Consider the following 57,671-nt stretch of genomic DNA (forward strand, 5'->3'; position numbering starts at 1 on the left):
GGCGCGGGGCTGTGACATTTGCGGCTCCGCCGCGTGGGCGCAACCAGCCCCCACAGGCCCGCAGACGTACAACAACGGAGCACGCCGGACCTGCCTTCTTACTCCTCCCCGAAGTAACTCCCCGTCTCAAGGTCAGCGATCAATCCAACCTCAACCGGCTCCCACCCCGTCTGCTTACGCGTCACCGTGCTCGACGCCGGGCAGTCCAGCGAGGCGACAAGGCCGAGGAAGCCGAAGTGCTCGACCGCTTTCTCGGCCGGCACGCTTCCCGTCGGGACGCCGAGTCGGCGAGCGATGACCTCCGCGATCTCGCGGAGCGGCACCGCCTCGTCCCCGACCGCGTGGTACTGCGCGCCCGCCGGTGCCGACTCCAGGGCCCACCGGTACAGCCGCGCCGCGTCGAGCCGGTGCACGGCGGGCCAGCGCGCACTGCCCTCGCCGACGTACGCCGACAGGCCCTTCTCCCGGGCCACGGCGATGAGTTGGGGGACGAACCCCTTGTCGCCCACGCCGTGCACGGACCGGGGCAGCCGGATGACCGACGACCGAACCCCCCGCTCCGCCAGCGCGACCGCCGCGATCTCGGACGGCTGCCGGATCGCCGAGAACGACCCGGGGTCGACGTGGTCCTCCTCCGTAGCCACCCTCCCGTCACCGAGCCCGGGCGTGCCGGACGTGACCACGAACGGCTTGTCGGTACCGGCGAGTTGCTCACCAATCGCCTCGATGGCGCGCAGGTCGGTGGCGCAGTTGGCGGCGAAGTCCGTGAAGTCGTGGATGAACGCGAGATGGCAGACCCCGTCGGCCGCCGCGGCGCCCCCGCGCAGACTGTCGAGGTCGTCGAGCGAGCCCCGGTGCACGGCGGCCCCCACGGCCGTCAGCGCCTCGGCGGACGCGTCCGAGCGGGCCAGTCCGGTGACCGTGTGCCCGGCGTCGAGCAGTTCACGGACCACGGCGGAGCCGATGAACCCGCTGGCGCCGGTGACGAAAACACGCATGGTGCGTTCCTTCGATGAAGTGGGTGCGGAACGGTGCTGTGCGATGCGGTGCTCCGCTGTGTTTCCATCGTGGTCGGGGCCCGGGTTCCCGGTCCAAAGCCTGTTTCGCATGGCGCAATACGGATCAGGCATCACCGCAGTTCACAGGGGCATACGGCCGAAGACTCCTCGACGCCGCGCCGTACACTTCGGGCATGACGGAACTGCCTCCCGCGCCCGATCTCGAACTGCGTCTCGTGCGGTACTTCATCGCCGTCGCCGAGCAGCGTCACTTCGGCCGCGCCGCCGAGGCGCTGCACATCACCCAGCCGTCGCTGAGCCGTCAAGTCCGGCGCCTGGAGGAGCAGTTGGGGGCCCGACTGCTGGACCGCACCCCGCAGGGCACCCGGCTCACGGAGGCCGGGGAGGTGTTTCTGCCGCGCGCAAAGGCGTTGTTGCGCTCCACCGCCCAGGCCGCCGCCGAGACCCGCGCCGCCGCGGAACCCAGCCGCCTCACGGTCGGCTACATGGCGAACCTCTACGTCACCCCTGCCGTGCGCGAGGTGCGGCGCCGGCATCCGGACGCCGATGTGCACGTCGTGCATCTGGCCTACGACGATGTGCGCGCGGCCCTGCTGGAGCGGCGGGCTGACGCGGTGGTGGGCCGACTGCCGTTCCCCACCGCCGAGTTGGACGTCACGGTCCTCTACGACGAGCCGCGCGTCCTGCTCGTGCCGCTGGACCACCGGCTGGCCGGCAAGGAGTCCGTCACCCTGGACGACATCGCCGACGAGCCCCTGCCGCAGACGCCCGGCGCGGACCCGGCGTGGAGCGCGTTCTGGCGTATCGATCCCCGGCCCGACGGCCGCCCGGCACCCGGTGGTCCGGTCATCCGGGCCCTGGAGGACAAGTTCGAGTTCGTCGCCGACGGACAGGCCGTGGCCATCACGGCCGGTCTGCAACCCGGCCAGACGATCCGCCCCGACATCATGGCGATCCCCCTCCATGGCGTCGAACCGAGCCATGTCGCCCTCGCTACCCGCTCCGGCGAGCACAACCGCCTGCTGTCCGCGTTCCGGAAGGCGGCCCGCACCCTTCTCAAGGCACCTACGGAGCAGACCGAGGAACTCCCCTACGGCTCCTAGGAGTTGGCGTCCTCCACCCTTGCCCGCGGGACCTCTCCGCGATGACCTGCGCCGCCCCGGTCGTGCCGGACGACGGAGGCCCCACCGGTCGTGTACCCGGTGGGGCCTTCCGTTCCGGCGCGGGTGCTGGGGTCAGCGTCCCGCCCTGGGGCGGTAGCGGCGGTACAGGGCGGCGCCGCTCAGGAGGAGGGCCGCGCTCGCGGCGGCGGCCGGGATTGTGTTGTCAGCACCTGTGTGGGCGAGCGATGCCTCGGTGGCGGGTTGGGCGGGGTTGCCCTCCACCTCCGTCACCGGTCGTGGCCCCGGGTGCGGCTTCGACGGTGTGGGCGGCGCCGGGGTCGGGTGCACGGGGTGGTGGGGATGGTCGCCCGAGGTGTTCTCGGAGTGGTTGCCCACGGTCGGGTTGCCGACGCCGACCACGCTCACCGAATTGCCGCTCAGGTTGACGGGGAGGTGGATCGGGAGTTGCACTCCGTTGCCGGAGAGCACACCCGGTGAATCCTTTTCGCCGCCCTGTGCGACGGCACCGCCGCGCGGTCCACCGGGGCTCTTACCGCCGCTCCGTTTCCCACCGCCCGCTTTCGCGCCGCCTTCGTTGGCGCAAGTGTTCCCCGCGGCGGGATTGAGGAGCCCCACCACGTTCACGGTGTTCCCGCACACGTTCACCGGCACGTGCACCGGGAGCTGAATGGTGTTGCCGGACACCACCCCGGGCGAACCGGCCGCGGAGCCGTCCGCACCGGAATCGGCGAACGCCGGCATCGCCACAGCCATCGCACCGGACGCGGCCGCGACGGCGATCACACCGTTTCGGGTAACCCGTTTCATAGGTTCCCTGCCTTCCAGAGATGTAGCGGGCACACACCCGCACCGGATAAAACGCGGGCGCACCATCCGAGTTATGGCTTATCGGCCTTTCACTCCATCGAGCGTCACGGTTATCGAACTACTCATCACGACTCCTCATCGGTCGGATACCACATGGGTCGGAAACCACTAATAGGAAAACCCCTTAGGCCTATTGAAGGGGCGCAGAATACGGCACCGATCACCACTCCGCCCGCCGGGAGGCGGGGCCCGTGAGGCCCGCTTATCGTGATCGAAGGCGCTGGTCACGGCGCGTTCTTGGAGGCATTGATGCTGGCCAGGCTGTCATCGCGGCCCGCGTTCCGGCGGTGCGCGTTCACCGGGGTCCTCACGCTGGCACTGCTCGGCGCGGGGCTGCCCGCGCTCGCCACGGCCGCCGACGGGCCGCAGGCCGACCTGTCCCGGTTCTACCGGCAGAAGGTGAAGTGGGCCGCGTGCAAGGACCCGGACGCGCCCAAGGACCTGCAGTGCGGGAAGGTCACCGTCCCGCTCGACTACGCGAAGCCCGGCGGTGGGACGCTCGATCTCGCGCTGGCCCGTTACCGGGCGACCGGGAAGTCGAGGGGGTCGGTGCTGCTGAACTTCGGCGGTCCTGGTGGCGCGGGTGTCCGTGAACTCGCCTCGGACGGCAAGGAGTTCATGGATCTGACGAACGGCTACGACGTCGTCACCTTCGATCCGCGCGGTGTCGGCCAGTCCTCGCCCGTCAGTTGTGGCGAGGGCTCCGACCAGGGCTCGGCCGCGGTCGACGAGGACGCCACGGAGAGCAGTGATCCGAAGGTCGTCCTCAAGCAGTTGCGGAAGGCGGCCGCGACCTGCGCCAAGTACTCCGGCCCGGTCCTCCCCCACATCGGCACGGTCAACGCCTCCCGGGACCTGGACGTGATGCGCCAGGCCCTCGGCGACAAAAAGCTGAACTACCTCGGTTTCTCCTACGGAACGCGGCTCGGCGCGGTGTACGCGGCCCAATTCCCCAAGAAGGTCGGCCGGTTGGTGCTCGACGGCGTCGACACCCTCACCGAACCGCTGTCCGAGCAGGGGATCGCGGGCGCCGAGGGGCAGCAGACGGCGCTGGAGGACTTCCTCAACTGGTGTGTGCAGGACATCGCTTGTCCCTTCGGGACCGACGCGCGATCGGCGCCGGACCGGGCCGTACAGCTCGTCCGCTCGCTCGACCAGGACCCGGTGCAGACGGACTTCGGCGACCCGTTCTCCGGCCAGGACCTGGTGGGCTCCATCAGCCAGGCGCTGTACAGCAAGCAGATGTGGCCGACGCTGGAGCGGGCCATCGCCTCGCTGGTGGAGGACGGTGACACGCGGGCCATCATGGCGTTCTCGTCGGGCGGCACCGGCCTGCCCGGTCGGCGCGGGAGCGGCGGGATCGTCGACGCGCAGGACGTCCCGCTCGACAATCTCCCGGCCGCGCTGATGGCCATCAACTGCGCCGACGACCCCGACCGCCCCACCGCCGAGCAGATCACCAGGAACCTGGCCGGCCTGCGCGCCCAGTACGAGGAGGCCTCTCCGGTCTTCGGCCGTTACCGGCTCACCGAGGTGCTGATGTGCTACGGCCGCCCCCGGGGCACGGACTACATCCGCGACGACGTCAAGAACGTGGGCTCGCCGAAGATGCTGCTCGTCGGCACCCGGGGCGACCCGGCGACGCCGTACCGCTGGACCGTGGAGACGGCCCAGCGGCTCGGTTCCTCGGCTGTGGTGCTCGACAACAAGGGTGAGGGCCACACTGGTTACGCCTCTTCCAAGTGTGTGCACACCAAGGTCAACGACTTCCTGCTGTACGGCTCGCTGCCGCCCAGCGGGAGTTCGTGCCAGCCGGACACCGCCGAGGTCCCCTGAGGGACCGCTCAGGCAAGCACGATCTCGGGCTTGTAGAGGTCCATCCAGAGCGCCAGGTCGAGGGCGCGTTCCAGGCCGCGGCGGCCCGCCTGGGTGCTGATGGGTGTGTCGCGGTGGGCGGCCCGCCGGAGCCGCTCGCGGTCGACGAGGTCGAAGACCGGGTGGGAGGGCCGGGCGAGGAGGTCCTTGGCGTAGTCCTGGAGGGCGACCGCGTACTTGGGGTCCTGGGTGGAGGGGTACGGGCTCTTGACCCGGTCGTAGACGGACTTCGGGAGGACGTCCGCGGTGGCCTCCCTGAGCAGGGTCTTCTCCCGGCCGTCGTAGGACTTGAGGGCCCAGGGCGTGTTGTAGACGTACTCGACGAGCCGGTGGTCGCAGAACGGGACACGGACCTCCAGGCCGACGGCCATGCTCGCGCGGTCCTTGCGGTCGAGCAGGATGCGGACGAAGCGGGTGAGGTGGAGGTGGCAGATGCGCCGCATGCCGTACTCGAAGTCGCTCTCGCCGTCTAGGCGTTGGATGCCGGCGACGGCGGTGCGGTAGCCGTCCGCGATGTACGACTCGGTGTCCAGGGCCTTGGTCAGGTCGGGGCGCAGCACGTCGGCGTCGTCCCCGAAGTGCTGACCGAAGCGCACCAGCCAGGGGAAGGTGGAAGCGCGCCGGGCCTCCTCGTCGAAGAACTGCAGGTATCCGCCGAAGACTTCATCGGCCGACTCGCCGGACAGAGCGACGGTGGACTGATCGCGGATGGCGCGGAACAACAGGTACAGCGAGGAGTCCATGTCGCCGAAGCCCAGGGGGAGATCGCGGGCCCGGAGCATCTTCGCCCGTACGTCCAGGTCGGCGAGGGCGTGTGCGTCGAGCACGATGTCCTGGTGGTCGGTGCCCGAGGCGCGGGCCACGTCGTGGACGTAGGGAGTGTCGGGGGTGCCGCGCAGGTCGTCGGCGACGAAGTTCTCGTTCTGGCCGACGAAGTCGACGGCGAAACTGCGCACCTTCTCGCCGTGCTCGGCGAGTTGGCGAGCGGCGATCGCGGTCATCGCGGAGGAGTCGAGGCCGCCGGAGAGCAGGGTGCAGCGCGGTACGTCGGCGACGAGCTGGCGGCGCACGATGTCGTCGAGGAGCGCGCGGACGTGGGCGACGGTGGTGTCGCGGTCGTCGGTGTGCGGGCGGGTCTCCAACTGCCAGTAGACGCGCCGCCGTTGGCCCGAGCGGTCGACGGTGACGACCGTACCGGGCTCGACCTCGCGCATACCGTCCCAGACGGCGTGCCCGGGTGTCTTGATCATGGTGAAGAGTTCCCGCAGGCCGTCCAGGGTGACCCTGGCGCGGGCCAGCGGGTTGGCGAGGATGGCCTTCGGTTCGGAGCCGAACAGGACGCCGTCCGGGGTCGGTTGGTAGTAGAAGGGCTTGATGCCCATGCGGTCGCGGATCATGACCAGTCGGTCGCGGCGGCCGTCCCAGATCGCGAAGGCGTACATGCCGTTGAGGCGTTCGGCGACGGCGTCGCCCCATTCGAGATAGCCGCGCAGCACGATCTCGGTGTCGGAGTCGGTGGTGAACCGGTGTCCCCTGTCGGCGAGTTGGCGGCGGAGTTCGGTGAAGTTGTAGGTCTCCCCCGAGTAGACGAGCGCGACCGTGCCGTCCGCCGTGTCGACGGTCATCGGCTGACGGCCGCCGGGCAGGTCGATGATCGCGAGCCGGCGGTGTCCGAGGGCCGCGGGACCCTGGATCCAGGCACCGCGGTCGTCCGGGCCCCGGCAGGCCATCGTCTCCGTCATTGCATCCAATGTCGCGGCCTCGGTGCGCGGTTCACGGTCGAAGGAGACCCAGCCGGTGATGCCGCACATGCGTTACCTCCTGCGTCCGGTCCGCCGGCCTGTGCCCACTCACCTGCACCTTTCCGCGCATGTGACCCACACCCACCGAACCAGTTGTATCGAGCATCTATATGACGAGCGTGGGTCACACCCACAGGGCCGGTCAACATGCCCGTAACCTGAACGGCCGCGCCGACCCCGCGTTTTCAGCCGCGCTTTGCGCACCCGAGATCCACGGATCGGGGCTCCACCGGGTGGATCTCATCAGGAATCGGCCATGGGCAAAGAGTTGCTCAACAACCGCGAAGAGCCCGGAAGTTCAGAACTCCACCGGGTCCCGCACGATGGGGCAGGTCATGCAGTGCCCGCCACCCCGGCCGCGTCCCAGCTCGGCGCCGACGATCGTGATGACCTCGACGCCGGCCTTGCGCAGCAGGGTGTTGGTCTGGGTGTTGCGGTCGTAGGTGAAGACCACGCCCGGCTCCAGCGCGACCGCGTTGTTGCCGCTGTCCCACTGCTGGCGTTCGGAGGCGTAGACGTCGCCGCCCGTCTCCACGATCCGCAGTTCGGGCAGGCCGAGTGCCTTGGCGACGACGTCGGTGAACGGGGTCGAACCCTCGTCGACGATGTCGATTCCGGGTGCCTTGTCGCCGGGGCGCAGGGAGAAGGCGTGGACGGCGTCCATGATGGTCGGGTACAGGGTCACCAAGTCGCGGTCGGCGAAGGTGAAGACGGTGTCGAGGTGCATCGCGGAACGCAGCTTCGGCATACCGGCCACGACGACGTGCTCGGCGGCGCCCAGGTCGAAGAGCGCCTTGGCGACTTGGGTGATGGCCTGGCGCGAGGTGCGCTCGCTCATGCCCATGAGGACCACGCCGTTGCCGACGGGCATGATGTCGCCGCCCTCGAACGTGGCCTGCCCCCAGTCGAGTTCGGGGTCGCCCCACCAGACGACGGAGCCCGCGAAGTCCGGGTGAAAGGTGTAGATCGCCTTCATCAGGAGGGTCTCGTCGTGCCGGGCGGGCCAGTAGAGCGGGTTGAGGGTGAGACCGCCGTAGAGCCAGCAGGTCGTGTCGCGGGTGTAGAGGGTGTTGGGCAGGGGCGGCATCAGGTATTCGCGGACTCCGGTCGACTCGCGGACGAGGGCGACGTAGTCGGTGCGGTAGTCGTCCGGGAGGTCGGTGGTGGCTAGGCCGCCGATCAAGTACTTGGCCAGTTCGGCGGGTTCGAGGCTCTCCAGGTAGGCGCGGGTCGCGTCGACGATGCCGAGGCCGACCTCGTTGGCGACGATCTTCCGGTCCAGGAGCCAGTCCTTGGCGGCGGGGATCGTCATGGTCTGGGCGAGCAGTTCGTGCAACTCGACGACGTCGACGCCGCGTTCGCGGAGTTTGTTGACGAAGTCGGCGTGGTCGCGCTGGGCGTTCTCGACCCACATGACGTCGTCGAAGAGCAGGTCGTCGGAGTTGGTCGGGGTGAGCCTGCGGTGGGCCAGTCCCGGTGCGCAGACCAGCACCTTGCGCAGTCGGCCGACCTCGGAGTGGACGCCGTACTCATGTCGGTCCACGGTGTCTTGAGTGGTCACGGTGCACGCACCTTTCCGGAGGTCGGAGGCGAGGTCAGAGGCTGATCCAGCCCAGTGCCAGGGCGATGATCCCGACGACGGCGCCCGCGACCGAGACGGCGAGGATCACCAGCTCCCGGGCCGAGAAGGGCGAACGCCCCTGTTCTCTGCGGGCCTTGACGAACAGGAAGGTGGCCGGCGCGTAGATGATGAGCGAGACGAGGAGGTACTTGAGTCCGGCCGCGTAGATGAGGAACGCGGTGTAGACCGTGGCGAGCACGGCGACCACCAGCTCACCGCGCCCTGCGCGAGTTCGCGTGAGCGCGATCCGTACGGCGAAGCCTGCCGCGAGCAGGAACGGGATCAGCGTCAGTGAACTGGTCAGGTCCAGTGCGAAGTTGAAGGCGTCGTCGGAGAAGTAGGTGACGACCAGAACGAGTTGACTGAGCAGTGTGGTCATCACGAGTGCGGGGACGGGCACGTCGGCCGCCGTGGACTTCTTCAGGAAGCGCGGCATGTCGTCGTCCTTGGCGGCCACGAACAGCACTTCGGCGGCCATCAGCGTCCAGGCGAGATAGGCGCCCAGCACGGAGACGATCAGCCCGACGCTGACGAAGACCTTCCCCCAGGTGCCCACCGCGTGCTCCAGCACGCCGGCCATGGAGGGCTGCCGCAGTTCGGCGATCTCGCCCATCGGCATCAGGCCGTACGACACGATCGTGACCGACGCGAAGACGGCGAAGACGCTGAGAAAGCCGAGGACGGTGGCGCGGCCGACGTCCTCGCGGCGCTTCGCGTGCCGGGAGTAGACGCTGGCGCCCTCGACACCCAGGAACACGAAGACGGTGGCCAGCATGGTGCCCTTGACCTGCTGGAACAGCGAGCCCGCGTAGTCGGCGCCGCCGAAGTTCTCCGCGAAGACATGGGGCTTGAGGTAGCAGAGCGCGAGGACGACGAAGACGAGGATCGGCACGACCTTGGCGACGGTGACGATCCGGTTGATGGCCGCCGCCTCCTTCACACCGCGGCTGATCAGCAGGAAGAAGAGCCACAGTCCGACCGAGGAGAGGACCACCGCGAGGACGGTGTCGCCCTCGCCGAGGGACGGGGCGATCGTGCCGATCGTCGACATGATCAGCACCCAGTACGTCACGTTGCCGACGCAGGCGCTGGCCCAGTAGCCGAACGCGGCGAAGAAGCCGAGGTATTGGCCGAACCCGGCCTTGGCGTAGGCGTAGACACCGGCGTCGAGGTCGGGTCTGCGGACCGCGAGGGTCTGGAAGACGAAGGCCAGCATCAGCATGCCCGTGCCGGCGACGGCCCAGGCGATCAGGGCGCCGGCCACGCCCGTCTCCTGCGCGAACCGGCGCGGGAGCGAGAACACTCCGGCCCCGACCATGGAGCCGACGACCATGGTGGTCAGCGTCGGCAGGGTCAGCTTGGCGGTGGAGGTACCGGTGTCAGTGGTGGCGGCTTGCGTCACCCGAGGGACGTTAGCAACCAATTTTCCTATTTGCCTGGCGGGCTTCCCCCATATGCCCCATCCGTCATTCGGCCCTATCGTGCTGTTATGGAGCACGCACTGAGTCCCGCCACGCTTACCGAACTGCGGCGCCCGCGCCCCTACCCCGCGGTCTCCGTGCTCACCCCGACGCATCGTCGCGAGCCCGACAACGCCCAGGATCCGGTCCGGCTGCGCAATGTGCTGGCCGAGGCCAAGAAGCAGCTCGAGGCCGATCCCGCGGTCCCCCGGGAGCGCCGCATCGACGTCTCCCGGCAGCTCGACCAGGCCCTCGCCGAGATCGATCTGGCGCACGTCGAGGACGGACTGGTGATCTTCGCCGCGCCGGGTGAGCACCAGGTGTGGTCCCTCGCCAGGTCCGTGCCGGAACGTGTGGTGCTCTCCGACACGTTCCTCACCCGCAACCTCGTCTCCGCGCAGGCCTCCGAACGGCCGTTCTGGGTGCTGTCGCTCGCCGCGGACCGCGTCACGCTGTGGAACGGCGGGGTCGACCGGGTCGTCGAGGACCACACCGACGGCTTCCCGCTGACCCGCGACCACCGGGACAACTTCGACGCCGAGCGCCAGGAGCGGATCGGGGACATCCCGAGCACCTTCCGCGACGAGGACACCCGCCACTTCCTTCGTGAGGCCGACACCGCGATGGGCAGGATCCTGCGCGAGCACAGGCGTCCGCTCTACATCACCGGCGAACAGGCCGCCCTGTCCGCACTGGACGAGGTCGGCAGCGCCACCAAGGGCGCCGCGCACATCGCGCACGGTGGCCTCGCGCACGGCACACCGGACGCCGTGTGGCAGGCCGTACGGCCGTTGGTCGACGCCGAGTCGCTCAAGAACACCGTCGGCGTGGCCCGCGAGCTCGAATCGGCGCGCGGGCGCAAGGAGTTCGCGGCCGGCGTCGACGAGGTCTGGCAGAACGCCCGCGAGGGCCGGGTCCGGCTGCTGGCCGTCGAGGAGAACTACCGCGTCACGGTCCGCGACGACCACGGCGACCATCTCGTCCCGGCCGACAGCGCCGACCTCGACGCCCGCGAGGACATCGTGGACGAGATCGTCGAACAGTGCCTGGAGACAGGTGCCGAGGTCCGCTTCGTCCCCGACGGCACCCTGACCTCCGCCGACGGCATCGCGGGCGTGCTGCGCTACTGAACCCACCTCGCTGCGGAGCCCGGCACATTCCGGAGGCCCCCTCCCCCTACGGCGTACGCTACGGCGTGATCGTCGACGTAGAGGGAGTGCACACGTGGGTGACCTGTTGGGCGTGGCCGTACTGGGTGCGGGACACATGGGAGCCGACCACATACGACGCGTCGACCAGGTGGTGAGCGGCGCCAGGGTCGTCGCGGTGGCCGACCCGGACACCGATCGCGCCAAGGAGGCGGTGGCCGGTCTGGACGCGGTCACGGTGCACGAGGACGCCGTGGCCGCGCTCGACGCCCCCGGAGTCGAGGCGGTGCTCATCGCCTCACCGGGTCCCGCGCACGAGGAGGCACTGCTCGCGGCCTTCGCGCGCGGGCTGCCGGTGCTGTGCGAGAAGCCCATGGTGCCCGACTCCACCGGAGCGCTCCGGGTGGTGGAGGCGGAGGCACGGCTCGGGCGCCGGCTCGCGCAGATCGGGTTCATGCGGCGCTACGACGCGGAGTACCAGCGCCTCAAGTCCCTGCTGGACAGCGGGCAGTTGGGGCGCCCGCTGATGCTGCACTGCACCCACCGCAATATGTCGTCGCCGCCCTACTTCACCTCGGCGATGCTCATCGACAGCTCCGTCTCGCACGAGATCGACGCGGCCCGCTGGCTGCTCGGCCAGGAACTCACCGCGGTGACCGTGCTCAGCCCGCGTTCGTCGGCGAACGCCCCGGAGGGCCTGCTCGACCCGCAACTCGTCCTCTTCGAGACCGCCGGCGGCGCCCTCGTGGACGTCGAGGTCTTCGTCAACTGCGGCTTCGGCTACCAGGTGCGCTGCGAGGCCGTGTGCGAGTCAGGCAGCGCCCGGATCGGCGACGATCACACGATGGTCGTCACCACACGGGGCAGCGCCCACGAGGACGTACCGCTGGACTACCTCGTGCGCTTCGCGGACGCCTACGACCGCGAGGTGCAGTCCTGGGTCGACGCCACCCGGCAGGGCCTGGTCACCGGCCCGAGCGTGTGGGACGGCTACGTCTCCTCCGCCGTCGCCGAGGCCGGGGTCCGGGCGCTGGACAGCGGCGGCCGGGTGGCCGTGGAGCTGGCCCCGCGCCCGGATCTATACGGCAACGTCAGCCGCTGACACCGGAGTTGCAGGTCGCCGTCAGCCGCTGACGCTCGCCGTGCCCGACTCCAGGTGCCCGGTGAACCGGCGCGACCAGGTCGCGTCGGAGTCGACGGTGACCGTGAAGTCGTACCAACCGCCCTGGTACGCCACGGCGTTGAAGGAATCCTCCGCCGACGCACCCGCCGCGACCGTGTAGGTCCACGGTCCGTCGCCGCGGTAGTGGTTGGAGGTGATGGTGAACTTCACCGACGCGGAGCCCGAGTTGACCATCTTGAAGTAGATCGCGAGCTTCCCGGTGCCCGACTCGACGGCGTAACGGGTGCTCACCTCAACGGACTTGCCCGCCTTCGTCGCGTCCCCCTGAAGACGTCGCAGGAAGCGGTTGGGGCCGACCATGGAGAGGTCGTACTTACCGCCGCCGTAGCCCGTACCGATGTTGAAGTAGTCGGAGGCGGTGCCGCCCGGGTCCACCGTGTACTGCCAGGGCGTGATGTCACGGTAGGCGTTGGGGTGGATGGAGAAGTGAGCGGCGCTCTTGGCCGCACCGCCCTGGTTGGTCATGGCGAACCAGGCGAGGATCTTGCCGCTCGCCCCGAACTCCAGGTGATCCAGGTACCCGTTGGGCTGGTAGGGCAGCGCGCGGGCGGGCCGGGTGCCGGTCTCCTGCGTGGGCAGGGCGTTGTTCGTCGGCACCGGGTTGGGCAGCGGGCCGCAGGTGGAGAGGCCGATGACGCTTGTCGCGGGGAGGGCGACGGAGCCGTAGACCGGGTTGGCGAAGTCGAAGACGCCTGTCAGGTCGCCGCTGACCTTGCGGCGCCAGGCGCTGATGTTGTGGCAGGTGGCGGGCTTGCCGAGGGAGGTGGTCCAGGTCTCCAGGAAGCGCAAAACCGAGGTGTGCTCGAAGACCTCGGAGGAGACCCACCCGCCGCGCGTCCAGGGCGAGATGACGATCATCGGGACGCGGAAGCCGAAGCCGTACGGCACGCCGTTGAGGAACTCGCCGTCGGTGCCTGCGGGTGGGGCGGGCGGCGGTACGTGGTCGAAGTAGCCGTCGTTCTCGTCGTAGTTGAGGAACAGGACGGTCGAGCCGAAGACGTCCGGGTCGGCGGCGAGGGCCTGGTAGACGAGGCTGATGAAATGGGCGCCGTCGCCGGGCGGGGCGTAAGGGTGCTCGGAGAAAGCCTGGTTGGGGACGACCCAGGAAACTTGCGGGAGCGTGCCCGCGAGGACGTCGGCCTTGATGGCGGCGGCGATGTCGTCGGGGGTAGAGCCGGTGCCGGCCGGGACGGAGGACATGCCGCGGTCGTAAAGGGGGCTGCCCGCCTTGGAGTTGGTGAAGTTCTTGAAGTAGGCACAGGCGTTGTCGCCGTAGTTGTCGGACGCGTTCTGGTAGACCTTCCAGGTCACTCCGGCGTTCTGCAGGGACTCGGCGTAGGTCTGCCAGGTCAGGCCGGACTCGTCACCGCCGTCGTAGCTGGAGGAGTCGACCTTGCCGCTCCACAGATAGGTGCGGTTGGGACCGGTCGCGCTGAGCGTGGAGCAGAAGTAGGCGTCGCAGATGGTGTAGTTGTCGGCGAGCGCGTAGTGGAAGGGAATGTCGGACCGGTCCAAGTAGCCGAGCGAGCGGACGTTGCCCACGCCCGAGACCCAGTTGTCGAGGCGGCCCTTGTTCCACGCGGAGTGCTGCGATGACCAGGAGTGCGGCAGGTCGCCGTTGCACTGGGCGAGGGTCTCGCCGTCCTGGCCGCCCGCGGCCGGGGTGGCGCTCAGCTTCCACGGATACTGACGGCCGCCACCGTTGGGCTGGTTGAAGACCGGATAGCCGCCGCTCAGCGTGATACCGCTGCGGTCGTCGAAGCCGCGGACGCCTTTCAGGCGCCCGAAGTAGTGGTCGAAGCTGCGGTTCTCCTGCATGAGGATCACCACGTGTTTCACGTCCGAGATCGTGCCGGTCGCCGCCTGTTGGGCCGCGATCGCGGGCCGTGCGCCGGTGCCCGTCACCATGCCCGCCGCCATGGTCGCACCGAGCCCCACGAAGCCTCTTCGGCTGATCGGTGTCATTCGCCCCACCCTCGTCACGGGCGTGCCCGAGCGGCACACCGCGCGCAAGGGTGCACGGGGTGATCGCCAAGGTCCATACCGGGACGGTGAGATGGAGGTGAACAGAAGTCAAAACCGGCTCCTGCACGCCGAGTTGCCCTCAGCCGTTCAGACGTTCCTAGCCAGACGTCCTGTCCAGACGTTCCTGTTCAGACGTTGCCGAACAAGGCGCTCAGTCCCCGGTCGACGACCGCGTCCATGTCCTCCTGCCCGGTGGCCACCACGTCGTAGGTCCGCAGCAGAAAGCGGCGCAACTCCGGGGTGTGGAAGTGGAGCAGGGCGAGTCCGAACGGTGAGTGGAACTCCAGCACCGTACGGGCCCGGCCGCACGGCCACAGGTGCACGTCACCGCCGCCGACCGGCCTGCGCAGCCCCTCCTCCAGCAGCGAGCGGGCGAAGGTCCAGGTGACTCCGTCGCCGTCGAGGGACACCTCCGGCGGGAAGTCGAGGTGCACGGCCAGCGGGTCCGAGGCGAGGTAGCGGAGCGTGGCGGCCACGGGGATCTCCGTGTCGTCCGCCGTGATCAGCCGGGCTCGGGTGGGCTGTTCGAGGGTGATGTCCATGGTCGGTCTCCGCTGCGGGTGTGAGGTCGGCCGGATTGCCGTGTGCCTGTACGACCTCGCAGGTGCCCTTTGCATTACGCGGAACCCCGAATGAATTGATGTGACCTGCGTCACTCTACTGTCGAGGGGTGGGGCCGGTGGTGAATGCGCTTGCGGTGGGGCTGGTGATCCCGGTGAGGTGGCCCCATGGACGGGACCGCGGAACAGGCTCGCCGGGCGCGATGGCGCAGGTCGGCGGTGCTGGCGGCCCTGATGCTGGCCGCCTTCACCTTCAACACCGCCGAGAACCTGCCGATCGGCCTGCTGGAGCTCATCGCCGAGAGCCTGCGGGTCTCCGTGCCGGCGGTCGGGCTGCTGGTCACCGGTTACGGCGTGACGGTGGCCGTCGCGTCCGTGCCACTCGCCCATGTGATGCGGGGTGTGGCCAGCCGGACCTGCCAACAGGGGCTCACTCCTGCGCGGGCGCCGCGCCCGGCGTATAGGCGTCGAGCGCGGCGAGCCGGAGCGCAGCCCCCACACGGGTGACCGCTTCGGACGGTGGGTGCGGAAGGCGGGCCAGGAGTAGGCGCCGCTGTTCCTGGGGTCCGCCGCGCACCGGCAGGACGCGGACGCCCGGCGGTACGGCGGGGGCGAGGGAGCCGGTGACCGTCGTCAACCCGCAGCCCGCTGCGACGAGTTGGAGCTTGGCCAGCCAGTCGCGGGCGGTGTGGACGATCTCGGGCCGCTCGTCCAGCCCCGGCCACACACCCATGAGCCGGTCCTCGCCGGAGGAAATGCTCGCGATCCAGCGCTGCCCGCGCAGGTCGGCCACGTCGACGTAGTCGCCCCGGGCCAGCGGATGCGTCGCGGGCACCGCGAGGTACAGCGGGCGCTCGGTGAGCGTACGCAGCACCAGCGGCGGCGATTCGGTGTCCGGCGGCCGGAACGGTGGCGCCGACGCGAGCAGGGCCAGGTCGAGACTCCCGGCCCGCAGGGCACGTACCAGCGCCGGGGTGCCGCCCTCCCGGCTGACGACGTGCAGGCCCGGGTCGCTGCGCCGCAGCGCGGCCAGGGCGCGGGGCAGCAGGACCGCTCCCGCGCTGGGGAACCAGCCCAGGCGGACGGTCGCGGCCTCCGTCGGCAGACCGGACAGTTCGCGGGCGGTCGCGTCGATCTCGTCGAGCACGACTGTCGCCCTGCGCATGACGATCCGACCGGCCGGGGTCAGCCGTACGCCGTCGCGACGCCGTTCCAGCAGTTCCGCGCCCGCGGCCCGTTCGATCGCGGCGATCTGCCGGGACACCGCCGACTGGGTGTAGCCCAGCGACACGGCGGCCGCGGTGAAGGTTCCCTGTTCGGCGACCGCGCGGAAGACGCGCAACGCGGTGAGTGACACATGCGTGAAGTCCATGACGATCACGCATGCTAGCGGTGCTTAATTCTCGTTGGACGCACACCCCGCGGGTTCCTACCGTGGCAGTCATGAACGTTTCGTGCATCGCCCTCGTCACGGGCGCCAACCAAGGACTCGGCCGCGCCCTCGTCGAGGGGTTGGCGGCCCACATGGGTCCCGACGACATGGTCCTGCTCACCGGACGCGACGAGCAACGGGTCACCGACGCGGCCCACGAGGTCGCGAGCCTGCCCGGTACGCGCAGCCGGATCGAGGGCCGGGTCCTGGACGTCACCGACACCGATGCCATCGCCGACCTCGCCGACGATCTCCGGCAGCGCTACGGCGGGGTCGACATCGTGATCTCGAACGCCGTGGCCCGGGTGCTGCCCGGGGAGTCGCAGGCGGCGCGCGCCGACGAGTTCATCGACGTCTCCAACACCGCCACGCACGCGATGCTGCGTTCCTTCGGCCCGGTGCTGCGCCCTGGCGGCCGGTTCCTCGTCGTGGCCAGCAGCCTCGGCACCCTCGGGCATCTCGACCCCGCGCTGCACGACCTGTTCGACGGCGCGAGCCTGGACCAGGTCGAGTACGCCGTCGAGTCCTGGCGCGGCGCCGTCCACCATCGGACCACGGCCGAGGCGGGCTGGCCGCTGTGGCTGAACGTGCCCTCGAAGGTGGCTCAGGTCGCCGCCGTCCGCGCGGTCGCCGCGGAACGCCGTGAACACGACCTGGCGACGGGCACGTTGGTCGCCTCGGTGTGCCCGGGCATGGTCGACACGGCCACCTCCCGCCCGTGGTTCAGCGATTTCAGCCAGGCCCAGTCCCCGGCCGAGGCCGCGGGCGCCGTGCTCGACCTCGTCTTCGCCGACCACGTCGACCCCACCCACTACGGTGAGTTGGTGCGCTTCGGCAAGGCCCTGGACTGGTACGGCGGCACACCGCCGGTGGAACAGGACCGGCTGATCACACCGTGACCGTAGCGATACGAGCAACTGACCGAACGCGCCGATCGGTTCTGACCGCGCCTCCGTGCAGACCGGCGCGGCCAGAACCAACTCGGGCTGTCAGTAGGCGAACCCGAACCCCTCAGCCCTCAACTGCGGGGCTGGAACGGCCGGTTCACGGAGTGAGCTGCCACTGCTCGATGTAGCCGACGTCGAGTGCCGCGCGGTCCTGTACCCGCAACTTCCAGGTGCCGTTGACCGGTTGGGCGGAGGCGTCGACCGTGAAGGTCTGGTCGACGTTGTCGGTGGAGCCGCCGGCGCGGTTCAGCAGGGAGTAGACGGTTCCGTTCGGACCCACGAGGTCGACGGTCAGGTCGCCCCGGTAGGTGTGGATGATCTTGACGTAGACCTGGGTGGTGGCCGAGGCGTTGCCGTCGCGGCCGGTGACCGTGATCGGCGACTCCACGGCAGTGCTGTTGTCGGGGATGTCGACGCGGGTGCCGCTGGCGTAGATGTTGGCGATCCGCCAGGTGAAGGCGGCGGTGGCGGTCGCGCCCGTGTCGTCGGTGACGGTCACCGTGACGTCACTGCTCCCGAGGGTGGTCGGGATGCCGGAGATCAGGCCGGTACTGCTGATGGTCAGTCCGTCCGGCAGTCCCGTGGCCGAATAGGTCAGGCCCGCACCGGAGTTGGTGGTGTACGCGTCCGTCTGCAGGGACACGGACTGTCCGACTCCGCTGATCTGACCGGCGATCGGGGCCACGTTGACGCCGAGCGCGATCCGGCTTCCCACGTTGATCGCCGCCCACGCGTCGGCCACGGCGAGGTAGGTCGGGCTGTACGCGCCGAAGAGGTCCGCGGCGGCCTGCAGGGTCGCGGTGCGGGCACCGGCGTAGTTGGTGGAGGAGGTCATGTACGTGGAGAGCGCCCGATACCAGACCTTCTGGGCGTTGTCGATGCCGATGCCGGCGACCGGCACACCGTCGTAGGTGGGGCTGTCGTAGGCGACCCCGTTGACGGTCTTCGCGCCGCTGCCCTCGGACAGCAGGTAGAAGAGGTGGTTCGCCGGGCCCGAGGAGTAGTGGACGTCGACGCTGCCGAGCGTCGAGCTCCAGTAGTCGCGGGACGCGCCGTCCTTGGAGGGCTTGTCCATGTAACGCAGCGGTGTGCCGTTGCCGTTGATGTCGATCTTCTCGCCGACCATGTAGTCGGGGACGTCGGCGGGCAGGTTCTCGTGGAACTCCACCGCGGCGGCGAAGATGTCCGAGGTCGCCTCGTTGAGGCCGCCCGACTCGCCGGAGTAGGTGAGGCCGGCGGTCGCGGCGGTGACGCCGTGGCTCATCTCGTGCGCGGCCACGTCCAGCGCGGTCAGCGGGTGGGTGTTGCCCGAGCCGTCGCCGTAGGTCATGCAGAAGCAGGTGTCGTCCCAGAACGCGTTGACGTAGTTGTTGCCGTAGTGGGCCCGGCTGTAGGCGGCCACGCCGTCGTTGCGTATGCCGTTCCGCCCGAAGACGTCCTTGTAGTAGTCCCAGGTCGCCGCCGCGCCGAACGCGACGTCCACGCCCGCGGTCTGCCGGTTGCTCTGGGTTCCGTCGCCCCAACCATCGTTGTCATCCGTAAACAGGGTGCCGGTGCCGGAGGTGCCCTGGTTCAGGTCGTAGGTGCGGTGTCCGGCGCGATCGCCGTCGACGAGTTGGTACGTCGAGCCGGAGAGCGTGGTGCCGAGCGGGACGGATCCGTTGAACTGGCCGGTGCCGGTGCCCGTTTCGATGCCCTGGTACTGGAAGACGGCCTTGCCGGAGTCCGCGTCGGTGATCACATGGAGTTCACTGGGCGTACCGTCGTCCTGGAAGCCGCCGACCACAGCCTCCCAGGCGAGGACGGGCTTGGCTCCGGCGGCCCAGACCACGAGCCGTGGGGCGCCGTCGAGTCGGGCCTTCTCGCCGCCCGCCTTGGACGCTGCCGCGAGCGCCTTGGTCTTCACCGTCGCCGATGTCACGTTCGGGGTGATGCCCGGCAGGGTCAGGCCGGCCTTCGCGGCCTTCGTCACCGTCAGCCGGCCGCTCTTGGCGTGCACGACCAGGTCGCCGCCGAGGACGGGCAGCCCGGAGTACGTCCGCTCGTAGCGGGTGTGGGTGGTGCCGTCGGCGTCCTGGCTGACGTCCTTGACGACGAGCTTCTCCTTGGCACCGAGGCCGAGGGTCTTCGCGGTGTTCTTGACCGCGGCGCCCGCGCTCTTGAGGAGGGCGGCGTGCTTCGCCGGCGACAGGGCGGCCGGGGCCGCTGCGGCCCGCGGGGTGGCCAGGATCTTCGCGGGGGTGGCGTGCCCGCCGGGAGCGGCGGAGGCGGCGCCGGTCTGCATACCGGCGGCCAGCAGGGTGCCGATCGCCGTGAGTACGAGGGCGGCGGTGTATCTGGGGTGGTGCGGATAACGGTCAAGCCGGGTCAAGGCGTTCTCCTTATGTGGGGTGGTCGGACTCGGTGGAGTCCTGGAGAGCGGGTCGGGCCGGGATACGGCCGTCCGGCGGCGCGCGGGTGCGGGGAGGAAGGGTGAGGAGGAAGTGAACGCTCGGTGAGCGTGGTGCTCAGCAGCCTGGCATCACGCCCACAGAATTGTCATGGCTATAACAAGGCAACGGCTCAAAATGACCGTTGCGAACTGCGGATCACTCGCTTGAGCAACACTTTTCAGCCGCACGTCGGGTGCCGACACCACGCGGGAACATCGGGCCGTCGAACAGGTGGTTGAATGACGAGCCGGAGGGGTAATCAGTCCCTCAACTCGCGTACGGCGTCTACGACTTGCCCCACCAGGACAGCCACGCCACGAGCGCGGCACCAGCCGCCCGTGAAGACGCTGGCATATGCCAGAAGCACCACCGGATCGTGTGTTGCCAAATCCCTTACAGGGCGTCGCAGCCTGTGCGACAGTCGTTACCGGTCCCTCCATCCGCCTTGGTCGTACCGTCCCCGCATCGGAGTGCGTCATGCCGTCCCACCTCTCTGCGGACCGCCCCGCCGCCCAGCCGCCCGCGCGCGGCTCGGTCGACGCGCTGATATCGCAGGCGCGGCGGCTCATGGGCGACGTGGACGCCGTACGGCGGGACGCGCAGCACGACGGTGCGGACCCTCGCGAGCGGTGGCAGCGGGCGCTGTGCGATCTGGCGCTGCATCAACTCAACGATCTCGACGAGCACTTGGCCCAGTTGCGGGACGGCCCGCCGCCCGTGCCGGCCACCGCGGAGGCGCCGCTCGTCCCAACTGCCGTACCGGACACGCCTCGTGACGACTCGCTGCTCAGCCGGGTCGGCAGTGCCGAGTGGAATCTGCTGACGGACGGGGCGAGTTGGTCCGGGGAGCTGTATCAGATCCTCGGCCGCGATCCGGCCGCTCCTCCGCTCACCCTCGACGAACTGCCGTCGCTGGTCCTCGACGAGGACCGCCCCAGCCTGACCGCGATGGTCACGGACTGCCTGATCGACGCCAAGCCCATAGACGGCGAGTTCCGGATCGTGCGGCCCGACGGCGCCGTACGGACCGTGCACATGATGGGCGAGCCCGTGCTCGACGCCGACGGTGGCACCGCCTCGATGTGGGCGGTGCTGCGGGACGTCAGCGAACTGCGCCGCAGCCAGCGGACGGTGAGCGAGACCCGTGACTCGCTGCAGCTCCACCGGCACCACGCGCAGACCGAGCGCCGGCTCGCGGTCGAGCTGCAGGAGGCCGTGCTGCCGCCGTGGCGCGGCTCCCTGCGGCTCCCGCACCAGGGGCCGGAGACACTCGACCTGGCCGCCCGCTATCTGCCCTCCTCCACGAGCGCGCTGATCGGCGGCGATTGGTACGACGCGCTCCAACTGTCCGACGGAGCGACGCTGTTGAGCGTCGGCGACCTCACCGGACACGGTGTCGCCGTCACCTCGGGCATGGCGATGCTGCTCGGCGCCCTGCGCGGCATGGCGATGGCGGGCACCGAACCCGGTCAACTGATGTCCTGGCTCAACCAGTTACTCGACGCCACCGTGCAACCGGCCCTGGGCAGCGCGGTGTGCTGCCGCTACCGCCCCGAGACCCGCACCCTGGCCTGGGCGCAGGCAGGACACCCCGCCCCGCTGCTGTTCCGCGACGGGACGGGGCGCATGCTGAGCGCACCGGACGGCGTCCTGCTCGGCGCCACCTCGGGGGCGGCCTACGGACAGGCCGAGGAAACCCTCGAAGCGGGCGACGTCCTCCTGCTGCACACCGACGGACTGGTGCCGGGGCACACCGGAGAAGCAGCCGTGCGCCAACTCCTCGACCTGGCCCCGCGGTTCGGCGAGGCGCGCACCGCACAGGACTGCGTACGGATGGTCGTGGAGGAGTTCGGCGACACCGAGCGCGCGGACGACGCGTGCGTGCTCATCGCCAGGACGACCTGAGAAAGAAGCGGCTGCACGAACTCCTTGTGCGGAAGGAGCCGCACAAACCCCTTATGCCTGGGCGCTGTTGCCGCCCCTGGCCCTGGGGATCTTCGACTGTGTCTTCGGCAGCGCGAGTTTGATCTCCTCCCGCAGTTCGTGGATCCTCGGATAGTCGGCGTACTGGGCGGTGAGCCGGTACATCTCGCGCAGCCGGTCCCAGGTGCGGTGGGAGGAGTTCGATCCCATCGACGCCAGGGCCAACCGCGCGTACCTGTCCGCCTGTTCGGGATCGTCCGCGATGAAGCACGCGGAGGCCATCGACAGGAAGTCGAAGATCTTCGACCGCTGCCGTCCGTCGACCCGCAGCGCCAGGGCCTTCTCCGCGAAGTACTGGGCGTGCACGGCCGCTCCGGGCTCGTGCTCGGCCAGGGTCCGGTAGGCCAGGGCCTGCATGCCGTAGAGGTCCTCCTCCCTGAACGTCTGCATCCAGCTGGGGGGCGGTACGTCGCCGCGGTCGGAGACGAAGAGGTCCTCCGCCTGACCGAGGGTGCGGCGCATGGCCTGACCCTTGCCCATCGACGCCTGTGCCCAGGCCTCGATGGTGTAGAGCATCGCCTGGGTGCGCGGCAGCACCTCGTCGCCGGAACCGGTCTTGGCGAGTTTCATGAGATCGAGTGCGTCGTCGGGCCGGCCCAGGTGCACCATCTGGCGAGCCGCCCGGGAGAGCGCCTCCCCGGCGCGGGGCCGGTCGCCGCCCTCACGGGCCGCGTGGGCGGCGATGACGAAGTACTTCTGGGCCGTGGGTTCCAGGCCGACGTCGTGCGACATCCAGCCCGCGAGTACGGCGAGATTGGCGGCGACGCCCCACAGGCGCCGCTGCACATCGGCGGGGTGCCGGTAGGCGAGCATGCCGCCCACCTCGTTGAGCTGTCCCACCACGGCCTTGCGTTGCAACCCGCCGCCGCGGGCCGCGTCCCAGGCCCGGAACACCTTGACGGACTCCTCCAGTTCCTCGATCTCCTGCGACCCGATGGGGGCGGCCTCGTAGCGGTCGAACCCAGCGGGGTCGGCGTGCAGGGGATCGTCGAACCGGGGAGCGTCGGCGGAAAGAGTCGGATCGGAGTGCAGCCATGCGTACATGGCGCTGCTGAGTGCGGAGCCTGCGGCGAGCGCGGCGCCCGCGCCCACCAAGCCGCGTCGGTTGAGCATGAGGTCCATTCCCGTGAATTCGGTGAGGACCGCAGCAGTCCGTTCGGGCGCCCACGGCACACCGTCGGGATGTTCCACACTCCCGTCGTCGGGCCGTTTCCCCACACGCCCGTGCCGGACCAGACCGAGGTCCTCGATGGTCACGACACGGCCGAGACGCTCGGTGAACAGAGCCGCCAGCACCCTCGGCACCGGATCGCGCGGGATCTCTCCCGTGTCGATCCAACGCCGAACCCGCGAGGTGTCGGTCGAGAGCTGGGGGTGGCCCATGGCCGCCGCCTGCCGGTTGACCCGCCGCGCGAGTTCGCCCTTGGACCAGCCGGCCAGGCCGAACAGGTCCGAGAGACGGGAGTTGGGTTGTCCGTTCACGTCAAGCCCCCAGGTTCTCGGCTGACTTGAACATAGCCCGGTGCGCCTTGCCGGGCGACTATTCGCCAGGGTTCGCCAGGGTGCGCCAGATGGTGTGCCACTGCGCATCTGGTGTCAGGTAGGAACGCGCCACCCCGACCCGGTCACCGAGGGACACTCCCCAGGGTGCACCTGCGGAACCGGGCCGGGAGCGCGCTTGCTTGGACAGGCACTGCAGGCACACGAAGGGATCTGTATCTCCCATGTACACAGCATCGTCCTCCGTGTCCGCCCCGCCCCGGTCGCTGCACCCCCGCCCGGGCGCCGGCGGCCCCTACCTCGACCCGGCGCGTCCGGCGGCCGGCCCCGTGCTCGGTGCGGGCAGGCCGCGGCGCGTTCCGGGGCTCGGCACCCAACCGCTCAGCGGGAGACTCGACTTGTCCGGCCCTCAGGGCGCCCAGCTGCGTACGGCGATCGCGTCGGTGCACCGGATCTGCCCGGAGTTCGCTCCGGTGCAGGTGCTACGCCGCAACGGGCGCTCCGTGCTTCTGGTCGGAACGACCGGACGCAGCACGGCCGTTGCGAAGTGTTTACTGGACCACTCCCCCGCGTGGGCCGAGCGGATCCGGCACGAGATAGCGGCCTACCGCTCGTTCGTCCGGCACCGCCCGCCGGTGCGGGTGCCGCGGCTGATCGCGGCGGATCCGGACAACTGCACACTGGTCATCGAGCGGATGCCGGGCCGGGTGGCGGCACTGCACCGGCACCCGGCGGAGGCCCCGCCGCGGGCGGACATCCGGGCGGCGCTCGGCGCGATCTGCCGGCTGAACGCCTGGCGGCCACCGGCGGGCACGTTCGACGCCCCGCTGGACTACGCGGCCCGGATCTCCCGCTTTCACGAGCTGGGGCTGCTCACCGACCGGGACATGGGAGACCTGCAGAAACTCCTGCACGGCATCGCGCACTCGGCGGGCCGCGGCGGGATGGGCCAGTTCTGTCACGGCGACGCCCTGCTGTCCAACATCCTTCTCTCACCGGCCGGTCCAGTGCTGGTGGACTGGGAGCACGCGGGCTGGTATCTGCCGGGCTACGACCTGGCGACGCTGTGGGCGGTCCTCGGGGACGCGCCGGTGGCCCGGCGGCAGATCAGCCAGATCGCGCAGTCGGCGGGACCGGCCTCGCGTGACGCGTTCCTGGTGAACCTGATGCTGGTGCTGACCCGCGAGATCCGTACCTACGAGATGGCCGTGCAGCGTTCGATGCACGACTCGGCCCCGGCGGCACCGGGAGTGGTGGCCCACCCGGGTGCTGCGCCGTCCGGCGAGGAACAACGGCTGCTGCTGAGGCGGCTGCACGACGACTGCCAGATGGCCCGCCGGGCCGTGCGTGCGGCGGTCGGCACTCGCTGACGGGGACGAAGGTCCGCGGTGCGCCCTGCAGCGGCGCACCGCGGACCTTCGTGTGTCTCAGCCACATATGGCGCTCCCACATATGGCTCGTATATGGCTCGCCCATTGGTGTACTCCACTGACGCCCCGCAGGCCCGAAAGCCGCCGCCACGAAACTCCTCGCAGCCCCCGTTGACATGGGAAATCACCTTCCTCTGGGCATGATTGACGGATCGTCGGCAAGCCGGTACCACTGACGCACGCCCGGCCCCGCACGGTTCAGCACACCCCACCGTCCCAGGAGGCTGCATTGCGAGGATCCTCGACCGACCCCAACCGCTCTCCCGGACACAGACGCGCGCGCCGATCCCTCGGCGCGCTCGCCACCGCCGCCCTGCTGCTGCCCCTACTGGGCGCGGCCCCCGCGGAGAGCCCCACCGGCTCCTCCGCCGCCACCCTCCAGCGGGCGTTCGCGTCGGCGTCCGCCGAGTACCACGTGCCGCAGACGGTCCTGCTGGCCGTCTCCTATCTCCAGTCCCGCTGGGACACGCACGGCGGAGCGCCGAGTGTGACCGGCGGCTACGGCCCGATGCACCTCACGGACGCCCGCACCGCCCTCGCCGCGACGGAGCACCTGAGCGAGGGCTCCGAGGACCCCCGCGGCGACAGCGCCCGCGCTGCCCTGCACCCCACCGCACAGATCCCGGCGGACTCCCAACTCCCGGCCCGGCTCAGGACGTTGGCGAAGGCGGCCGAACTGACCGGCCTTCCGGCAGCCGACCTCCGTACCGACGAGACCGCCAATGTGGCCGGCGGCGCCGCACTGCTGGCCGACGCCCAGAAGGGTCTCGGCGAGCCGCTGAGCACGGACCCGGCCGACTGGTACGGCGCGATCGCGCGCTTCTCCGGCGCGGACGACACGGCCACTGCTGCGGCGTATGCCAACGATGTCTACGACGTGATCCACACCGGCGAGGCGCGCACCACGGACGCCGGGCAGCAGGTCGCGCTGGCCGCCCGGCCGGACCTCGCGCCCGACACCGCGCAGCTGAAGGAGACCGGGCTGCGCACGGTCCCCGCCGACAGTACAGAGTGCCCCAAGAAGGTGTCCTGCGAGTGGATCCCGGCGCCGTACTCCCAGTTCGGGGACGACGACTACGGCAACCACGACCTGGGCGACCGGCCCGCGTCGCAGAGCATCAAGTACATCGTCATCCATGACACGGAAGGCCAGTGGGCCGGTGTCCTGAACCTGGTCCAGGACCCCACCTATGTGTCCTGGAACTACACGATCCGCTCCACCGACGGTCTCATCGCCCAGCATGTGAAGGCCAAGGACGTGGCCTGGCACGCGGGCAACTGGTACATCAACGCCAAGTCGATCGGCATCGAGCACGAGGGCTTCCTCGCCGCGCCGGACGCCTGGTACACGGAGGCGATGTACCGCGCGTCGGCCCGACTGGTGAAGTACCTGACGAAGAAGTACGGCATCCCGCTGGACCGGCAGCACATCCTCGGCCACGACAACGTGCCGGGTCCGACCACGTCCACGATCCCCGGGATGCACACCGACCCGGGCCCGTACTGGGACTGGGCGCACTACTTCGCCCTGCTGGGCCACTCCTTCAAGCAGACCGCCAAGAAGAGCGGCGGCCTGGTGACGATCCGCCCCGACTACGCCGCCAACCAGCCGGTGTACACGGGCTGCGTCACCGCCGGCCAGGCGTGCGCGGCGCACGGGTCGAGCGAGGTCCGGCTGTACTCCGGGCCCGGCGAGACCTACCCCCTGATCAAGGACATCGGCCTCGGGACGACCCCGACCACCGGGGTCAACGACCTCTCCTCACGGGTGTCCACCGGTCAGCAGTACGCGGTGGCCGACCGCTCCGGGGACTGGACCGCGATCTGGTACCTGGGTCAGGAGGCCTGGTTCAAGAACCCGAAGAAGCAGCCCACCGCGGTGCAGGCGGCCGGTCTGGTGGTGACGCCGAAGGAGGGTGTGGACAGCGTCCCGGTGTACGGCCGCGCCTACCCGGAGGCCTCCGCCTATCCGACGGGAGTGCCCGCCCAGGCGATCTCCCCGCTGCCGTACAAACTGCTCAAGGGCCAGAAGTACGTGGTCGGTGACAAGGTGCCCGGCGAGTACTACTACGCGGTCACCTTCACCACCGACTCGCACAAGGTCGTCGTAGGAAAGGATCTCTACTACGAGATCCAGTACGGCCACCGGGTGGAGTTCGTGCGCGCCGCCGACGTGACGGTGGAACGTTCCGGCCGGTAGGCAGTCGCCTCAGCCCTGCTGGAACAGTTCCGCCGGGAGCGGTTTCAGCAGGGCGTAGAGGTCGTCCGTGATGGGGCGGTCCCAGGCGGCGATGGTGACCAGGACGTTGTCGCTGCGGTCGAACTGGACGCAGGAGATCCGGCTCTCCGAGAGCTTGAGTCGGCGCACGATCAGCAGGTTGTCGCCCTGCATCACCGGCATGTCCTCGACGCCCACGACGGTCACCTCCTCGTCGTTCTCCAGCGCGAGGAGCAGTTGCGCGACCTCGAACGGGATCTCGTCCTCGGCGACGTCGCGGGCCGGGGAGCCCTCCGGGAGGTTGCCGATGACCATCGCGGGGCCGCGGCCGCCGAAGAGGTCGTAGCGCAGGAAGACACCCTGGCAGCTGCCGTCGGGAGCGGGCAGCAGGCCCGCGCCGAGGTTACCGGGCCAGTCGCCCGGGTCCATGGCCAGCACATCGAATTCGGGGCCGGCGGGGGTGGCGCTGCGGCGGCGGAGGAACGACATGTCGCAATGGTACGGGGTGCCGTCCGGCGGTGGAGCCGTGGTCATGTGCCGGGTGCGGATCGTTGTCGGGTGCCGGTTCGTGGGGGCTGGGCGCGCCCGCGCGGCGGAGCCGCAAATTGACACAGCCCCGCGCCCCTGGGGGGGGTTCGGCCTTACGTAGGTTTAATCAGTGCCGTTTCCAGGCCCGTGCGGTCCGTGCCCAGTTTTCGGTAGGCCGCTGACAGCAGGCGTACCGCCGTTTGTTCGTCTGTCTGAAGCTCTACGGCTATCTCGGCGTCCGTGTGGCCGTGGGCGGCCAGGGTCGCCGCAGCGCGCTCACGGGTCGTGAGGGTGTCTGTTTCGGTGCTGTGGAGGCGGCGGGGGCGTAGGCCTGCTGCTGCCAGTTCGGCGCGGGCTGTGTCGGCCAGGCCGTCGGCGCCGCATTGGACGGCTGCGTCCAGGCCTCGGTAGAGGTGGTCGGCGGCTTCCCTGGACCTGCCTGCTCGGCGGAGTTCGGTGCCGAGGGCGACCAGGGCGCAGGCCAACTCATAGGCGGCCGGGGAGCGTTCGAGGTGGGTGACGGACTCTTCGAGGAGTTTGGCGCGGGCCGAGCCTGAGGAGACCTCGGCGGCGATGCGCAGAGCCTGGCCGATGGCGGACGGGGTGCCGAACTGGCGAGCGCGGGCGACCGCTTCGTGCGCGGTGGCGACCGCGCGCTCGGGGGTGTCGTGACTCTCGGCGCGGGCGAGGTGGAGCTGCCAGGGGCACCACGCGGGGTTGCGGATGCCGCGCGGGTCCAGGCGGCGGCCCGCGGAGGCCAGTTCGGCGGCGGCCTCCTTGGCGAGACCGCGGGCCAGGAGCAGTTCGCCGTAGACGGTCTGGGCGTCCGGGAAGACGACGGCGGCCGGGAAGGGCTCCGCGAAGGCGTGGTCCTCGGCGAGTCGGGTGGCCTCCGCGACCCGGCCGCGGGCCAGCAGGACCTCGATGAGGATGCCGGTGCCGTACCAGTAGACGGGGGTGCCGGGTCCGACGCGTTCGGCGAGGCGCAGGCCCGCGCGGGCGAAGTCCTCGGCCTCGGCGAGGCGGCCGCGCCGGTAGCGGAGGTAGCCGAGGAAGGTGTAGCCGAAGGACAGGTGCGCGCCACGCCAGCCCTGTTGTTCGAAGTCGGCGATGCCGGTGGCGAAGAGTTCCTCCGCGCGGCCCGGTCGGTCGCAGTACATGAAGGTGAGGGCGACCAGTACCGGCACCTCGAAGCCGCGGTCGGCCTCGGCCCAGCCGAGGCCACCACTCAATGCGCGTTCGGCATGGTGGAGGGCCACATGTGCGGGTTCACCACGGAGTACGGCGTCCCAGGTGCGCAGGCCGATGATGTACCGCTCGGTGAGGTCGCGGCCCTTGAGGCGGTCGGCGAGTTTGGTGAGGCGGCGGGAGCGCGAGGGGTGGTCGGGTTCGTCGGCGCGGAAGGCGTCCCACATGAACTGCTCGGAGAGCATGCGGAGTTTGACCCGGGCGTCGTCGGTGACGCGGATCTCGCGGGCGAGGGTGTCGGAGGCCTCGGCGAGGCGGTCGCTGTGGGCGAGTACCTGGGAGAGGCGGTAGACGATGTTCTGCCGCAGGCCTGCGTCGCTGATCGGCTCTTCGAGGGCGGCCCGAAGGTGGTTGACGGTGGTCGCCGGTTCGGTGAGGAGGGAGGCGCTGCCCAGTTCGTACAGGACGGCGGCCCGGTCGTCGAAGGGCGGGGGTTCGCGCAGGGCGCGGGCGAGGTAGCTGCGGGCCGTGTCGGGGGCGCCCGCGCGCAGGGTCTCGCCGGCTGCCGCGCGGAGTTGCTGGACCACCCAGTTGTCGCCGTCGGGGTGGGTCTCCATGAGGTGGCGGGCGGCGGCGGAGGGACCCTGGCCCTCGTTGATGACAGACCAGGCTGCCTGGCCGTGCAGGGCCACGCGGACGCCGGCGGGGATGGCCCGGTAGACGGCGGTGGCGATGAGCGGGTGGACGAATTCGAGGGTGCCCACGGCGGTGAGTGTGCCGGTGAGGATGCGGGCGCCGCGCAGTGCGTCGACTGCGTCGGCGGCCTCCTCGTGACCGAGTCCGGCGACGGCGGCGGCGAGCATCGGATGGGGTTCGGTGCCGAGGACGGCGCAGGCCCAGGCGAAGCGGACGGTCGAGGTGCCGAGGCGTTCGAGGCGGGTGGTGAGGCCGCTGCCCTTGACGGCGGCGGCGAGGTCGCGCAGTTGGTGGGCCCCGGCCTCGGTGGGGCTCAGGCCGCGGTCGTGGATCTTGGCGGCGAGTTCGACGGTCTCGAACGGGTTCCCTGCGGTGACGGCCCAGCACTCGTGGCAGAACGCGTCGTCGGCGTGCGCGCCGAGCGTCTCGCGCACCAGGTCGGCTACGGCCGCGACGCTGAGCGGTTCCAGATCGAGGGGGCGTCCGCCGGCCCGGCCGGGCAGTCCCCTGAACGACTCGGCGTGGTCGGGGAGTTCGTCGGGGCGGTACGCGACGACGACCAGCAGCGGGAGTTGCTCGGCGCGCGGCGCGAACGCGGCCAGCCAGCCCAGGGATTCGGGGTCGGCCCAGTGCGCGTCGTCGAGGACGAGGACCATCGGGGCACGGTTGACCGCGAGGTGGGTGAGCACCCAGTCGAGGCCGTCACGCAGACCCTGCTGGTCGGGCGGGGAGCCTTCGGTGGGGGCGCACAGGCCGAGGGCGGGGCCGACGATGTCGTACCAACTCCCCAGCGCGGTACGGAGATCGGCGTCGGCCGAACCGGCGAACTGCGGTTGCAGCAGCTGTCGGGCGACGTGGAAGGCGACGCGTTGTTCCTGGTCGCCGCCGCGCGCGGAGAGCACCGTGCAGCCCTGGGCGGCGGCCCGGCGGCGCACTTCGGTGAGGAGGGTGGTCTTGCCGATGCCGGCCCGTCCCGCGAAGGCGAGCAGGGCACCGCGCGGCCGGTCCCCCGGTTCGGCCCCGCCCGTGCGTAAGCCGGTGAGTTCGCCCAACGCCTCGTCCACAGCGGCGAGTTCACTCTCCCGTTCGAAGAGTGTCCTTCTGCTGCGTGCGCTCCGCCGTCCCATCCCATACCCCCTGCCACGGTGGTGTGTCCGCGCGGGGAGCGAACGCGCACCGTGAGCTACAGGGACCTCAACGTACGCTTCCCGAGGGTCGTGCGACCCGGTAGTCGGCGAAGGCGTACCGGCCGGTTTTCCTGTGTCGTGCGTGACGCCGGGCGACGAGGGTTTCGCGGGTGAACTGCCGTTCTTGGACCCCTTGGTGGCGCCGGACACCCCGTTCCGAATTGTTCATGGAGTGGCTGGCGGGGACGCTGGAGGCCGGTGCGCGCGAGCCGCACGCGCTGATGGTCTCGACGGCCGGTACCGACAGCAGACCGACGGTACGGACCTCACTCCTCCAACGCCGTCGGCGGCACCACCGCCGCCGGACTCGCCGCGTGCAGCAGGACCGCCTGGGTGACCGAGCCGATCAGACGGGCCGGGGACAGCAGGCGGCGGCGATGGCGGCCCACGACGACCAACTCGGCGTCCTTGGAAGCGGCGACGAGGTGACCGGCCGCGTCACCCGGGGCTACGTACGGCTCGGTGCGGACGTCGGGGTGGCGTTCGCGATGCGGGGCGAGGAGGGACTCGGTGAGGGTGCGGGTCTCGTTCTCGATGTCGTCCTGGTCGATGGCGGGCGGGACGAGTTCGCCGGGGGACGCCCAGGCCTGCGGCGGCCATGGGTAGGCGGCGACGACCTGGAGGCGGGCTCCACGCAGGGCCGCCTCGGCGAAGGCGAAGGAGAGGGTGATCTCGTCGGGGCTGTCCACGTGCAGGCCGACGACCACTCGGGGTCCGGGATCGGCCGGAGGCGCATCGTGCACCTCACGCCCGGGCCGAGGCACGACGACGACCGGGCAGTCGGCGTCACGGGCGGCGGCCATGCCGTTGGAGCCGAGCAGCAGGCTGGCGAAGCCACCGCGACCTCGGGAGCCGAGCACCAACAGCTGTGCGCTGGAACCGAGTTCGGGCAGTACGGCACCCGGAGCGCCCTGGAGCCCGAGGTACTCCACGACCGGCCGGTCGGCCTGCCCTTCGACATACGTACGGACCTGGTCGAGCACCTCGTCCGGGTCCGGCGGCCCGGCGACCAGGACACCGGGCGGGGTCCAGGCGGCGGCGTACTGCCACACATGGACGACCCGCAACGGCGCCCCGCGTCCACGGGCCGCATCGAGGGCCCAGTCCAGGGCCCGCAGGCTGTCGTCCGAACCGTCGACCGCCGCGATGACCGGCAGGGTGCTCATGGGTTCCTCTCCTCCGGAGTAACGGGACCTTCCCCCTCCGCTGCCAGCCTGGCTCAGGCGTCGGCCCCGGAAGGGTTCTCAAGGTCGCGTGTCCGGAAAATCAGGCGGGACACCCTTCCACGACGGTGACGGCGATGGCGACGAGTCGGCGTTCGCGGCCCAGGGCCCGGTCGAGGAGGCGCACCAGGCGGTACATGAAGAAGCGTCACCTCATCAACTCCTGGACGCGGGCGGTCTCCGCAGGATCCAGGAGCCTGGCGGTCGCCCGCACCGCGGGTACGCCGGCAGGGACGGTGCCCTTCATGTCGCACGCCGCGATGGTCACTTGAGAGTTGTTGCGGATCCGCTTGACCTTCCCGGTCTCCGGCGGTGTCAGGACGTAGAGGGTGTCGTCCTCTACGAGACCGCCGACGGGGGTGGGGACGGCCTGACCGTTGCGGCGGAAGGTGGTGAGGCTGACGTGCCCGCCCCTGCCGATGCGGTCGAGAGCCTGGTCGAAGTCGCTGCGCGGGGTGGTCATGCGGGTCTCCAGGGCCAGCGGGTGTTCCGGGGGCTAGCGGGTTTTCCCGCCGGCGAGGGCACGGGCCGTGCGCGCGGCCTGCTCCTCGACGGAGGCCCGGGTGTTCCAGCGGCCGGGCAGCATGTCCTGCTGCTGGAACAGGGCCAGACCATGGGCTGCCGCAGCGACCTGGACGAGCAGTTCGAACGCCTCGTCCGGGTCGGGGGCGAGGCGGCCGGTGACGGGCATCAGGTCGTCGTGCAGGGCACTTCCCGCCGTGGCCAGTTCGGGGTGCCGGCTCTTGTCGAGGCCCGCCAGGAAGGTGATGTCGAAGAGGGCGCGCTCCTCGGCGGCGAACCGTACATAGGCGGTGGCGAAGGCCGCCAGCTGCTCGACCGGGTCCGAGTGCGCGGCCAGCGCGATGCGGTAGCGGCGGCGCTGCTCCTCGTAGCCCTTCAGAGCCAGCGAGGCCAGCAGCGCCTCCCGGTCGCTGAAGTGCTTGTAGGGGGCCGACACGCTCACCCCGGCTCTCCGGCACGCCTCGGCGAGGGTGAACCCGTGCGGGCCGCGCTCGCCGACCAGGGCGAGGGCCGCCTCCTCCAGCGCGTTGCGCAGATCTCCGTGATGAGTGCCGGTGGGACGCCGTTTGACTGCCATGCCGACAAGGTTAACACTATTAACCATAGGTGAACGTCATTCACCTTCGACGACGAGCGAGCAACCGAATGGGCAGGCCGGCAGGCCACGATTGCCCCTCTCGCGACCGCCTAGTCCCCGTACGACTTCTGGAGGAACCGATGACCGGATCGAACCCCGCGCACTGGACAGCCCAGGACATCCCCGACCAGCACGGCCGCACCGCCGTGATCACGGGTGCCAACACCGGCATCGGATTCGAGACGGCCAAGGCCCTCGCCCTGCGCGGGGCAGAAGTGGTCCTGGCGGTACGGGACACCAACAAGGGCAAATGCGCGGCGGAGGAGATCACTCTCGTCGCGCCGACCGCGCGGGTGCACGTCCAGCGCCTCGACCTGAGTTCGCTCGCCTCGGTCCGGGACACGGCCGGCGGACTAAGAGATGCCTACGCCCGGATCGACCTGCTGATCAACAACGTCGGCGTGATGTACACCCCGCATCGGACGACCTCGGACGGCTACAAACTCCAGTTCGGGACCAACCACCTGGGTCACTTCGCCCTGACCGGGCTGCTGTTGGACCTGCTGCCGCCCGCGTCCCGCGTCGTCACGGTCAGCAGCGCGGGCCACCGCATGGGCGGCCCGATCGATCTCGATGACCTCGACTGGCGCAGGCGCCCGTACGACCGGACCGCCTCGTACGGGCACTCCAAGCTGGCCAACCTGCTGTTCACCTACGAGCTCGACCGCAGACTGCCCGCCGGCGGGCCGCTGGCCGTCGCCGCGCATCCCGGCGGCGCCGACACCACCGGCTCCCGGAGCGCGATGTCGCACTCCTCCGCCCTCACCCGCGCGGCCTTCGCGGCGATCCGACCGCTGCTCCTCCAGTCCCCCGAAAGGGGAGCACTGCCCGTGCTGCGCGCCGCGACCGACCCGGGCGTACGGGGCGGTGAGTACTACGGCCCACGCGGATTCCAGCAGAGCAAGGGGTACCCCAAGGTGGTCCGCTCCTGCCCGCAGTCGTACGACACGGAGCTGCAACGCCGCCTGTGGGCGCTCTCCCAGGAGATGACCGGCATCGAGTTTCCATCAGGCACGCAGCCCGGCCGCCACTCTCACGAGTAAAGGCCGGGCTGACGATGAGTGTGCGCACTTCCCGCGATGATTCGCTGGGGAACCTCCACCTTCAGGTGAGGTCGAACTCCCCTTCCCGCGCCCCCGACACGAACGCGCCCCATTCCGCGGGCGTGAAGATCAAGGAAGGGCTTTCCGGGCGGCCACTGTTGCGCATCGCGATGAATCCCTCGACAAAAGCGATCTGGACATCCCCCAGTCCACGGCTGCCTGAGTGCCAATCGGCGTCACTGAGGTCCAGCTCCGGCTTGTCCCAGCCCGCAAGCGGGTGCTGCTGGATGGTGCTCTCGGCCACGTCCGTGCTCCTCCCGATTCGTCGTCCGCGGCCAGCCTAGCGATCGGTTTCTGATGCCAACAGGCCACGTGAGGGGGACCTTTCAGGAGGCGGGTGGTTCGCTGCCCACAAGCCACATCGAGAAGAACTGCGATCCGCCGCCATAGGCGTGCCCGAGAACCCGTCGAGCGCCCTCCACCTGGTGTTCTCCGGCCTGGCCGCGCACCTGAAGGGCGGCCTCCGCGAAGCGGATCATGCCCGAGGCACCGATCGGATTGGTGGAAAGCACACCCCCTGACATGTTCACGGGAAGGTCGCCGTCCAGCTCGGTCACCCCCGATTCGGTGAGCTTCCACCCCTCCCCCTCCTCGGCGAATCCGAGGTTCTCCAGCCACATGGGCTCGTACCAGGAGAACGGCACATACATCTCCACGGCGTCGATGTCCCGGCGCGGATCGGCGATCCCGGCCTGCCGGTACACATCGGCCGCGCAGTCCTTGCCGGCCTGTGGCGACACACAGTCCTTTCCGGCGAACAGTGTGGGTTCGCTACGCATGGCGCCCCCATGCATCCAGGCCGCCGGACGTGGTGCGCGAGCCGCTCCCGCCCGGTCGGTGAGCACCATCGCGCAGGCACCGTCCGAGGAGGGGCAGGTCTCCGAGTACCGGATCGGGTCCCACAGCATCGGCGAGGCCTGGACCTTCTCCAGCGTGATGTCGTGCTCGTGGAGATGCGCGTACGGGTTCTTCAGCGCGTTGCGCCGGTCCTTGTACGCCACCAGCGAGCCGACGGTGTCGGGCGCCCCGGTGCGCCGCATATAGGCACGCACATGCGGCGCGAAGAACCCGCCCGCGCCGGCAAGTAGCGGCTGCTGAAAGGGAATCGGCAGAGACAGTCCCCACATCGCGTTCGACTCGGACTGCTTCTCGAAGGCAAGCGTCAGAACCGTGCCATGCACACGAGCCGCGACAAGATTCGCCGCGACGAGCGCGGTCGACCCGCCCACCGACCCGGCGGTGTGCACCCGCAGCATCGGCTTCCCTACGGCGCCCAGCGCGTCGGCGAGATACAGCTCGGGCATCATGACGCCCTCGAAGAAGTCCGGCGCCTTCCCGATGACCACGGCGTCGATGTCGGCCCACGTCAACTCGGCGTCGTCCAGCGCCCGTTGAGCCGCCTCCCGCACCAGCCCCGCGATCGACACGTCCCGCCGCGCGGCGACATGCTTGGTCTGGCCGATCCCTACGACGGCCACGGGCTCCTTGCTCATCGCGGATCCCCTTCGAGTACGGCGACCAGGTTCTGTTGCAGACAGGGGCCGGAGGTGGCGTGGGCGAGCGCCCGGTCGGACTCGCCCCGGTGGATGCGAGCGGCGGCCTCGCCGATGCGAATCAGCCCGGCGGCCATGACGGGATTGGCGGCGAGGGCACCCCCGGACGGGTTGACGCGCACATCGTCACCAAGCCTCAGCGCCTTCCGCAGGACGACCTCCTGCGCGGTGAACGGCGCGTGCAACTCGGCGGTGTCGACGGGCCGTTCGAACGCACCGGCCTTCTCGGCAGCGAGCCGCGTGGACGGCGAGTCGGTCAACTCCCGTACACCCAGCCCGTGCGCCTCGATCCGATGGTCGATCCCGCTGATCCAGGCGGGCCGTTCGCACAGCTCGCGGGCCCGGTCCCCGGCCGCGAGGATCACGGCGGCGGCACCGTCACCGACCGGCGGACAGTCGCCGGTGCGCAGCGGCCGTACGACATAGTCGCCCTGCGGCACCGAACCCCGCACCTGCGCATGGGAGTTGGCGCTCGCGTCGGTCCGGCTGCGGGCCGCGACGGCGGCGAGCGCGGGCTCGTCGGTGTCGCCCGCGTCGATCAGGGCCTGGGCCTGGAGGGCGGCGAGCGCAACGGAGTCCGGCCAGAGGGGAGCCACGTAGTAGGGGTCGAGCTGTCGGGTCAGGACGTCGCGCACCGAACCCGGGGACGACTTGCCGTACGAGTAGACGAGCGCGGTGTCGGCGTCGCCGGTAAGCAGCTTGGTCCACGCCTCGTAGAGCGCCCAGGCGCCGTCCATCTCGACGTGCGACTCGGAGATCGGCGGCCAGGCACCGACGCCGTCGAGGGCGAGGGTGAAGGAGAAGGCGCGGCCGGCGAGGTAGTCGCTGGAGCCGGAACAGGTGAAGTCGATGTCGGCGGTCTTCAGGCCGGTCTGTTCGAGGACGCCGTGCAGGACCGGCATCAGCATCTCCACCTCGGAGAGCTCGTCGGTGGTCCGCCGGTGGTCGGTCTGCGCGAAGGCGACGACGGCGATCTCCCGTATCGCAGCGGCTCCTTGCATCACAGCAGCTCCTTGTAGACGTCGTAGTCCGCGTCGGGCTCGCCGGTCGGCCGGTAGTGGTCCGGATAACGGCCGCCCTCACTCCACACCGCCTCGACGCGCAGCCCCATCCGCACCTGGTCATACGGCATCCCGCCGATGCGCCCGTGCAACGCGAGGTCGGCACCGTCGAGGGCGATGTGCGCGTAGACGTACGGCACCTCTATGTCGAGGTTCTTCGCCTTGATGTTGACGATGCAGTACGTGGTGACTGTGCCGCGCGGCCCCACTTCGACATGTTCCGCTGTGGCCACACCACATGTGGGACACGCACCCCTCGGCGGGACGTACACCTTGCGACAGGAGGGGCAGCGCTCGCCGACGGTGCGCTGTTCGGAGAGCGCGTGGATGTAGTCGGTCTGGGCACGGCCGGGCGAGTAGACGTAGTCGAGGCGCGCGGGGGCCACGATGCCGGTGACCATGTCCTGGAACTCGCCACTGTGGGCGGAGGGTTGATGCCCCTCTTGGCCTTCGCTTTCGTACGGCTCGAAGCAGGCGATGTCGGTGATGGCGCCGGTACGTTCCTCGGCCCAGCGAACGCGCACGCGCATACCGGTGCGCACGGCATCGGGTCCGGGGGCGTCGAGGGCATGCAGCAGAGCTGTATCAGCACCGTCGAGCCGAACCAGAACCCACGCGAAGGGCGTGTCGAGCGGCTGACCGCGCCGGGGTTCATGGTTCCAGGCCCAGGTGGTGACCGTACCGGTGGCCCCGACCTCAACGAGATCACGGATCTCCTCGGCGGTGACGGGGTCGTATTCGACGGGAGGGACAAGGGTCCGCCCATCACCGGTCTTCACCCCGAGGACGACGCGTTCGCGGAGGCCGGTGAGGAACGCGCTCTGGACGGGCCCAAGGGAGCGGGTAAAGGGAAATTCGAGAACGAGGGGGGCTTTAAGTACTTCGGGCACGGTTTTCTCCTAACTGAACAGTTGGGGCCGAGCGCCCCCACCTAGGGGCGCGGGGAACTGCGCGACCAGCCACAACAAACCCACAGACAAAAAGGGACCAACCAGCACAACACCTACGCCCGCTTATAAACAGGCGCCCGCTTCTCCGCAAAGGCACGAGCCCCCTCCTTCGCATCGGCGGTGTCAAAGATCGGCCACCCCCTCTTGAGTTCAGCGGCGAGCCCCTCCGTCTCAGTCATCTCGGCGCTCTCATACACCGACGCCTTAACCGCCTCAACCGCCAACGGCCCACACCCATTGACGAGTTCGGCAATCTCCAGCGCCTTGGCGAGGGCAGCCCCGTCGGGGACGACATGTCCGACCAGACCAACATCCGCCGCCTCCCGCGCGCTGTACGGACGCCCGGTCAGCAACATCTCCAGCGCATGCGTACGCGGAATCTGCCGCTGAAGCCGCACAGTCGACCCCCCGATCGGGAACAACCCACGCTTCACCTCGAACAACCCAAAGGTCGCCGACTCCCCTGCAACCCGAATATCGGTGCCCTGCAAGATCTCCGTACCGCCGGCCACGCAGTACCCCTCGACGGCGGCGATCACCGGCTTCCGAGGCCGATGGTGCCGCAGCATCGCCTTCCAGTGCAGATCCGGGTCAGCCGTGAGCCGATCCCGGTACTGCTGCCCCTCCATGCCCTTGCCGGCCAGTGCCTTGAGATCCATCCCCGCGCAGAACGCACCCCCCGCCCCGGTCAGCACGATCGACCGGATCGCGTCGTCCGCGTCGGCCTCGACCCAGCCGTCGTACAGCCCGACCAGCATCGGCAACGAGAACGCGTTCTTGGCCTCGGGCCTGTTGAGCGTGAGCACCAGCGTGGCGCCTTCGCGCCGCACGGTCAGGTGTTCCGTACCGCCCATTGCCGTCCTCCCGTCGCCGCACCGCCTCCGGAACGAGAACAGGTTGCAGGAGGCGCCCTGCCAGTACAAGGGGTTTCTGACACTCAGTCAGATTTCTTCTGCGCGGACCCTTCACAGTTGTCGCGCCCTTTGCTCTGATGACCGGCGAACCGACGTCAGGAGGAGTGGTGGAGTACAACATTGCCGACCTGTTCGAGTCGGTCGTCGACGTGGTCCCGGACCGCGAGGCGCTCGTGTACATCGACCACCCGGGCACGGGCGCGGAACGCCGCCTGACCTACGCGGAGTTGGATTCGGCCGCGAACCGCATCGCCCATCATCTGATCGACACCGGGATACGCCCGGGTGAGCACCTCGGGCTCTATCTCTACAACGGCGTCGAGTACTTGCAGACGGTGCTGGGCTGCCTCAAGGCACGGGTCGTTCCGGTCAACGTCAACTACCGCTACGTCGAAGAGGAGTTGGTGTACCTCTACCGGGACGCCGACCTCGTGGCGCTGGTCTTCGACACGGAGTTCACCGAGCGGGTGGCGGCCGCGCTGCCGCGTGCGGAGCAACTGCGGCACCTGGTACGAGTGGGAGCACCGCAGGCTGACGGAGCGGACGTACCCGCCGTGGCCTTCACGGACGCGGAGGCCACCGGGTCTCCCGAGCGCGGGTTTCCGGCGCGGTCGGCGGACGACCAGTTCATCATCTACACCGGCGGTACGACCGGGATGCCCAAGGGTGTGATGTGGCGCCAGGAGGACCTGTTCTTCTCGGGACTCGGCGGTGGTGCGCCGACCGGTGAACCGGTGCGGAAACCCGAGGAGTTGGCCGAGCGGGTCGCGGCCGGCGGGGCCGGGATCACGTTCTTCCCCGCTCCTCCGCTGATGCACGGCACGTCCACGCTCACGGCGTTCATCGGCTTCAACTTCGGCCAACGCATCGTGATCCACCGCAAGTTCGTGCCGGATGAGGTGCTGCGGACCATCGAGAGGGAGAAGGTCACCAGCATGTCCCTGGTCGGCGACGCGATGCTGCGCCCGTTGATCGACGCCCTCAACGGGCCGATGAAGGGCACCGATTGCTCATCGATGTTCAGCGTCTCGTCGTCCGGCGCGATCATGTCGGAGACGGTGCGCAGGCAGTTCCAGGAACTGCTCCCGAACACCATGCTGCTGAACAACTACGGCTCGTCCGAGTCCGGCTTCAACGGCACCGCCACGGCCGACTCGGGAGCCGGACAGTCCTTCCGGATCCGCGTCAACTCCCGTACCCAGGTGGTCGATCCGGCCACGTACGCCCCGGTCGCCGTCGGTGAGATCGGCCGGGTCGCGCAGTGCGGTCACGTACCGCTCGGCTACTACAACGACCCGAGGAAAACCGCCGAGACCTTCTTCGAGAAGGACGGCCGGCGGTGGGTCCTGCTCGGAGACATGGCGACCGTGGACGAGGAGGGCGTCGTCACGGTCCTCGGCCGTGGCTCGCAGTGCATCAACACCGGTGGGGAGAAGGTGTATCCGGAGGAGGTCGAGCAGGCGCTCAAGTCGCATCCGGACGTCTACGACGCGCTGGTGGCCGGGGTGCCGGACGTACGGTGGGGCAACCATGTGGCCGCCGTCGTACAGCTGCGGGCGGATGCGGTGCGGCCGTCGCTGGACGAGATCCAGACGCACTGCCGCACTCACCTCGCCGGGTACAAGATCCCGCGCCAGCTGGTGTTCACGGAGTCCATCCAGCGGTCGCCGAGCGGCAAGGCGGACTACCGGTGGGCGCGGGAGGTGGCGGTCGCCGCAGATCAGTGAGTCAACAGTGGGTCAACGCGCGGGCCCGATTGAACTGACGGTAGCGTGCGGCCGTACCGATGGTGACGAATCTGGTGGCCCGGGCCAGGTCCGCTGTGCCGTCACCGGGCTCAGCACGGAAGGACGTTCGGGTGCCGCTCTTCACTCGCTCTCACCCACTGCCGGATCAGAAGGCCTCTGGGGAGACCGACCCGACAGCGGCGACGGAGGCCGCCACACCACCCGAACCACAGGACCCACCCGAGCCACGCGACACAGCGAACACGACCGAGGGCCACGGCCCAGTGGACGCGACCGAGGCACGGGAATCCGCCGACGCGAACGAGCCGCCGGAATCAGCCGACGCAGCCGATGCGACCAACGCGGCTGGCTCTGCCGGCGCGGATCGACCGTCCGACGCGGACGGATCGGCCGAAGCTCCCGAGTCGGCTGAGCCCGGCGAGCCTTCCGAATCCGCCGCACCCGCAGGGTCCGACGAGCCCGCTGAACCCGCGCAGTCCGCCGAGGACGCGGAGTCTGCAGAGCCCGTAGAGCCCAGCGAGGTCGCAGAGCCCACCGACCCCACCGAGCGATCCTCCCAATTCCCCCTCCGCGCAGGCTGGTTCGGCTGGCGCCACCGTTACCCCCGTACCGCACGTGCCGTAGGGGTGGGCACAAGCGTGCTGGCCGGTGCGCTGCTGCTCGTCGCGATGGTCGTGCCCGACCGGCTCGACCGGATGACGTTCCAGTCGTTCCTCCGGCTGCCCGTGGAACTGATCGTCCTCGCGGTCGTGTTGCTCGCGCTGCCGTCGCGGGCCCGGCGGATCACCGCCGTCGTACTGGGTGCGTTCGTCGGGCTGTCCGCCGTCCTGAAGTGCCTCGACATGGGCTTCTACGAGACCTTGGCGCGGCCGTTCGACCTGGTCTTCGACTGGGTCCTGTTGAACGACGCGGCGGACTGGACGAAGGACTCGTTCGGTCGCTCGGGCGAGGTGCTCGCGATCATCGGAGTGATCGTCCTGCTGCTCGCCGTGCTCGCGGGCAGCGCGTTCGCGATGGTGCGGCTGGCGGACGTGATGGCCAGGCATCGCCCCACGGCCGTACGCACCACACTTGTCCTCGGTGTCGCGTGGATCATGTGCTTCACCCTGAGCGTGCAGGTCGGCGGAGTCACCCTCGCCACCAAGGGCTACAGCCAGTTCCTCAGCAACCGCGTGAAGTACGTCCGCGACGGCCTCGGTGACGCCGACGTCTTCAAGAAGCAGCTCACCGTCGACGCCTTCGCGAAGACCCCGCCCAACCAGTTGCTGACCGGCCTGCGCGGCAAGGACGTGCTGTTCACCTTCATCGAGAGCTACGGCCGGGTGGCGCTCGACGACCCGACGATGGCGCCGGAGATGGACAAGACGCTCACGGCTGGCGACGCCCGGCTCAAGGCGGCCGGCTTCTCGTCGCGCAGCGCCTGGCTCAGGTCGCCGGTGACGGGCGCCGGCAGCTGGCTCGCGCACTCGACGTTCCTGTCCGGCCTGTGGATCAAGAACCAGCAGCGCTACCGGACCGTGACCACCAGCACCCGCGCGACCCTCACCAGCTACTTCCAGAAGACCGGCGCCTGGCGCACGGTCGGCATCGTCCCCGGTGTGCGCAAGTCCTGGCCCGAGGGCAAGTACTTCGGCCTCGACAACATCTACGACTCCACCCATCTCGGCTACAACGGCCCGTACTTCAGCTGGACGCCGGTGCCGGACCAGTTCAGCCTGGAGTCCTTCGAGAAGCTGGAGTACGGCAAGAAGAACCGCGACCCGATCATGGCGGAGATCATCCTGGCCTCCAGCCACAACCCCTGGTCGCCCATCGCCCACACCATCCCCTGGAACCAGCTCGGCGACGGCACGATCTTCAACCAGATCAAGAAGGAGGGCACGAACCCGACGGAGGTCTGGAAGAGCGCGAAGCGGGTTCGGACCGAGTACCGCAAGGCCATCCAGTACTCCGTGGACAGCCTGACCCAGTGGGTCCAGCGCTACGGCAACAAGAACACCGTCCTCGTCTTCCTCGGCGACCACCAGCCCGTCCCGACGGTCACCGGTGGCACCGCCGACCGGGACGTGCCGATCACGATCGTCGCCCACGACCCGAAGGTGCTGGACAAGATCTCCAGCTGGGGCTGGACGGACGGGCTCAAGCCCGCCGACAGCGCACCGGTGCTGGGCATGGACAAGTTCCGGGACCGCTTCATGACGGCCTACGCGAAGTGAGCCTCACCCTTTGAGGAACGGTTCGAGCACCGCGAGGAACTCCTCCGGCCTGGCCTCGTGCACCAGATGCCCCGCGTCGACGGTGACCACACGGGCACCGGGAACGCGCTCGGCCAGGACCGTGACCCACTCCTGAGGAACCCCGCTGGTGGGGCCACCTGCAATGACCAGCGTGGGCATGGTGATCCGCCCCATGTGGTCCCACCACATGGGGTTGGGGTCGTCGGCCTGCGCGTCGGAGGCCTCGATCATGGCCCAGTCGAACGGCGGCTCCCCCGCCGGGCGTTCGGTGGGCGACCGCGGCGGATCGAAGGGAATCGGCGCGGGCACATCCTCCAGGACCAGCCTCCGTACGACCTCGGGGGCCTCCTGCGCGAGCAGATACGCGACCATGCCGCCGAGGGAGTGTCCGACGACATCGGCGCGTTCGATGCCGAGGGCGGCGAGGAGGGCGCGGATGTCGTCGCGCATCGCCTCGTAGGCGTAGGCGTCCGCCGTGGCTCCCGGCTCGGTGCCGGGCCAGTCGCTGGCCCCGTGGCCGCGTAGGTCGGGGGCGTACACGCGGTGCGGGACGGGGCCGGTGGCGAGCTGTTCGGCGATGGGCGTCCAGTCGGTGCCGTCGGCGCCCCGGCAGTGGAGCAGAAGGACGGGCGGCGCCTCTTCAGGGCCCCAGACGCGGTAGGCGAGCGTGATGCCGTTCGCCTTGACGGTGCGAATCTCGGTGTCCATGCCAGGAACGTAGCCGGTGCGCCGCCGGGTCATCCGCCTGCTCTGCCGAGGGCAGAGACGCTCCGAGAAAGTGCGGGCAAACCTCTTGCCCCAGCGGTCAGTTGACTGGATTACTGATCCCACACACGTCGACCGAATGATCGGTCGCCTGAAATGACACGATTGATGGAGGGGTGCGCCCATGGCCGACGCGGCGGAGCTGCTCGACTCGGGGGAACAGCTCGACCAACACGCACTCAGGACACTGCAGTTGGAGCGGCTACGCGCCTCCCTCCGGCACGCCTACGCGAACGTGCCCTTCTACCGTCGGTCCTTCGACTCGGCCGGAATCCACCCGGACGACTGCCGCGCGCTCTCCGACCTCGCTCTTTTCCCGTTCACCACCAAGGTGGACCTGCGCGACAACTACCCGTACGGCATGTTCGCCGTCCCCGAGGACCGTGTCCGCCGTATCCACGCGTCGAGCGGCACCACCGGACACCCCATAGTGGTCGGCTATACAGAGAACGACCTTTCCATGTGGGCGGACGTGGTGGCCCGTTCCATCCGCGCGGCGGGCGGACGGCCTGGGGACAAGGTGCATGTGGCGTACGGCTATGGGCTGTTCACCGGTGGTCTGGGCGCCCACTATGGTGCCGAGAGACTGGGCTGTACCGTCATCCCCGCGTCCGGCGGTATGACGGCACGCCAGGTGCAGATCATCCAGGACTTCAAGCCCGAGATCATCATGGTCACCCCGTCCTACATGCTCACGCTCCTCGACGAGTTCGAGCGCCAGGGCATCGACCCGCGCGGCACCTCCTTGCGGGTCGGCATCTTCGGGGCGGAGCCCTGGACCGAGCAGATGCGGCGGGAGATCGAGGAGCGGTTCGCGATCGACGCGGTCGACATCTACGGGCTGTCGGAGGTGATCGGTCCCGGTGTCTCGCAGGAGTGTGTGGAGACGAAGGACGGGCTGCACATCTGGGAGGACCACTTCTTCCCGGAGGTCGTCGACCCGATCACCGGTGAAGTCCTGCCCGAGGGCGAGAAGGGCGAGTTGGTGTTCACCTCGCTCACCAAGGAAGCCATGCCGGTGATCCGTTACCGCACCAGAGACCTGACCCGCCTCCTTCCCGGCACCGCCCGACCTGCCTTCCGGCGCATGGAGAAGGTCACCGGCCGCAGCGACGACATGGTGATCCTGCGCGGGGTGAACCTGTTCCCCACCCAGATCGAGGAGATCGTCCTGCGCACACCGGGCGTCGCACCCCACTTCCAGCTCCAACTCACCCGCGAGGGCCGCCTGGACGCCCTCACCGTGCGGGCCGAGGCCCGCGCCGACGCCACCCCCGAGACCCGGGACGCGGCGGCCCGCGCCATCACCACGGCCGTGAAGGACGGCATCGGTGTCTCCGTCGCGGTCGAGATCGTGGAACCCGAGACACTGGAGCGGAGCGTGGGCAAGATCCGGCGGATCGTGGACCTGCGGACGCCCTGAGGCAACTCCCCCAGCCGAAAGCCCCACCCGATACGCGCAGTTACCCCAGCCCCAGCAGTTCGGCCAGATTCCCGCCCAGCACCCGGTCACGCACCTCGCCCGGCGAAGTGACCCGTTCCACCGTCGTACGTGCCACGACCGGGTCCCCGTAGGGAGCGTCCGAGCCGAAGAGGGTGCGGGTGGGAAGTTCATGGATGGCCAGGCGGACGGCGAAGACGATGTTCGCGGTGGAGAGTTCGAGGTGGAGGTTGGGGATGGCGCGGGCCAGTTCGATGGCCGACATCCAGTGCGGTCCGGCCAGTTGGCTGATCACCAGCGGCACTTTCGGGTAACGGGCGGCCAGTTGGGCGAGGGTGCGCAGGTCTGCCGCGGTGGTGGGCGCGAAGCCGTGGACGACGACCGGTAGTCCGGCGTGGTCGTCGGCCGCCCGGAGCACCGGCTCGACCAGGGTCGCCTGGTTCGGGGGCGGGGTGAGTTCCCCGATGCCGTACAGCCCGCGACCGATCACCTCCCGCTCCACCCGGGCCGCGGTCTCGGCCTCGGGACGGCCGAGGGGGACGGAGCCGAAGCCGAGGAAGCGGTCGGGGTGTGCGGCGAGTGCCTCGTCCAACTCCCGCATCGCCAGGGCGAATCCGTCGTCGCCGGTACCGCCGGCCAACGCCCGTTCCAGCACGCCCATTTCGCTGCGGAGGGAGTCCAGGTCGGTGGCCCGTTCCGGGTGCGCGCGAGTGGGGAACAGCACCGTGCGGTCCACACCCGCGACGTCGAGCGCCGACAGATGCGCGTCGAGCGGGTCGTGGACATGGCTGTGGGCGTCGAGAATCACGTGTCTCTCCCTGAGCGTGCCGACCGCCCGGCGGAATGCCGGTGGCGGAGGCCAGTGTTGAGCCCTGACACCGTTGGAAGGTCAAGTGGGAGAGGAGCGCGAGCCGGTGCTGATCGGGGAGCTGGCCGAGCGGACGGGCACCAACGAACGGCTGCTGCGCCACTACGAACGGGCGGGGCTGCTACGACCCGAGCGGCTGCCCAACGGCTATAGGACGTACGCCGATTCGGACACCGCCGCCGTACTCCGTATCCGCGCACTGCTCGCGGCCGGGCTGCCCACCCGGGTCATCCGGCAGGTACTGCCGTGCACCACGGACGAGGCCGCAGTACAGCCGTGCCCGGGTGTACTCGACGCGCTGCGCGCCCAGTTGAGCGCCCTGGACCGCCGGGCCGCCGAACTCGCCGCAGCCCGTGAGGTGTTGAGCGACACCATCGCCGTCACGGAAGCGCGTACGGCTCCGGCTCCCGGTTGACAGCTCGACAGACGGCCCTCAGTCGCCGAACCGCTCCCGCAACTCCCGCTTGAGGATCTTCCCGCTGGCGTTCCGCGGCAGCTCGTCCACGAACTCGACCCGCTTCGGCGCCTTGAAGTGAGGGAGCTTCTCCCGGGCGTGGTCGATGAGTTGGGCCTCGGTGACCTCGCCGCGCGGGACGACAATCGCCGTGACGGCCTCGATCCAGCGGTCGTCGGGGAGGCCGATCACGGCGACCTCGGCGACGCCCTCATGGGTGTAGAGCACGTCCTCGACCTGGCGTGAAGCGACCAGTACGCCACCGGAGTTGATGACGTCCTTCACCCGGTCGACGACGGTGAAGAAGCCGTGGGCGTCCCGTACCGCCAGGTCTCCGGAGTGGAACCAGCCGTCACGGAAGGCCGCGGCGGTCTCCTCGGGCTTGTCCCAGTAGCCCTCGCACAACTGCGGTGAACGGTAGACGATTTCGCCGGAGGTGCCGTCGGGAACGTCCTTGCCGTCCTCGTCGACCACGCGCGCGTCCACGAAGAGAACCGGACGGCCGCAGGAGTCCAGCCGGCCCTTGTGCTCGTCGGGGCCCAGGACGGTGGCCAGCGGGCCGATCTCGCTCTGCCCGAAGCAGTTGTAGAAGGCCAGCTTGGGAAGCCGCTCACGCAGCCGCTCCAGCACGGGCACCGGCATGATCGACGCGCCGTAGTACGCCTTGCGCAGGCCGCTCAGGTCGCGGGTCCCGAAGTCGGGGCGGTTCGCCAGGCCGATCCAGACCGTGGGCGGGGCGAACAGGCTGTCCGCTCGCCCGGCCTCGATCAGGTCGAAGAGCCGGTCGCCGTCGGGTGCGTCGAGGATGATGTTCGTCGCCCCGACCGCCAGGTACGGCAGCAGGAACACATGCAGCTGCGCCGAGTGGTACAGCGGCAGCGAGTGCACCGGCCGGTCCCCCGCGCTCAGGTCCAGAGCGGTGATCGCGCTCAAGTACTCGTGCACCAGGGCCCGGTGAGTCATCATCGCGCCCTTGGGCAGCGCGGTCGTGCCCGAGGTGTAGAGCAGCTGCACCAGGTCGTCGGTGCGCGGCTCGGGCCCGTCGTACGGCGTCGCCGACGCGAGCCGGTCAAGCAGCGAGCCGTCCGCGTTTCGCAGCGGCAACGTCCGTACTTCGTCGGGGAGTTGACCGGCGAGGTCGGGGTCGGTGAGCACCAGCGTGCTGCCGGACTGGCCGACGATGTACGCGAGGTCGTCGCCGGTGAGGTTCTGGTTGACCGGTACGTGCACGAGGCCCGCGCGGGCGCAGGCCAGGAAGCCGATCAGATAGGCGTCGGAGTTGTGGCCGTAGGAGCCGACCCGGTCGCCCGGCGCGAGGCCCTGGTCGAGGAGCACGCTCGCCGCGCGGGAGACGGCGTCGTCGAGTTCCTCGTACGTCCAGGAGCGCTCGCCGTAGTCCACCGCCACACGTGCGGGAGTGCGCCGGGCACTGCGTCGCAGTACCCCGTCAACCGTGCTGCCGTGTCCGGGCGTCATGACACATGATCCTCGGGCCGCCGCCCGGGCAGGTCAAGCGGGCTGGTCGGAGCGGTCGGGGTGGTCGGGTGGGCCCGCCCCACATGGACCGAAACCACATGGGCCGAGACCACACCTTCCCCCATCAAGTGCCCGCGCCACCCACATGTGCCGCACTCACACAGGCCGTGTCCGCCCCTCCCAGTACGGATCGCGCAGCCGCCGCTTGTACAGCTTGCCGTTGGGGTCGCGGGGCATCTCGGTGATGAAGTCGATGCTCTTGGGCCGTTTGTAGCCGGCGAGTTGCTCGGCGCAGTGGTCGAGGAGGGCGGTGGCGAGGGCCGGTCCTGGCTCGTGGCCGGGGGACGGTTCGACGACGGCCTTGACCTCCTCGCCCCACTCGTCGTGCGGGATGCCGAAGGCCGCGGCGTCGGCGACGGCCGGGTGGGCCAGGAGCGCGGACTCGATCTCGGCCGGGTAGATGTTGACGCCGCCCGAGATGATCATGTCGATCTTGCGGTCGCGGAGGAAGAGATAGCCGTCCTCGTCGAGAATGCCGAGGTCGCCGACGGTGAAGAAGTCGCCGATGCGGTTCTTCTTCGTCTTGGCCTCGTCCTTGTGGTAGGCGAAGCCGCCGGTGCTCATCTTCATGTACACGGTGCCGAGTTCACGGGGCGGGAGCCGGTTGCCGTCGTCGTCGAAGACCGCGAGTTCGCTGATCGGCCAGGCCTTGCCGACCGTGCCGGGCTTCTTCAGCCAGTCCTCGGCGGTCGCGAAGGCACCGCCGCCCTCGCTGGCCGCGTAGTACTCCTCCACGCTCTGGCCCCACCAGTCGATCATCGCCCGCTTCACATGGTCGGGGCACGGAGCGGCGCCGTGGATGGCGTGCCGCATGGACGAGACGTCGTAGCGCGCCCGTATGTCCTCGGGGAGGGCGAGGAGGCGGTGGAACTGGGTCGGGACCATATGGGTGTGGGTGCACTTCTCGCGGTCGATGAGGCGGAGCATCTCCTCGGGGGTCCACTTGTCCATCAGGACCAGGCGGTGCCCTATGTGCAGGCTCGCGCCCGCGAACTGGAGGACGGCCGTGTGGTAGAGCGGTGAGCAGACGAGGTGGACGTTGTCGTCGAACGGCTTGATGCCGAAGATGCCGAGGAATCCGCCGAGGTACGCCGACTCGGGCGGCCTGCCCGGCAAGGGGCGGCGGATGCCTCGGGGGCGGCCGGTGGTGCCAGAGGTGTAGTTCATGACCCAGCCGAGCGTGCGGTCCGTGGGCGCCGACTCCGGTTGTCCGTCGAGGAGTTCGGCGTACGGCCGGAAGCCCTCGACCGTGCCGACCGCGTACCGGTGGGTGGCGGGCAGGCCTGCCTCGTCGGCGGCCTGCCGGGCGGATTCGGCGAACCGCTCGTGCGCGATGAGGACCTTGGCGCCTGAGTCGGCGACGATCCAGGCGATCTCGGGTGCGACGAAGTGGTGGTTGACGGGGACGAGGTAGAACCCGGCCTGGGTGGCGGCCAGATGGGCCGTGAAGAACTCGACGCCGTTGGGGAGGACGACCGCGAAGGCGTCGCCGCGTTCGAGTCCGGCGGCGCGCAGACCGTGGACGAGCTGGTTGGCGGCGGCGTGCAGTCGGCCCGCCGTCCACACCTCGCCGTCGGGAGCGACGAGGACCTCACGGTCGGGGTCCTGAGCAGCCTGGGCCCAGAAGCCGGCGGGCGGTGTGCTCACACCCTGTGTGGCCGCCCCACGTGTGCTCCCGCCCTGTGTGCTCCCGCCCTGTGTGGTCTCACCCTGGGTGCTCACTGGCCGCTCCTTCCGGCGATGCGGTTGACGCGGTCGACGGCGTGCTCGAAGCCGCGGGTTAGGTCGTCGAAGACGGCCTGGACACTGCGTTCGCTGTTCATGCGGCCGACGATCTGACCGACCGGGGTACCGAGCAGCGGGTCGATCTCGTACTTCTGGATGCGCGAGACGGCCTCGGCGACCAGCAGTCCCTGCAGAGGCATCGGGAGGGTGCCCGGGCCGTCCCTGTCGTCCCAGGCGTCGGTCCACTCGGTGCGCAGTTGGCGGGCCGGTTTCCCGGTCAGGGCGCGGGAGCGGACGGTGTCGCCGGACCCGGCGGCGAGCAGTTTGCGGGTCAGGGCGGGTGAGTGCATATCGGCTTCTGTGGTGGTCAGCCATATAGAGCCCAGCCACACACCTTGGGCGCCGAGACTGAGCGCGGCGGCCACCTGCTGTCCGCTGCCGATACCGCCCGCGGCGAGCACCGGCAACGGGTCCACGGCCTCGACGACCTCGGGCGTGAGCACCATGGAGGCGATCTCGCCGGTGTGGCCGCCCGCCTCGTAGCCCTGGGCCACCACGATGTCGATGCCGCCCTCCGCGTGCTTGCGGGCGTGCCGGGCACTGCCCGCGAGCGCGGCGACGAGCACGTTGTGGTCATGGGCGCGGGCGACGACGTCGGCGGGCGGGGAGCCGAGGGCGTTGGCGAGCAGTTTGATCGGGTAGTCGAAGGCGACGTCGAGCTGGTTGCGGGCGACCTGTTCCATCCACCCGGTGATGCGCCAGCCGGACACCTCGCCCTCGGCGAGTTCGGGCACGCCGTACTTGGCCAGGGTCTCGGTGACGAACTGCCGGTGCCCTTCCGGGATCATCGCCTCGACCTCGGCCTCGGTGACGCCTTCCACCTTCTTCGCGGGCATGACGACGTCCAGGCCGTAGGGCATCCCCTCGACGTGGGCCTCCAGCCAGTCGAGGTCGTGCTTCAGATCGTCCGGGGCGGTGTAGCGGACCGCGCCGAGCACTCCGAAGCCGCCGGCCCGGCTGATGGCCGCGGCGACGGCGGGGAACGGCGTGAAGCCGAAGATGGCGTGCTCGATTCCCAGTTTCTTGCTCAACTCCGTCTGCATGGGCGCAGAATGCCGCACTCCTCCGGACGACGGAAGGCCTTTTCTGATGCTCCGTCAGATTTTCCTGACAGCTGGATCCATCACGCCGTGAGCACGGGCCGGACGGAGGACCTCACTCCCCCGCCTCCAGCACCGCCATCGCCGCGTTGTGCCCCGGCACCCCGCTCACGCCCCCGCCGCGCACCGCGCCCGCCCCGCACAGCAGGACGTTCGCGTGCCGGGTCTCGACGCCCCAACGGCCGGTGTCCTCCTGGGCGTAGGGCCAGGTCAGTTCGCGGTGGAAGATGTTGCCGCCGGGGAGTCGGAGGTCGCGTTCCAGGTCGAGCGGGGTCTTCGCCTCGATGCAGGGGCGGCCGTCCGCGTCGGTGGCCAGGCAGTCCGCGAGGGGTTCGGCGAGGTGGTTGTCCAACTGGGCCAGCGTCGCCTTCAACAGCTCGTCGCGTACGGCCTCGTTGTCCCGCTCGAACAGCCGTGCCGGGGTGTGCAGACCGAAGAGCGTGAGGGTCTGGTAGCCGTCCTCGACGAGGTCCCGCCCGAGGATGCTCGGGTCGGTGAGCGAGTGGCAGTAGATCTCGGAGGGCGGCGCGGCGGGCAGCGAACCGGACGCGGCCTGGGCGTGGGCGGCGGCCAGTTGGTCGTAGCCCTCGGCGATGTGGAAGGTGCCGGCGAAGGCCTCGCGCGGGTCGACGGAGGTGTCGCGGAGCCTGGGCAGCCGCTTGAGCAGCATGTTCACCTTGAGCTGGGCGCCTTCGGCGGGCGCGGGCGGCTCGTCGCCGGTGAGGGCGGCCAGTTGCTGCGGGGAGGCGCCGACGAGGACGTGCCGGGCGGCTACGACGCCTTCGCCGTCGGCGGTGCGGTAGGTGATCTCGGCGGCGCGTCCGTCCGTGTCGATACGGAGGGCCTCGTGCCCGGTGGCGAGTACGGCACCGGCGGTACGCGCGGCGGTGGCCAGGGCGTCGGTGAGCGCGCCCATGCCGCCGACCGGCACGTCCCAGGCGCCGGTTCCGCCGCCGATGACGTGGTAGAGGAAGCAGCGGTTCTGCGCGAGCGAGGGGTCGTGGGCGTCGGCGAAGGTGCCGATGAGGGCGTCGGTGAGGACGACGCCCCGGACCAGGTCATCGGTGAAGTTCTCCTCGATCGCGACACCGATCGGCTCCTCGAAGAGCATCCGCCAGGCGTCCTCGTCGTCCACGCGCCGGCGCAGTTCGTCGCGGCTGGGCAGCGGTTCGGTGAGCGTGGGGAAGACCCGCTGCGCGAGGCGGCCGGTCGTGCCGTAGAGCCGCTGCCAGGCCGCGTATTCGCGGTCGCCGCCGGTCAGCCGGGCGAAGGCGTCCCGGGTGCGGCGCTCGCCGCCGCCGACGAGGAGGCCGGTGGGGCGTCCGTCGCGTTCGACGGGGGTGTACGACGAGATGGTGCGCCCGCGAATGCGGAAGTCGAGGCCGAGGTCCCGCACGATCTTCTTGGGCAGCAGGCTGACCAGGTACGAGTACCGGGACAGCCGTGCGTCGACCCCGGCGAACGGGCGCGTCGACACGGCGGCGCCGCCGGTGCCGTCGAGGCGTTCCAGGACGAGCACGGAGCGCCCGGCCCGGGCCAGGTAGGCGGCGGCGACCAGGCCGTTGTGGCCACCGCCGACGATGACGGCGTCGTACGTCCGGTGTCCGTGTCCCTCGTGTGCAGGCATGGTTCTTCGTAACACGAGGTGATCCAGGTCGGCCAGAGGGGGGACGGGCACCCTGCCGTCAGCGACCGCCGGACGCCCGCCCCTGCCGTAGCGCCGCCACCCGGCGGTACAGCTCGACCGCCTCGGCCGACCGGCCGAGCTGTTCCAGGCAGTGGGCCTCGTCGTTACGGCTGGCGAGGGTGTCGGGGTGGTCCGGGCCCAGGACGCGCTCGCGGGCGGTGGCGACCCGGCGGTACTCGGTGAGGGCGTCGGCCCAGCGGCCCAGCCAGCCGAGGCCCACGGCGACCTCGCGGCGGCTGACCAGGGTGTCGGTGTGGTCCGCGCCGAGGACGCGCTCGCGGATCGCGCACACGTCGCGGGACTCGGCGAGGGCCTCCTCCCAGCGGCCGAGGCGGCCGAGGTTGACGCCGAGGCCGTGGCGGGCGCGGAGGGTCTCGGGGTGGGCGGGGCCGTGGACGCGGGTGCGGTCGTCGATCAGGTCGCGGTAGAGCTTGAGGGCGTCGGCGCTGCGGCCGAGCCGGCCCAGGCTGATGCCGACCTCGTAGCGGGCGGCGAGTGTGTCGGCGTGGTCGGGGCCGAGTGCCTGGGCGCGGGCCTCGGCGACCTCGCCGTAGGTCTGCAGGGCCTCCGGCCAGCGGCCCAACTGGCCCAGCGCGTACGCCACTTCGTAGCGGGTGACCAGGGTGTCGGGGTGGCTGGGGCCCAGTACCCGGGCACGGGCGGCGGCGACCTCGCAGGCCATGCGGTACGAGTCCTCCAGGCGGCCGAGCCGGCTGAGGTTGAAGGCGAGGTTGTGGCGGCAGCGCAGGGTGTCCGGGTGGTCGGGGCCCATCGTGCGTTCCCTGGCGGCGAGTACGGAGATGTACACCTGGTGTGCGTCGAAGTGGCGGCCCAACTGGCCCAGGACGTACGCCATTTCCTGCCGGGCGGCGAGTGTGTCGGCGTGGTCGGCGCCCAACGCCCGTTCCCTGGCCCGGGCGACGTGGGTGTACTCGTGCAGGGCGTCGGCGGCGCGGCCGGTGCGGCTGAGGGTGAAGCCGAGTTCGTAGCGGCTGGCGAGGGTGTCGGGGTGGTCGGGGCCCAGCAGGTGCTGCCGTTCGGCGGCGACCGCGCGGTGTACCTCGCCGGCCTCCGCCCAGCGGCCCAACCTCCCCAGGCTCAGGCCCGCGTTGTGGCGTCCGGCCAGGGCGTTGAGGACCTCCGTGGGCGGTGCGGACGGTGACTCCGGCACGGTTTCCTCGGCGTGGCCGGTGGTCGGGCGGGCGATCCACTCGCCGGTGAGTCCGGCTCCGGCGTCCGGTGGAGTGGTGCGCAGTCCGGCGCCGGTCGCCTTGTGCCCGGTGGTCATCCCGCGCGTCCAGGACGGCAGGCGCTCCTCGCGGGCGTCCGGCTCCGATCCGGGCTCGGACACCGCTCCGGACGGGCGCAGTTGGGGCTGCGGGGTCACAACGGCCGGTACGTACAGGGGTGTCGTACGGCCCAAGGTGATCCGGCGGCCCAACTCAAGGGCATCGTGCGGACGTTGTTCCGGGAGCTTGGCCAGCAGGTCGAGGATGGCCTTCTCCAGGTACTCGGGCAGTTCGGGCCGCTCGGCGCGGGGCGGGCGGGGCGCGTTGTCGCGGTGTCCGATGAGGATCGCCCAGGCGTCACCGAGGTCGAACGGCGGTGCCCCGGTGGCGAGTTCGTACAGCACGCAGCCGAAGGAGTAGAGGTCGCTGCGCTGGTCGACCTCGGTACCGCTGATCTGTTCCGGCGACATGTAGTGCGGGGTGCCCATCGCGATGCCGGTACCGGTGAGCCGGGAGGTGAAGCCGATGTCGGCGCCGAGGCGGGCGATGCCGAAGTCGCAGATCTTCACCGTGCCGTCGGTCAGTCGCATGATGTTCGCGGGCTTCAAGTCCCGGTGCACGATGCCCTGTTGGTGGCAGTAGGCGAGGGCGGAGGCGACCTGCTCGGCGACGTCGACGACGTCACCGACGGGCAGCGGCCGCTGCTCGTTGTCGTCCAGGAGCTGGCTGAGATTGCGGCCGTCGAGCAGCTCCATCACCAGGTAGAGGACGCCGTCGGACTCGCCGAAGTCGTGGACGACGGTCACCCCGCGGTGCTGCAGCCCGGCCGCCACCCGGGCCTCCCGCCGGAACCGCTCGCGCAGGACGCGGGTGAACGACTGGTCGTGGTGCGGGTTCAGCGGCTTGAGGCACTTCACGGCGACCTGCCGCCCCAGCGACTCGTCCCGCGCACGCCACACCTCGCCCATGCCGCCGCGCCCGATCAGATCGAGCAGCCGGTAGCGGTCCTGGATCAGTCTGCTGTCCCCCATCTCCCGCGATCGCCCCCGTCAGTGTTCGTCCCGCCCTCCCCTGGCTCGTCCAGTATGGCGAGCGATCGTCCGACTTTGTACGGGGCGGGCCGCGAGCCGGGCCGAGCCGTGACACGGCACACAGGACGCGCCTGGGCGGGTGGTGCCGACGCACATGTGCGGGGACTCAGCGCAACAGGGTGCCTATGGCGTGGAGTTGCCGGGTGACGGTGGTGGATGCGGGGGTCGGTTTGCCGGGGCCTCGGGGCTGGTCTGCCGTAGAACTGACGGGCGTACGGCGGCAGGGAGACGTACGACTGGTGCTCCACGCGCCGTCGGAGCGCCTCGCGCGCTGGCACGAGGAGGGGTGCGCGGCGGGCGAGGGCGGAGCGGCGCACCACCTGCGGTGTGACGAGGACTGCCAGTTGGCATCGGGCGACGTTCGTGGCCTGCGCCGATGCCGGCGCAGGCCATGGCACCTCCGGCGACCGCGCCTCCGACATCGTTGTCGGAAGCGCGGCCTGCCCGGGGCGTGGCCCTACGGGATGCGGCAAGCCCCGAGGGGGCACCGGACGCCGGGGAGTGCGATCGCCCTACGGCGTGTAGAGGGCGTCACTGCCGTACAGCTGCCTGGTGAACGCGGAGACATCGGCGCTGCGGTTGGTGCCGTCGAGGTTGTACGTCAGGAAGACGCCGTACCCCTCGCTGACCGTGCGGGCGGCGAGGGAGGCGGCCGTGCTCTGCGAGGTGCCGCCGATCTGGACGGCCGCCGGCGACAGCTTCGACTTGGGCAGTGCGATGCCGGGGACCTGCCAGCTGCCGTAGTACGGGTTCCAGGCGTAGTCGAACTTGGAGGTGACGTCGACGCCGCCGTACGACAGGCGCGACGCGGCCGGGCCGATGTTGTAGAGGCTGATGATCTTGCCGGGCATGTTGGCGCGCAGTGCCGACACCAGGTACACGAACGAGCTGGCGTTGGGCTGCGCGGTGCCGTTGTTGCCGTAGTCGGCGTACTCGTCGTCGAAGTCGATGCCGTCGAGGCCGTACTTGGTCACGGTGTCCGACAGCTGCTTCGCGAACGTCGAAGCCGTCTGCTGGGACGGGAAGTTGGCGAAGCCGGAGCCCTGGTGGTTGCCGAGCACCGAGAGGACGACCTTGATGCCCTTCTGCTGCAACGGTCGGATCTGCGTGGCGGCGTTGTCGAGGACGCTCTGCACGTTCGGGTTGAAGTACAGGGTCCCCGCCTTCGTGCCCGCGTCGTAGTTGATGTTCGCCGCGAAGATCACGGCGACGTCGAAGACTTGGGCTCCGCCGTTGGCGAGGGTGTACTTGCCGACGTTCAGCATGCTGTTGTTGTTCACCTCGACGTACGCCACCGAGGTCGGTCCCTGTTTCGCGGCGGCGGGTGCCGCTGCCGCGCCGTTCGTGGCGGTCGCGCCCAAGGCGAGGGCCGCCATGGTCGAGAGCGCGAGCGCGGCCGTCCGTATTCTTCTCCGTACCGGAGTGAACATCGTTGATCGGTCTCCCATCGCATGGAGCGGCGCCCGCCTGCTCGCGAGCGCCGAGTGGGTTCCCCCGCCCCTTCCGTTCCCGGGACCGAATCCCCGGAACCATGCGAGAACCCTTCCAGACTCCACGCAAATCGCGCCGCAACTCCGAATCCGGGCAAGGGAGTTGCTGGAAAGCTACACTCCTCGCTGTCCCAGGCCTGCGACCGACAGAACCCACGGGCTAACGCCGCACCCTCGGCATCCCCAGCCCGATCCACGAGATGATCTCCCGCTGGATCTCGTTGTTGCCGCCACCGAAGGTGAAGATGACGGCGGAGCGGTAGCCGCGTTCCAGTTCGCCGTGCAGGACGACGCCCGCCGAGCCCTCCTTCAGCGCGCCGGCCGCGGCGACGATCTCCATGAGCCAGGCGTACGCGTCCCGGCGGGCCTCGGAGCCGTAGACCTTGACGGCGGAGGCGTCCTGCGGGGTAAGGGTGCCTTCCTGGACGGCGTTCACCATCTGCCAGTTGAGGAGTTTCATCGCGTCGAGCCGCGCGTGGGTGCGGGCGAGGAGGCGGCGGACCCAGGGGAGGTCGACGACGCGGCGGCCGTCGGCGAGTTTGGTCTCCATGGCCCAGTGCTGGACGTCGTGCAGGGCGCGGATCGCCATGGTGCCGTGGGCGGCGAGGGTGACGCGTTCGTGGTTGAGCTGGTTGGTGATCAGGCGCCAGCCCTGGTTCTCCTTGCCGACGCGTCGGGTGACGGGGACGCGGATGTTCTCGTAGTAGCTCGCGGTGGTGTCGTGCGAGGCGAGGGTGTTGATCACCGTGCAGGAGTAGCCGGGGTCGGCGGTCGGCACCAGGAGCATGGTGATGCCCTTGTGCGGTGGGGCGTCCGGATCGGTGCGCACAGCGAGCCAGACCCAGTCGGCGGTGTCGCCGTTGGTGGTCCAGATCTTCTGCCCGTTGACGACGTACTCGTCGCCCTCACGCACAGCGCGCGTCTTCAGCGCGGCCAGATCCGTGCCCGCCTCCGGCTCGCTGTAGCCGATCGCGAAGTCGATCCCACCGGAGAGGATCTTCGGGAGGAAGTACGCCTTCTGTTCGTCCGTGCCGAACTGCATGATCGTCGGGCCGACGGTGTTGAGCGCCATCAGCGGCAGCGGTACGCCCGCCTGCGCGGCCTCGTCGAAGAAGATGAACTGCTCCATCGGCGTCAGCCCGCGCCCACCGAACTCCTCGGGCCAGCCGACGCCGAGCCAGCCGTCCGTGCCGAGCCGGCGGATGGTCTCGCGGTAGAAGCGCTTCTGGGCGGCGGGGTCCTCGTAGCGGGAGTAGGCGTGGTCGGGCACCAACTCGGCGAAGTAGGCGCGCAGTTCGGTACGCAGCCGCTGCTGCTCGGGCGTGTATTCGAGATGCACGGCGCCTCCAGGCTCCCCAAGGCCGGTCCTGACGGCGCACACCGTAGAACGTGTTCCAGAAATAGGGAATGGCGAGACGGCAATGCCCCTGAAGTGGGCGTAAATGCGGGTCAGTTCAGCGTGGCCATGAACTCCGTGCACGCCCGCGCGCACTCCCGGCACGCCTCCGCGTCCGCCTCCGCTCCCGGCTGCGCGTCGAGGACCTGTGCGCACTCCAGGCAGACGAGCAGGCACCACTTGGCCTGGAGGCGCAGGGCGGACTCGTCCTGGAGGTTCTGCTCGGCCAGCATCCGGCAGGTCGCGTCGCACACCTCCGCGCACAGCAGCGCCTTGCGTCGTACGAGTGCCTCGTGGTCGGTGGCATCCGGATCGGAGCCGCTGACGCGCAGCACACAGGCCCGCGCACACGCGGTGCAGGCCTGTGCGCAGGCGAAGCGGTCCTCCAGAAACCGGACGAGCTCCTGCTGCGTGGTCATCGCTGTCACCCGGTCCGGGTTGCCGCAGGCGCCCATCGCAAACCCGGGCACGGCGGGCGTCCGGGGTGCGCGGGATCCCGGCGGTCAGTACGGTGCTCTCCAGGTGTTCGACCTTGGACACGAACAACCGCGCACGTCATCGAGGGGTTGAGGCGGCATGGCCGGCAAGAAGGCGACAAAGCTGCCGCGTGAGAAGTACGAGACCGAACTGCTGCGTCTGCAGACGGAGTTGGTGAA

At 69.9% G+C, this 57,671-nt stretch carries 44 protein-coding genes and 1 pseudogene (1 of these 45 running past the window's edge); 15 read left to right on the forward strand and 30 right to left on the reverse strand.

All coding sequences use genetic code 11. From position 1 onward, the window contains the following. Positions 1 to 98: 98 nt before the first annotated feature. On the reverse strand, positions 99 to 998 hold the full coding sequence (locus SPR02S_RS15315; RefSeq protein ID WP_019057854.1) for an SDR family oxidoreductase: 900 nt from the start codon (positions 996 to 998) through the stop codon (positions 99 to 101). 194 nt (positions 999 to 1,192) lie between these two features. On the opposite strand from SPR02S_RS15315, the gene SPR02S_RS15320 reads away from it, so the two are divergent. Next, positions 1,193 to 2,122, forward strand: coding sequence for a LysR family transcriptional regulator (locus SPR02S_RS15320; RefSeq protein WP_019057855.1), 930 nt, complete (start codon positions 1,193 to 1,195; stop codon positions 2,120 to 2,122). A 132-nt stretch (positions 2,123 to 2,254) separates the two neighbouring features. On the opposite strand, the gene SPR02S_RS15325 is transcribed toward SPR02S_RS15320, so the two are convergent. After that, on the reverse strand, positions 2,255 to 2,926 hold the full coding sequence (locus tag SPR02S_RS15325) for a chaplin (protein WP_019057856.1): 672 nt from the start codon (positions 2,924 to 2,926) through the stop codon (positions 2,255 to 2,257). A gap of 333 nt (positions 2,927 to 3,259) precedes the next feature. Here SPR02S_RS15325 and SPR02S_RS15330 point away from each other — a divergent pair, with 333 nt between their 5' ends. Further along, on the forward strand, positions 3,260 to 4,846 hold the full coding sequence (locus SPR02S_RS15330; protein ID WP_019057857.1) for an alpha/beta hydrolase: 1,587 nt from the start codon (positions 3,260 to 3,262) through the stop codon (positions 4,844 to 4,846). Between the two features lie 8 nt (positions 4,847 to 4,854). Here the strand turns inward: SPR02S_RS15330 and asnB are convergent, their stop codons facing one another. From asnB to SPR02S_RS15345, 3 genes are all read right to left on the reverse strand, one after another. After that, positions 4,855 to 6,696, reverse strand: a complete 1,842-nt coding sequence (gene asnB / locus SPR02S_RS15335; RefSeq protein WP_019057858.1) for an asparagine synthase (glutamine-hydrolyzing) — start codon at positions 6,694 to 6,696, stop codon at positions 4,855 to 4,857. Between the two features lie 289 nt (positions 6,697 to 6,985). Then, complete coding sequence (locus SPR02S_RS15340) at positions 6,986 to 8,248, reverse strand: arginine deiminase (protein WP_019057859.1); 1,263 nt, start codon at positions 8,246 to 8,248, stop codon at positions 6,986 to 6,988. Positions 8,249 to 8,282: 34 nt separating this feature from the next. Next, the gene (locus tag SPR02S_RS15345) at positions 8,283 to 9,710 is read right to left on the reverse strand and encodes a basic amino acid/polyamine antiporter (RefSeq protein WP_019057860.1); all 1,428 of its coding nucleotides are present in this window, start codon (positions 9,708 to 9,710) and stop codon (positions 8,283 to 8,285) included. 87 nt (positions 9,711 to 9,797) lie between these two features. On the opposite strand from SPR02S_RS15345, the gene SPR02S_RS15350 reads away from it, so the two are divergent. After that, entirely contained in the window at positions 9,798 to 10,898 is a 1,101-nt protein-coding gene (locus SPR02S_RS15350; RefSeq protein WP_019057861.1) for a baeRF3 domain-containing protein, read from the forward strand. A 94-nt stretch (positions 10,899 to 10,992) separates the two neighbouring features. After that, positions 10,993 to 12,018, forward strand: coding sequence for a Gfo/Idh/MocA family protein (locus SPR02S_RS15355; RefSeq protein ID WP_019057862.1), 1,026 nt, complete (start codon positions 10,993 to 10,995; stop codon positions 12,016 to 12,018). Between the two features lie 21 nt (positions 12,019 to 12,039). Here the strand turns inward: SPR02S_RS15355 and SPR02S_RS15360 are convergent, their stop codons facing one another. Continuing rightward, a complete protein-coding gene (locus tag SPR02S_RS15360; protein ID WP_019057863.1) occupies positions 12,040 to 14,064 on the reverse strand; it encodes a phosphocholine-specific phospholipase C in 2,025 nt (674 codons plus the stop codon). A gap of 188 nt (positions 14,065 to 14,252) precedes the next feature. Continuing rightward, positions 14,253 to 14,666 carry an SsgA family sporulation/cell division regulator gene (locus SPR02S_RS15365; protein ID WP_019057864.1) on the reverse strand — a complete coding sequence of 138 codons (414 nt, stop codon included), beginning with the start codon at positions 14,664 to 14,666 and terminating at the stop codon, positions 14,253 to 14,255. Positions 14,667 to 14,852: 186 nt separating this feature from the next. Between SPR02S_RS15365 and SPR02S_RS60170 the strand changes: the two are divergent. Then, positions 14,853 to 15,116 (forward strand): annotated as a pseudogene (locus SPR02S_RS60170) (MFS transporter); the annotation flags it as partial. On the opposite strand, the gene SPR02S_RS15375 reads toward SPR02S_RS60170, so the two are convergent. Next, positions 15,115 to 16,056, reverse strand: coding sequence for a LysR family transcriptional regulator (locus SPR02S_RS15375; protein ID WP_174447543.1), 942 nt, complete (start codon positions 16,054 to 16,056; stop codon positions 15,115 to 15,117). The pseudogene SPR02S_RS60170 and the gene SPR02S_RS15375 sit on opposite strands and share 2 nt — an antisense overlap. 71 nt (positions 16,057 to 16,127) lie before the next feature. Between SPR02S_RS15375 and SPR02S_RS15380 the strand changes: the two genes are divergently transcribed. Then, complete coding sequence (locus tag SPR02S_RS15380) at positions 16,128 to 17,015, forward strand: SDR family NAD(P)-dependent oxidoreductase (protein ID WP_019057866.1); 888 nt, start codon at positions 16,128 to 16,130, stop codon at positions 17,013 to 17,015. A gap of 145 nt (positions 17,016 to 17,160) precedes the next feature. Here the strand turns inward: SPR02S_RS15380 and SPR02S_RS15385 are convergent, their stop codons facing one another. After that, positions 17,161 to 19,434, reverse strand: coding sequence for a M4 family metallopeptidase (locus tag SPR02S_RS15385; protein WP_019057867.1), 2,274 nt, complete (start codon positions 19,432 to 19,434; stop codon positions 17,161 to 17,163). 538 nt (positions 19,435 to 19,972) lie between these two features. On the opposite strand from SPR02S_RS15385, the gene SPR02S_RS15390 reads away from it, so the two are divergent. Continuing rightward, positions 19,973 to 21,400, forward strand: coding sequence for a PP2C family protein-serine/threonine phosphatase (locus SPR02S_RS15390; protein ID WP_019057868.1), 1,428 nt, complete (start codon positions 19,973 to 19,975; stop codon positions 21,398 to 21,400). A gap of 51 nt (positions 21,401 to 21,451) precedes the next feature. Here SPR02S_RS15390 and SPR02S_RS15395 read toward each other — a convergent pair whose 3' ends face one another. Next, entirely contained in the window at positions 21,452 to 22,960 is a 1,509-nt protein-coding gene (locus SPR02S_RS15395; RefSeq protein ID WP_019057869.1) for a DNA-binding protein NsdB, read from the reverse strand. 242 nt (positions 22,961 to 23,202) lie between these two features. On the opposite strand from SPR02S_RS15395, the gene SPR02S_RS15400 reads away from it, so the two are divergent. Then, positions 23,203 to 24,348 carry an aminoglycoside phosphotransferase family protein gene (locus SPR02S_RS15400; RefSeq protein WP_019057870.1) on the forward strand — a complete coding sequence of 382 codons (1,146 nt, stop codon included), beginning with the start codon at positions 23,203 to 23,205 and terminating at the stop codon, positions 24,346 to 24,348. Between the two features lie 289 nt (positions 24,349 to 24,637). Further along, a complete protein-coding gene (locus SPR02S_RS15405; protein WP_019057871.1) occupies positions 24,638 to 26,608 on the forward strand; it encodes an N-acetylmuramoyl-L-alanine amidase in 1,971 nt (656 codons plus the stop codon). 9 nt (positions 26,609 to 26,617) lie between these two features. Here the strand turns inward: SPR02S_RS15405 and SPR02S_RS15410 are convergent, their stop codons facing one another. From SPR02S_RS15410 to SPR02S_RS15435, 5 genes are all read right to left on the reverse strand, one after another. Next, on the reverse strand, positions 26,618 to 27,115 hold the full coding sequence (locus SPR02S_RS15410) for a hypothetical protein (RefSeq protein WP_026150557.1): 498 nt from the start codon (positions 27,113 to 27,115) through the stop codon (positions 26,618 to 26,620). A 152-nt stretch (positions 27,116 to 27,267) separates the two neighbouring features. After that, positions 27,268 to 30,165 carry an ATP-binding protein gene (locus SPR02S_RS15415; protein ID WP_026150558.1) on the reverse strand — a complete coding sequence of 966 codons (2,898 nt, stop codon included), beginning with the start codon at positions 30,163 to 30,165 and terminating at the stop codon, positions 27,268 to 27,270. 326 nt (positions 30,166 to 30,491) lie between these two features. Further along, positions 30,492 to 31,391, reverse strand: coding sequence for a universal stress protein (locus SPR02S_RS15420; RefSeq protein WP_019057874.1), 900 nt, complete (start codon positions 31,389 to 31,391; stop codon positions 30,492 to 30,494). Positions 31,392 to 31,596: 205 nt separating this feature from the next. After that, positions 31,597 to 31,911, reverse strand: a complete 315-nt coding sequence (locus tag SPR02S_RS58950; RefSeq protein ID WP_019057876.1) for a PPOX class F420-dependent oxidoreductase — start codon at positions 31,909 to 31,911, stop codon at positions 31,597 to 31,599. Between the two features lie 33 nt (positions 31,912 to 31,944). Then, complete coding sequence (locus tag SPR02S_RS15435) at positions 31,945 to 32,547, reverse strand: TetR/AcrR family transcriptional regulator (RefSeq protein WP_019057877.1); 603 nt, start codon at positions 32,545 to 32,547, stop codon at positions 31,945 to 31,947. A 140-nt stretch (positions 32,548 to 32,687) separates the two neighbouring features. Here SPR02S_RS15435 and SPR02S_RS15440 point away from each other — a divergent pair, with 140 nt between their 5' ends. Beyond that, positions 32,688 to 33,650 (forward strand): oxidoreductase, encoded by a 963-nt coding sequence (locus tag SPR02S_RS15440; protein WP_019057878.1) that lies wholly within the window; start codon positions 32,688 to 32,690, stop codon positions 33,648 to 33,650. A 61-nt stretch (positions 33,651 to 33,711) separates the two neighbouring features. Here the strand turns inward: SPR02S_RS15440 and SPR02S_RS15445 are convergent, their stop codons facing one another. The 5 genes from SPR02S_RS15445 to SPR02S_RS15465 form a co-directional block, all read right to left on the reverse strand. Further along, positions 33,712 to 33,954 (reverse strand): DUF397 domain-containing protein, encoded by a 243-nt coding sequence (locus tag SPR02S_RS15445; protein WP_019057879.1) that lies wholly within the window; start codon positions 33,952 to 33,954, stop codon positions 33,712 to 33,714. Between the two features lie 82 nt (positions 33,955 to 34,036). Next, positions 34,037 to 35,203 (reverse strand): thiolase family protein, encoded by a 1,167-nt coding sequence (locus SPR02S_RS15450; RefSeq protein ID WP_019057880.1) that lies wholly within the window; start codon positions 35,201 to 35,203, stop codon positions 34,037 to 34,039. Continuing rightward, a complete protein-coding gene (locus tag SPR02S_RS15455; RefSeq protein ID WP_019057881.1) occupies positions 35,200 to 36,264 on the reverse strand; it encodes a thiolase family protein in 1,065 nt (354 codons plus the stop codon). Before SPR02S_RS15455 ends, SPR02S_RS15450 begins: the two co-directional genes overlap by 4 nt. Then, positions 36,264 to 37,214 (reverse strand): Zn-ribbon domain-containing OB-fold protein, encoded by a 951-nt coding sequence (locus SPR02S_RS15460; protein ID WP_026150559.1) that lies wholly within the window; start codon positions 37,212 to 37,214, stop codon positions 36,264 to 36,266. The genes SPR02S_RS15455 and SPR02S_RS15460 overlap by 1 nt, the downstream gene beginning before the upstream one ends. 113 nt (positions 37,215 to 37,327) lie before the next feature. Further along, positions 37,328 to 38,128, reverse strand: coding sequence for a crotonase/enoyl-CoA hydratase family protein (locus SPR02S_RS15465; protein ID WP_026150560.1), 801 nt, complete (start codon positions 38,126 to 38,128; stop codon positions 37,328 to 37,330). 167 nt (positions 38,129 to 38,295) lie between these two features. On the opposite strand from SPR02S_RS15465, the gene SPR02S_RS15470 reads away from it, so the two are divergent. Together SPR02S_RS15470 and SPR02S_RS15475 are read left to right on the forward strand one after the other, a co-directional pair. Then, complete coding sequence (locus SPR02S_RS15470) at positions 38,296 to 39,915, forward strand: acyl-CoA synthetase (protein WP_019057884.1); 1,620 nt, start codon at positions 38,296 to 38,298, stop codon at positions 39,913 to 39,915. A gap of 284 nt (positions 39,916 to 40,199) precedes the next feature. Next, a complete protein-coding gene (locus tag SPR02S_RS15475; protein WP_063746256.1) occupies positions 40,200 to 42,152 on the forward strand; it encodes a hypothetical protein in 1,953 nt (650 codons plus the stop codon). A gap of 3 nt (positions 42,153 to 42,155) precedes the next feature. On the opposite strand, the gene SPR02S_RS15480 is transcribed toward SPR02S_RS15475, so the two are convergent. Beyond that, positions 42,156 to 42,881: an alpha/beta fold hydrolase gene (locus SPR02S_RS15480; RefSeq protein WP_043258298.1), complete on the reverse strand. Its 726-nt coding sequence runs from the start codon at positions 42,879 to 42,881 to the stop codon at positions 42,156 to 42,158. Positions 42,882 to 43,062: 181 nt separating this feature from the next. Here SPR02S_RS15480 and paaK point away from each other — a divergent pair, with 181 nt between their 5' ends. Then, entirely contained in the window at positions 43,063 to 44,361 is a 1,299-nt protein-coding gene (gene paaK / locus SPR02S_RS15485) for a phenylacetate--CoA ligase PaaK (RefSeq protein WP_019057887.1), read from the forward strand. Between the two features lie 40 nt (positions 44,362 to 44,401). Here the strand turns inward: paaK and SPR02S_RS15490 are convergent, their stop codons facing one another. Continuing rightward, the gene (locus tag SPR02S_RS15490; protein ID WP_019057888.1) at positions 44,402 to 45,187 is read right to left on the reverse strand and encodes an amidohydrolase family protein; all 786 of its coding nucleotides are present in this window, start codon (positions 45,185 to 45,187) and stop codon (positions 44,402 to 44,404) included. A gap of 85 nt (positions 45,188 to 45,272) precedes the next feature. On the opposite strand from SPR02S_RS15490, the gene SPR02S_RS15495 reads away from it, so the two are divergent. After that, positions 45,273 to 45,662, forward strand: a complete 390-nt coding sequence (locus SPR02S_RS15495; RefSeq protein ID WP_019057889.1) for a MerR family transcriptional regulator — start codon at positions 45,273 to 45,275, stop codon at positions 45,660 to 45,662. An 18-nt stretch (positions 45,663 to 45,680) separates the two neighbouring features. On the opposite strand, the gene SPR02S_RS15500 is transcribed toward SPR02S_RS15495, so the two are convergent. The 8 genes from SPR02S_RS15500 to SPR02S_RS15535 all read right to left on the reverse strand — a co-directional run bounded on the left by SPR02S_RS15500 (position 45,681) and on the right by SPR02S_RS15535 (position 57,434). Next, the gene (locus SPR02S_RS15500) at positions 45,681 to 47,177 is read right to left on the reverse strand and encodes an acyl-CoA synthetase (protein WP_019057890.1); all 1,497 of its coding nucleotides are present in this window, start codon (positions 47,175 to 47,177) and stop codon (positions 45,681 to 45,683) included. Between the two features lie 156 nt (positions 47,178 to 47,333). Beyond that, on the reverse strand, positions 47,334 to 48,884 hold the full coding sequence (locus SPR02S_RS15505; protein WP_026150561.1) for an acyl-CoA synthetase: 1,551 nt from the start codon (positions 48,882 to 48,884) through the stop codon (positions 47,334 to 47,336). Positions 48,885 to 48,955: 71 nt separating this feature from the next. Next, positions 48,956 to 50,065 carry an NAD(P)H-dependent flavin oxidoreductase gene (locus SPR02S_RS15510; RefSeq protein ID WP_019057892.1) on the reverse strand — a complete coding sequence of 370 codons (1,110 nt, stop codon included), beginning with the start codon at positions 50,063 to 50,065 and terminating at the stop codon, positions 48,956 to 48,958. 112 nt (positions 50,066 to 50,177) lie between these two features. After that, on the reverse strand, positions 50,178 to 51,749 hold the full coding sequence (locus SPR02S_RS15515) for a phytoene desaturase family protein (RefSeq protein WP_019057893.1): 1,572 nt from the start codon (positions 51,747 to 51,749) through the stop codon (positions 50,178 to 50,180). A gap of 58 nt (positions 51,750 to 51,807) precedes the next feature. After that, positions 51,808 to 54,069, reverse strand: a complete 2,262-nt coding sequence (locus tag SPR02S_RS15520) for a serine/threonine-protein kinase (RefSeq protein ID WP_019057894.1) — start codon at positions 54,067 to 54,069, stop codon at positions 51,808 to 51,810. A 572-nt stretch (positions 54,070 to 54,641) separates the two neighbouring features. Beyond that, positions 54,642 to 55,559, reverse strand: a complete 918-nt coding sequence (locus SPR02S_RS15525) for an endo-beta-N-acetylglucosaminidase H (protein ID WP_026150562.1) — start codon at positions 55,557 to 55,559, stop codon at positions 54,642 to 54,644. 220 nt (positions 55,560 to 55,779) lie between these two features. Further along, positions 55,780 to 56,958, reverse strand: coding sequence for an acyl-CoA dehydrogenase family protein (locus SPR02S_RS15530; protein WP_019057896.1), 1,179 nt, complete (start codon positions 56,956 to 56,958; stop codon positions 55,780 to 55,782). Positions 56,959 to 57,068: 110 nt separating this feature from the next. Beyond that, positions 57,069 to 57,434 carry a four-helix bundle copper-binding protein gene (locus SPR02S_RS15535; RefSeq protein WP_306305732.1) on the reverse strand — a complete coding sequence of 122 codons (366 nt, stop codon included), beginning with the start codon at positions 57,432 to 57,434 and terminating at the stop codon, positions 57,069 to 57,071. A 157-nt stretch (positions 57,435 to 57,591) separates the two neighbouring features. On the opposite strand from SPR02S_RS15535, the gene ppk2 reads away from it, so the two are divergent. After that, a protein-coding gene (gene ppk2 / locus SPR02S_RS15540; protein WP_019057898.1) for a polyphosphate kinase 2 crosses the window boundary here: on the forward strand, positions 57,592 to 57,671 show its 5' portion. Its footprint extends 724 nt past the window's final position; the window shows 80 of its 804 coding nt (coding positions 1-80); its start codon is at positions 57,592 to 57,594; the stop codon falls past the right edge of the window.

This window comes from Streptomyces prunicolor NBRC 13075 (assembly GCF_000367365.1).
Classification (GTDB): domain Bacteria; phylum Actinomycetota; class Actinomycetes; order Streptomycetales; family Streptomycetaceae; genus Streptomyces; species Streptomyces prunicolor.

Excerpts from the sequence above, each read along its gene's own strand:
- SPR02S_RS15315 (WP_019057854.1), bottom strand. The coding sequence starts at position 998 with ATGCGTGTTTTCGTCACCGGCGCCAGCGGGTTCATCGGCTCCGCCGTG.
- SPR02S_RS15320 (WP_019057855.1), top strand. The coding sequence starts at position 1,193 with ATGACGGAACTGCCTCCCGCGCCCGATCTCGAACTGCGTCTCGTGCGG.
- SPR02S_RS15330 (WP_019057857.1), top strand. The coding sequence starts at position 3,260 with ATGCTGGCCAGGCTGTCATCGCGGCCCGCGTTCCGGCGGTGCGCGTTC.
- asnB (WP_019057858.1), bottom strand. The coding sequence starts at position 6,696 with ATGTGCGGCATCACCGGCTGGGTCTCCTTCGACCGTGAACCGCGCACC.
- SPR02S_RS15350 (WP_019057861.1), top strand. The coding sequence starts at position 9,798 with ATGGAGCACGCACTGAGTCCCGCCACGCTTACCGAACTGCGGCGCCCG.
- SPR02S_RS15360 (WP_019057863.1), bottom strand. The coding sequence starts at position 14,064 with ATGACACCGATCAGCCGAAGAGGCTTCGTGGGGCTCGGTGCGACCATG.
- SPR02S_RS15365 (WP_019057864.1), bottom strand. The coding sequence starts at position 14,666 with ATGGACATCACCCTCGAACAGCCCACCCGAGCCCGGCTGATCACGGCG.
- SPR02S_RS15375 (WP_174447543.1), bottom strand. The coding sequence starts at position 16,056 with ATGGACTTCACGCATGTGTCACTCACCGCGTTGCGCGTCTTCCGCGCG.
- SPR02S_RS15380 (WP_019057866.1), top strand. The coding sequence starts at position 16,128 with ATGAACGTTTCGTGCATCGCCCTCGTCACGGGCGCCAACCAAGGACTC.
- SPR02S_RS15390 (WP_019057868.1), top strand. The coding sequence starts at position 19,973 with ATGCCGTCCCACCTCTCTGCGGACCGCCCCGCCGCCCAGCCGCCCGCG.
- SPR02S_RS15400 (WP_019057870.1), top strand. The coding sequence starts at position 23,203 with ATGTACACAGCATCGTCCTCCGTGTCCGCCCCGCCCCGGTCGCTGCAC.
- SPR02S_RS15410 (WP_026150557.1), bottom strand. The coding sequence starts at position 27,115 with ATGTCGTTCCTCCGCCGCCGCAGCGCCACCCCCGCCGGCCCCGAATTC.
- SPR02S_RS15415 (WP_026150558.1), bottom strand. The coding sequence starts at position 30,165 with ATGGGACGGCGGAGCGCACGCAGCAGAAGGACACTCTTCGAACGGGAG.
- SPR02S_RS15420 (WP_019057874.1), bottom strand. The coding sequence starts at position 31,391 with ATGAGCACCCTGCCGGTCATCGCGGCGGTCGACGGTTCGGACGACAGC.
- SPR02S_RS58950 (WP_019057876.1), bottom strand. The coding sequence starts at position 31,911 with ATGACCACCCCGCGCAGCGACTTCGACCAGGCTCTCGACCGCATCGGC.
- SPR02S_RS15435 (WP_019057877.1), bottom strand. The coding sequence starts at position 32,547 with ATGGCAGTCAAACGGCGTCCCACCGGCACTCATCACGGAGATCTGCGC.
- SPR02S_RS15440 (WP_019057878.1), top strand. The coding sequence starts at position 32,688 with ATGACCGGATCGAACCCCGCGCACTGGACAGCCCAGGACATCCCCGAC.
- SPR02S_RS15450 (WP_019057880.1), bottom strand. The coding sequence starts at position 35,203 with ATGAGCAAGGAGCCCGTGGCCGTCGTAGGGATCGGCCAGACCAAGCAT.
- SPR02S_RS15455 (WP_019057881.1), bottom strand. The coding sequence starts at position 36,264 with ATGCAAGGAGCCGCTGCGATACGGGAGATCGCCGTCGTCGCCTTCGCG.
- SPR02S_RS15465 (WP_026150560.1), bottom strand. The coding sequence starts at position 38,128 with ATGGGCGGTACGGAACACCTGACCGTGCGGCGCGAAGGCGCCACGCTG.
- SPR02S_RS15480 (WP_043258298.1), bottom strand. The coding sequence starts at position 42,881 with ATGGACACCGAGATTCGCACCGTCAAGGCGAACGGCATCACGCTCGCC.
- paaK (WP_019057887.1), top strand. The coding sequence starts at position 43,063 with ATGGCCGACGCGGCGGAGCTGCTCGACTCGGGGGAACAGCTCGACCAA.
- SPR02S_RS15500 (WP_019057890.1), bottom strand. The coding sequence starts at position 47,177 with ATGACGCCCGGACACGGCAGCACGGTTGACGGGGTACTGCGACGCAGT.
- SPR02S_RS15510 (WP_019057892.1), bottom strand. The coding sequence starts at position 50,065 with ATGCAGACGGAGTTGAGCAAGAAACTGGGAATCGAGCACGCCATCTTC.
- SPR02S_RS15515 (WP_019057893.1), bottom strand. The coding sequence starts at position 51,749 with ATGCCTGCACACGAGGGACACGGACACCGGACGTACGACGCCGTCATC.
- SPR02S_RS15520 (WP_019057894.1), bottom strand. The coding sequence starts at position 54,069 with ATGGGGGACAGCAGACTGATCCAGGACCGCTACCGGCTGCTCGATCTG.
- SPR02S_RS15525 (WP_026150562.1), bottom strand. The coding sequence starts at position 55,559 with ATGTTCACTCCGGTACGGAGAAGAATACGGACGGCCGCGCTCGCGCTC.
- SPR02S_RS15535 (WP_306305732.1), bottom strand. The coding sequence starts at position 57,434 with ATGACCACGCAGCAGGAGCTCGTCCGGTTTCTGGAGGACCGCTTCGCC.